This window comes from Bacteroides sp. CAG:189 (assembly GCF_000432295.1).
GTDB lineage: Bacteria > Bacteroidota > Bacteroidia > Bacteroidales > Bacteroidaceae > Bacteroides > Bacteroides salyersiae.
In genome coordinates this window covers 1-57,671 of the sequence record NZ_HF991121.1, presented here as the reverse complement: position 1 = coordinate 57,671, position 57,671 = coordinate 1, and the positions used below count along the sequence as shown (strand labels likewise).

Below are 57,671 nucleotides of genomic sequence, written 5' to 3'. Positions count from 1 at the left end.
GGTGCTGGAGTACATAGGGAGCTACGAACTTAATGTCCTCGGGAGTTACGAAATCGCGTCCCTGCAGAAGGGCATACGCCTTGGAGGACTGCAACATAGCCACAGAAGCACGGGGCGAAGCACCCAGATAAACCGCTTTACTGGTACGGGTTTGCTGCACGATAAGAGCAATATACTGCAACAGTGTGCGATCCACGAACACCTTATCCATCAGCTTGCGGAATGCCAGCAATTCGTCACGGGTAATTACGGGATGAACATCTTCCAGCTTCACCAAAGCAGCATTCGTATGATGACGTTCAAGAATGCTCACCTCCTCTTCCAGCGACGGATAATCCATCGTTATCTTCATCAGGAAACGGTCGAGCTGAGCTTCAGGAAGTTTATACGTACCCTCCTGTTCCACCGGGTTCTGAGTGGCAAGAATGGTATAAAGTTCTCCCATCCGGTAAGTTGAGCCGTCGATACTGGCCTGCCGTTCCTCCATCACTTCAAAAAGGGCGGACTGTGTTTTTGCCGGAGCACGGTTGATCTCGTCTACCAACACCACATCGGCAAATACAGGACCGCGATGGAAATCAAACTCATTGGTCTTCAAATTAAAAACCGTAGTACCCAACACATCACTCGGCATCAGATCGGGTGTAAACTGTACGCGGCTAAACTCAGCGTCGATCAGACGCGCCGTAAGACGGGCAAGCAATGTTTTCGCCACACCGGGCACACCCTCTATCAGCACATGACCGTTGGCAAGAATCGCTGTAAGGACAAGATCTACCGTGCGTTCCTGTCCCACAATGATCGAAGCGATCCGTGCTTTCAGCGCACCGATCTTTTCGGCAAAAAGAGTTAAATCAGTACGTGGAACTTCATTCTGTACCTCTTCCACAAAAGATGCGGAAGGCGTTGCTTCTGCCATGGGTTCATTCATATCATTCATAAGCTATCTATTATATCGGGTTCAATATTTCATTTATTATCATCTACATCCGGCTTAATATTTCATTCATGCCGTCTATATAATCTTTCATCTCCTGTTCCGAAACGTTCCGCTCCCCCTTGATGACAGGCCGCAAGCCGGCAAAGAGCCTTGCAATCTTCTCTTCTTCCATACCCGTTTTGTAGGCTATTTTCCGGTAAAGGGTTCCTTCATCGACCTCCTCTTCCACATCTACCTGTATATTCCGTCGCAAAGCCTCTGCAAAATAAGTAAACTTCTTACGCACCAAATCCGCATGATTCTTCTTCTGAAAGTATAGCGTCCCTATCAGTTCGGTAAATTCCAGTGTCTTGTTCTCCGGTTGGCGGATAACCGGAATCGGTCTCTGCCGCCTACGAGCAGTAAACGCCATGAAGAGCACGAGTGCAATCATCGTCAGATAAAGCCCCCAGCGAAGAGGTGGCTGCGACAGAAAATAACGGAATGGCGAACGTTGTTCATACTCCGATTTATTATAAGCCTCCGTGCGATACAACGGCAAGTCTTTCGCCGGTGAGAGCAAACGGAAGATATAAGCGGCATTATTTTTATCGAGTGCACCATAATTGGTAAACAGCAGAGGAGTAGAGATAAGGACAATCTCTCCTTTTCCTACAGGACGCCGCAGAGCAAGCACTCCCGTAGGCAATTCAACAGGAAATCGTACCGAATCCTGCGACTCGGGCAATGTATCTTTCAACTGGCTTCGTATCAGACTATCTGCAGCTAACGTTATCGAGTCTTTTCGTGACGCGGCTGCCCGGTCTCTCCTCACCAAGGGTATGGAAAGCGAATCATATTTTGTAAAAAAGGCATCACACAGTTGCGGATAAACCTCGAAGATCGCCGCAGGATAAGCACTCGCAGAATCAGCCAACCAATACAGGCTGTCGCGACGATTGACCGCCCCTACATATTTCTTTAACTCCGAAGCACGAAACCATGCATAAGACATATCATACCCTAATGTATCGGACAGCGAAAAACCGGTAGCCGCCAGTATCACCTTATTCCCCCGTTCTGCCAGACGCATAATCGCATTTCTATCGGTTTTCGTAAACTGAAAGCGCTGGGCAACAGCAAGTATGGCAAGAGGTTCGTCCGTCGTATCATTCTCAAAATTATAGAAAGTCCAATCATTCAAATAATAATCTCCCGGCCAGGAATCCGTCAGCACATCATCGAAAATAGCACATCCGAACGGCTGGTAATCATACCGGCTGAAAGTAGGATTCCACACAAACTTCTTCGGCAGGTTATATTCCACCAGAAACATGACAGCCAGAAAGAGCACCATAGCGAGAATAAACCAACGACTGCCTTTCATACCCCACCTCCTTCTACCATTTCCTTCTGAAAGGCTTGCATCTCACGATAAAGGACAACGGTTGCTTCAAAGTTACCATAGCGAACGCGAAGAAAACGATTGGTCAATTCACGGAAAGGAGTTTTCAGGGTGTCAATCTTTATTTCATAAATATACTCGGTCGGCGTCTTATAAGGTTGCCAGTCTATTTTCCCGGCGTCACTCAAAAACTTCAAGGTCTGAAGATAAAGCAGTCTCACTGCTTCCCGGTAATCATTGCGGAAAACGGCCGCGTCTATCTCTTTCTGAAAATCCACGCCATAGATGGTATCCTCCTCCACGCGGTAGGGCAAAGTTCTTTTCGAACGCATAAACAGTTCCGGACGCTTCTTATAGATAAACCAGACAATCAATAATAGCGCAACGACAAACAACGCAACCAAGATCGTTTCCGTATATTTTTCAGCAAATGTGCTACCGAATATTTTCTGCAACAACTTACCCAACCACAAATTAAGCCACGCAATGAGATCGAACTCAGGCGTGATTAATTCACGGTTATAATCATACTCCGGTTGACCTTGCCAATAGGCAACGGTGAGCGAGTCATAAACGATCGTATCGGCTGGTGCAGTCATCCGATCGTACTATCAAAGATTATCGAAATTATCAATGTCTTCTTCTACAGAAACACTGTCCACCACTTCGGAAGCATGTCCGTATTGATAAGCCAGGCCGATAATGGTGAATATGGTAGAAAGATACATTCCGAAAGCCTGTAGAATCCCCATTAAATAGAGGAAGAAATTATAAACGGGAGAGATGGTAACCGCACTTCCACTATCACTCATAGCGAAAAAGTATTTCACAATAGTAGCCACATACCAGGGCAGCATTGTGATACCTTGCAGGATACCGCCAATCAATCCCATTATCAAAGCAATGAGAAAAACACCGCCCCAAGTCGCAAATCCCAAACGGTACGTCTTTTTGAATGCTTCCCAGATACCGATATTTTCAAACAAATAAATCGGCGAAAACAAAGACAGAGGAATCACACAAGCCACCAACATCGGAAGAGTGAGAATCAAGGTGAAAGGAGTAAGAGCGGCCAACAACCCCATAACCACACATAGGATAATCATTATCAATATACCGAACAAGGTAAGTTTCAACAACCGGCCCACATTTTTAAACAACAGAGATTTCAAAGAAGAAAGGGTAACTCCTTCCAAGCGCTCTTCACGTTCATTGTAGGTCTTGATCAGTGCATAAACCAGTGAGGTAAGGATAACAGAGCCGATGAGGTAACAAATTATAGTCAATCCGTAATTCACCCAGAACATCGTTCCGAAATCTGCCAAAGGATTGGCAGCGCCGGCCTTAACCCCCATCGTGATACCCATAGAGCCATTCATCAGCCCATTCAGGCTCAATGCCTGAATCAGACACAAGGGCAATATCAGATACGTGGCAAACTTGAACAAAGGTTTCCAGTTCTCCTTTATAAAATCAAATGAAGCGTTCATCTTATCCCCGAAAGAACGCTTTACATACATTGCTACTTTAGCTTTTTGTGACTCCATGTTGTTTTCTATTTGGTAAATAAATATAGTAGAAGATAATAAATGCAAGTGAAAGCAGAATAATACCTAACCGGAGTACCGTTGGAAACTCGGTATGACGCGTAAGGAAACCTTCTATAAAACCCGCCATGATAAATACCGGAACGGTTCCCACAACTATTTTCAATCCCCTCTTGGCTCCCCGCCGGAAAGAAGCGGTGCGCGAATAAGTACCCGGAAACAGCCAGCCATTTCCAAGTGCCAGTCCGGCAGCACCTGCCACAATGATCGCCCATATCTCAAGCGTACCGTGCAGCCAGATGGCCAGCATAGATTCGGCCAACAGTCCCTCTCCGTAAAAGAAAGTCTGAAAAGCCCCTACCATGATTCCATTGGAAAGCAACATATACCCTGTTCCGAAACTGGTCAACAATCCCATCGCAAAGCAATTGAAAGATACCATGATATTATTCAGCGTAATGCCCAAGAACATAGGCATCTCCTCCGAACCGTTATATACCGCCATCGGTTCACCGTTAGCTATATTTTCAAGTGTCATATCCACATAGCCATTGCCCAGAATCAACCGGACAAAGTTCGGATCATTCCAAGCCGAAATGATACCTATCACAACACTGGCAGCGAAAATGAGAAAAGATACCAACAATTCCTTACGGGCATCATGCATCGTTTGCGGCACTTCCTGCGTCCAGAAAGTAATAATCCGAGTCCACTTTTCGCGCTTATTGCGATAAATCACATTGTGCAATGCAAAAGCCAGATTATTGAGATAAATGGTGATACGGGAAGAAGGATAATGGGTCTGTGCAAAAGCTAAATCGGCGGTAAGTTCCGTATATGCGTCGGCCAGACGGTCGGGATTAAACTTATCAGCTTTCTCCACCACCTTCTCTGTCTCTTTCCATTTTTCAATGTTCCGGCGAATAAACGTAACTTCTTTCATCGTTTAAGGGATTCGAATAGAAGTTTTGTCCGAATCCGAAGCAAAAGTAAGAGATTTATGATATATTTGCAACGGAATCACAAAAATGTTTAAATAGAAATGGCAGAATCCACTATTATTACAGGGCAGTTTGTACGTATCAGCCAGACACCGGCAAGTATAGGCGAACGTATGCTGGCTCTGATTATAGACTATTTCTTCCTGTTCATTTATGTAATAGGATTCAGTGTTACTCTGTCTTATCTTAGGATTCACGCTTATTCCGGCTTTTCATTCTTCTTTCTTTTTGTGATTGTTTACCTGCCGGTACTCTGTTATTCGTTGTTGTGCGAAGTCTTCAATCGCGGGCAAAGTCTGGGAAAACGCTTGCTGAATATCCGGGTGGTGAAAGCTGACGGATCCACACCGAGTCTTAGTTCTTATCTGCTGCGTTGGCTTCTCTTTCCTATCGATTTACCGATCACAGGCGGATTGGGAGTTATCGTCATTTTATTGACTAAGAATCATCAACGTTTGGGCGATCTGGCCGCCGGAACGATGGTCATCAAAGAAAAAAATTATCGTAAAATACAAGTCAGTCTCGACGAATACGACTACCTGACCAAAGGTTACCATCCGGTATATCCTCCGGCAGCCGACTTATCACTGGAACAAGTGAATGTAATTAATAAAACGCTCGCTTCTGGAAGTAAAGACCGTACCCGGCGTATACGCCAACTGGCCGATAAAGTACGTACACTCCTATCCATAAAACAGATAGAAGGAAATGATGAGAAATTTCTGCAAACGCTGTTGAGGGATTATCAATATTATGCCTTAGAAGAGATATGATAAAAGAGTAGTAAGTAGTTAAGTAGCTAAGTAGTCAAGTAGTGAGTAGTAGATAGTTAAGTAGGTAAGTAAGAGAAATACATTAGGCAAATCATTTCTACTTGACTACTTACTACTTGACTACTTAACTACTTGACTACTTAGCTACAACAGGAATTCCGGAAAGAGTTATTCTACTTGCCCCAGAGAGTTTCCATATTCCATTTCTCCCTGTACCACAAAAAGAATCTCTTCGGGATCAAACTCTCCCATTTCATCTTTCTTGGCCTCCTTAACAATATAGTCCACCACTTGCTCCAGGTCAATGTTGACATAACCTTCTTCATCGGGTTGGGCATCCAAGATACCACTTTCAGAGTAATACTCGTCAATCAAATCCAAGAAATAGTAAAGTTCATCATCAGTGAACTTTTCCTTCAGTTCCTGCGGCAAATAGTTTTTGATATACTCGATGGTTTTTTCATCATCGGCATCAGCAAGTAAAAAATCGTCTTCCAGTCCCATAGTTCAATGTTATTAAGTTGAAAGCTTATAAATTATAATAAGTTCTTCACTTTTTCCACAAATACAGGTTTGCCAACCGCACCTACCTGCTTATCTACAATCTCTCCGTTCTTAAAAAAAAGAACAGTCGGAATATTACGGATACCATATTCGGCAGCCATATCGCTATTTTCATCTACATCGCATTTACCGATGATAACCTGTCCTTCAAACTCCGTTGCCAATTCCTCGATGATAGGACCTACCATCTTACAAGGCCCGCACCAAGGGGCCCAAAAGTCAACAACAACCGGCTTTCCTTCTGTGAGGATCTCCTTATAGTTGCTGTCTGTAATTTCTAAAGCCATAATTTTAAAAGTTAATAGTTAGAATTAAGCAGCCCGGAAGTTTTATATACCCTCCGTGCTACGTTGCAAATATAATCAATTTATCCGAAACTCAAGTTCGGGACGTTCCTTTAAATAAGAGATCAATTCTCTCCCTACCGACAATTTTACCGGGCGGGATATCAGATCGACCACCATCTTTTCATCCTTATCGGTTACCTTAAAATAAAGCTCGGTATTTCCCGGATGATCTTTGGTCAATGAAGACAGTTCCGCCACAAGAGCAGAGTTCAAAGCAGACAAAGGAATCAGAATTGTAATCTTCTCCACTAATTTCTCTTTTACATCGGGAAGCAACTCCATCGAGGTGATCTTGACATCCAATTCTTCCGGACGCCATTGCTTAGGCTGGCAACGCGCCTTTATAAACAAGAAAGTACCTTCACCCAGATAACCCTGGAAGGTAACCCAATCGTTTCCGAAGAAAGGAAGTTCTGCCGAGCCGGAATAATCTTCTATCTTGGCAATGCCGTAAGGATTACCGTTCTTGCTGATTCCTCTGCGCACACTGGTCACAATACCTCCCATCGTAATCTCCCTACCGGCCAAAGCAGTCTTATCTTCAAGTTCGGCCATATGCGTATTGCAAACATGATCGAGCACAATGGCATATTCGTCCAACGGATGAGCCGACAGATAGATACCTACCAGTTCCCTCTCTTTATTCAGACGTTCCAAATCTCCCCAACGCTCAGCCGGCAGAATCTCCGGTGTTGCAATATCGATCACATTTTCTCCGCCAAACAACGAATTAACCGCAGCCGCCTTGTCGGCTTGGTAACGGTTACCATAACGCATCAGTGTTTCAAGGAAAACTTCTCCTTTCGAATTGACAGCAAAAAACTGTTCACGTTTCAACTCCGGAAAACTATCAAAACCACCCGACAACGCAAGGCATTCCATATTCTTCTTATTACAAGCATTCAAGTTGACCCGCTGTACAAAATCAAAGATACCCTTATACGGACCATTTGCCCGCCGTTCGTCCATGATACTCTGTACTGCAGCCTCTCCTACTCCTTTTACAGCACCAAGGCCAAAGCGAATGTCACCATGCTTGTTTACCGTAAACTTCAAGTTACTTTCATTCACATCCGGCCCCAATACCTGAATACCCATTGCCTTACATTCATCCATCAGCTTCGTGATATCGGTAATGTTCGACAAGCTTCGACTCATAACGGCAGCCATATACTCCGACGGATAATTTGCTTTCAGATAAGCTGTCTGATAAGCCACCCATGAATAACAAGTAGCATGCGATTTATTAAACGCATACGAAGCAAACTTCTCCCAGTCAGTCCATATTTTTTCCAATACTTTCGGATCGTGCCCATTCTTCCGACCACCTTCAATGAACTTTGGTTTCATGTGGTCCAGCTTATCACGCAATTTCTTACCCATCGCCTTACGCAGAGCATCCGACTCTCCACGGGTAAAATCGGCCAACAAACGGGACAGGAGCATCACCTGTTCCTGATATACAGTAATACCGTATGTATCTTTCAGATATTTCTCCATTATGGGAATATCATACTCGATCGGTTTGCGTCCGTGTTTACGATCGATGAAATCGGGAATGTAATCCATCGGTCCCGGACGATAAAGGGCATTCATGGCAATCAAGTCTTCAAAAGTCGTAGGTTGCAACTCCCTCAGGTATTTTTGCATGCCGGCAGACTCAAACTGGAACGTACCGACCGTACGCCCGTCACTATAGAGCTTGTAAGTAGCCGGGTCTTTAATGGAAATCGTATCGATATCCAGCTTTTCTCCTTTACTCAACCGAATATTTTCAACCGCTTCCTTAATGATGGACAAAGTTTTCAATCCCAAAAAGTCCATCTTAATCAATCCCGTATCTTCAATAACCGATCCCTCATACTGGGTAACAAGCATCTTTTCGCCTGTTTCCTTATCATCGGCCGTACTTACCGGCACCCAGTCGGTTATATCATCCCGGCAGATAATGGTACCACAGGCATGTACACCTGTACCACGCACATTACCTTCGAGCATCAAAGCATATTTCAATGTATCACGCACCAACGGATCAGGCGAAGCCTCAGCCGCCTGCAACTCCGGCACATAATCGATGGCATTCCGCAAATTCAGCTTTTTATCAGGTATTTTATCAGGCACCAATTTCGCCAGTCTGTCCGATTCAGAAAGAGGCAGTTTCTGTACACGCGCCACATCCTTGATAGCCAATTTCGTTGCCATCGTACCATATGTAATAATATGAGCCACCTTCTCATGACCATATTTTTCTGTTACCCAACGAAGCACTTCACCGCGTCCGTCATCATCAAAGTCAATATCGATATCAGGCAATGAAATACGATCCGGGTTCAGGAAACGCTCAAACAGCAAGTCATACTGAATCGGGTCGATTTTCGTAATCTGCAAACAATATGCAACAGCCGATCCTGCTGCCGATCCACGTCCCGGCCCGATGGAAACACCCATGTTCCGGCCTGCAGCGATAAAGTCCTGCACAATCAGGAAGTATCCCGGAAAACCCATCGTCTTCATGATATGCAATTCAAAAACAAGCCGTTCCTTTACTTCCGGACTCAAAGGGTCTCCATAAAATTTCTTCGCACCGTCAAAGGTCAGCTTTTTCAGATAATCCGCTTCGAGCTTGATACGATATAATTTATCATAACCACCCAAACGCTTTATCTTATCGTTTGCCGCCTCTTCGCTCAACACTACGTTTCCATTCTCATCTTGTGTAAATTCGTCGAAAAGATCTTTCTCCGTATACTTTTTGCGGTATTCTTCTTCCGTTCCGAAATCTTCGGGAATAGCAAAAGTAGGCATAATGGGCGCATGGTCGATGGAGTAGTACTCTACTTTATCAAGAATTTCGAGTGTATTGCTCAATGCTTCCGGAACATCAGCAAAGAGTTCGTTCATCTCCTCACGAGTCTTCATCCATTCCTGTTTGGTATAAAGCATACGTTTCGGATCGTCCAAATCCTTGCCCGTACTTAGGCAGATAAGACGATCATGCGCCTCAGCATGCTCTTCATTCACGAAATGAACGTCGTTCGAACAGATCAGCTTTACATTATATTTTTTTGAATATTCAATAAGGTGCTTATTCACATTTACCTGCAAAGGATATGCCTCGTGGTTCGCGCGGGGCACAGTAGCCTTATGACGCTGAAGTTCCAGATAATAATCTTCTCCGAACAGATTTTTATACCACTGAATGGCTTCCTCTGCTTCATCCAGCAATCCCTGAGTTATTTTCTTGGGTACTTCCCCTCCCAAACAAGCCGAACACACAATCAGGCCTTCGTGATACTTTTCCAATTCGTTGCGATCTGTACGCGGACGCATATAATATCCTTTCGTCCAAGCCTTAGACACTAACTTTATAAGATTATGGTATCCTTTCTCATTTTTGGCAAGAACAATCAAGTGATAGCCACTTTGGTCGGGTTTCCCTTCTTTCTTATCCAACGTACGGCGGGCTACATACATCTCACAACCTATGATGGGCTTGAATAATTTCGCTTCCGCTTCCGCTATTTTAGCCTTACAAGCGGCTATTTCCGCCTCCTTGTCTTCGCACTCCACTTTTCCGGCTTCAATAGCAGCCAGACGTTTCTTCTGGTCCTTTATCTCGCCTTTCGGCCCACTGTTTTTCTTATTGACATAGTTCGTGAATTCCTTGATACCGAACATATTTCCGTGATCGGTAACCGCAATTCCCTTCATCCCGTTCTTCATCGCTTTATCAACCAGCGCACTGACACTGGCCTGGCCATCCAGAAGCGAATACTGGGTATGGACATGTAAATGAACGAAATCCTGCATATTGATAGGTTGATTATTTTGAGCCATAAAAGTACAATCTATAAGGTTACTAACAAAAATAATGCCCAAAAAGTTATCAACATGTGTATTTCTATCGCTATTTACTTGCTGGATTTTCAAATTAAGTATATTTTTGCAGACAATTATCATTCATTAGCGCACATGGGTCGACTTAAGAAATTAAAAAAGATACGTATTCACCGTGAAGGCACACACATATTATGGGGCAGCTTGCTGTTACTACTACTTATCAATGTCGCCCTTTACTATGGAATAGAATGTAAACTGCCTTTTTATCTGGTGGTTCTGACCAGTATCATCGTTTACGGATTGATGGTTAACTTCTTCCGTTGTCCGAAGCGTCTTTTCGGAGAAGAAACGGAAAAGATAGTCGTAGCACCCGCTGATGGCAAGATTGTAGTTATCGAGGAAGTGGACGAACACGAATATTTTCACGACCGTCGTATTATGGTATCTATCTTTATGAGCATCCTGAACGTACATGCCAATTGGTATCCGGTAGACGGGACAGTGAAAAAGGTATCCCACCACAATGGTAAATTCATGAAAGCCTGGCTGCCCAAAGCCAGCACAGAAAACGAGCGCTCTACAGTAGTCATCGAAACCCCGGAAGGTGTGGAGATTCTGACACGTCAGATTGCCGGAGCAATGGCACGCCGCATCGTCACTTATGCCGAAGTAGGCGAAGAGTGTTACATCGACGAGCACATGGGATTCATCAAATTCGGTTCGCGTGTGGATGTATACCTTCCATTGGGTACAGAGATATGTGTTACAATGGGACAATTAACAACCGGTAATCAAACGGTTATCGCCAAACTGAAATAAAAACTGTCACAATGGCAAACATTTTCACTAAATATATCCCCAACACAGTAACCTGCCTAAATCTTTTTTCCGGTTGCATTGCTTGTGTCATGGCTTTTGAAGCACGCTACGAATTGGCTTTTATTTTTATTATACTAAGTGCGGTTTTTGACTTTTTCGATGGCATGCTGGCACGCTTACTGAATGCTCATTCCCCAATCGGTAAAGATTTGGATTCATTGGCTGACGACATCAGTTTTGGCGCAGCACCTGCATTTATCATCTTCTCCCTATTTAAAGAGATGCACTATCCTGCAAATATCGAATTCATAGCTCCTTATATGCCATATGCAGCTTTTCTTATTGCAGTGTTTTCAGGCCTGCGATTAGCTAAATTCAATAATGACACTCGTCAAACTACTTCTTTTATCGGTCTTCCGGTACCTGCCAATGCACTGTTTTGGGGATCATTGATAGTAGGAGCCCATGATTTTCTCATAACTCCGGCTTGTCATCCCGTCTACATTTTGATATTGGTAATGCTTTTTTCATGGCTATTGGTGTCGGAGATTCCAATGTTCTCATTAAAATTTAAAAATTTATCCTGGAAAGACAACAAAGTCAGTTTCATCTTTCTGATCATATGTATTCCACTACTTATTTTATTAGGCATTAGCGGATTTGCAGCAGTAATCGTATGGTATATTATACTTTCACTTTTTACAAGAAAAAATAAATAAACAATCCTTTTGGCACGTTTGTTGTACTATCAGTTTCAAACAACGTATAAAACTAATAGCCCATGCATATCTTAGGATTAATATTCATTTTTATCATAGCTATCTTTATTATCGGCGTCTCAGTCATAGGCGGCATCCTACGAGCTATTTTCGGCTTCGGACGACGTTCACGACCAACTCCGCACACTTATGCAACATCCGGTGAGAGGAGACAACAGCAAAGTTCTCAAAGAAGAGAGGAAGAAGAGGAAGTATACAATACGGAAGAGAACATCCACCCCCGAAAGCATAAGAAGATCTTCACGAAAGACGAAGGAGAATACGTTGACTTTGAAGAAATTAATTAATAATTATTCATCTTTTCGCCGCAAAAAAGGCTTTCATCAATGCAGCACACTCTTCCGCAAGCACCCCTTTGACAACGATCGTTTTGGGGTGCAATGCCTGAGCGGCATACCGTTGATATCCACGCTTCTCGTCTTCCGCTCCAAATACTAATCTTCCAGTTTGTGCCCAAGCTATAGCCCCGGCACACATTACGCAGGGTTCCACAGTTACATAGAGCGTACATTCATTCAGATATTTTCCACCAAGAACATTAGCGGCAGCAGTGATGGCTTGCATCTCGGCATGGGCAGTCACATCATTCAGTGTTTCCGTCAGATTGTGGGCACGCCCGATAATACGCTCCTTACATACGACCACAGCACCTACGGGAACTTCTCCCCTATCAGCCGCTTTCTGCGCTTCAACAAGCGCTTGCTTCATAAAATAAGTATCATCCAGCATATCATTACATTATCAGCGTCTCATATCGTGCTCACCAAAAAGGGTGGGATAATCTTCTTCCATATTCTTATGAATAAACATAAGAATCGTCTCGCGAAGCCAACGTGATTTATTTGTGATCTTATACTTTTCCAAATAACGATCTACAATCATCTGCTCGTCTTCGCTTAATAAAATGCTCATCCTCCGTTCACGCTTTGTAACTTCGTCGTGCATTCTCAGACACTTTTTCCCTCTCCTTTTCATATATTTTGCAAAATTACTTTTCCTTCTGTAAAAACAAAGAATAAAAAAGAGTATTTTTGCATTCCGACAGCTAAATTATGGTTATTAGCCACTAAGTCCCAGCTGCCAGCTACTAAATTCTAACTACTGACTACTCAAAAAATATGGCCGAGCACAACGAATTAGGAAAAGCCGGAGAAACTGCTGCGGTAGCTTATCTGGAAGCCCGTGGTTATGTGATCCGACACCGAAACTGGCGAAAGGGTCATCTCGAATTGGATATTGTGGCAGCTAAGGATAATGAATTGATCGTTGTAGAGGTCAAAACACGAAATAGCAATGATGTCATGCAACCGGAAGATGCAGTAACCCACCAAAAGATAAAAAACACGGTGAGAGCCGCAGATACCTATATCAAACTTTTCCAAATTGACGCACCGGTACGCTTTGATATCATCACAGCCATAGGCCGGACCGGCAATTTTAAAATAGAGCATATAAAAGAAGCTTTTTATCCACCCTTATTTTAAAAAGACATGAATGTAGAAAGAGCCAGAGAATACTGTTTAAACAAAAAAGGAACGATTGAATGTCTTCCATTCGATGACGTGTCACTCGTAATAAAAGTAATGGGTAAAATGTTTGCTCTTATCGATCTGGAAAGCGCCAATACCATCGCCTTAAAATGTGATCCTGAGTATGCCCTTGAACTGCGTGAACGTTATACCGCCATAGAGGGTGCCTATCACTTCAATAAGAAATACTGGAATAAAGTCTGCTTTGACCTGGATGCAGACGATCGTCTGATAGAGCAGTTAATAGATCACTCATATGAAGAAGTCATAAAAAAATTCACGAAGAAATTACGCGCCGAATATGATGCACTTCCCTAAAACATTCCCTGTCCCTTTGATTCATTTGGAAGAGACAGATTCGACCAATAAATACCTGAATGAACTCTGTAACAAACAATGTGTAGAAGAGCTGACTACCATAACCGCCGATTTCCAAACTTCGGGCAGAGGTCAACGCGGCAACAGTTGGGAATCGGAAGCCGGACAAAACCTGATGTTCAGCTTTGTCCTCTATCCCACTTTTCTGAAAGCCCGCAGACAATTCCTGCTATCGCAAATCATATCATTGGCCATTAAAGAAGAATTGGAAAGATATGTTTCGAACATTTCTATCAAATGGCCGAACGATATATATTGGAAAGACAAGAAAATTTGCGGCATGCTCATTGAAAACGATCTGACAGGTGTACATATCAGCCGCAGCATCACAGGGATCGGGATCAACGTCAATCAGGAAACGTTCTGTAGTGACGCTCCCAATCCCGTATCTCTGAAACAAATCAACGGTCAGTCGTATGACTGTCCCCAGATACTCGCTTCCGTGATGAAACGGATAAAAACTTACTATAATTTGCTGGCAACCGGAAAAGCCGATATCCAATCTCTTATTGCCGACCGCTATGCCTGCTCCCTTTTTCGCAAGGAAGGTTTTCATCGGTACACCGATGCTAACGGAGATTTTATGGCCCGCTTGTTACGAGTAGAACCAGACGGGCGGTTTATCCTTGAGGACCAAACAGGAACTATACGAAATTATCTATTTAAAGAGGTACAATACATACTTCATTAAAACTTCGCATTGCACAAAAACACAATCAGTCTGCCTTTTCAGATACCTTAAGCAGCTATTTCATTTCCGCTTCCATCTTTTTTATCTTCTCCAGCGTTTTCATTACCTCTGCAGAGGGAAACTGTCGGATCACATTCTGTAAATATTCTTTCGCCTTACCGTAGCCATCTGTCATAAGTTTACTTAATCCGTCTTTATAACGGGCATACTGCATCCGGGTAGGCGAACTGATCTTTTTATAATCACGCATCAGTTGCTGCTTTTCCTGCTCCGCCATCAGATAATAATAGTTTCCGACAAATATATTAGCGGCCAAATGATTTACATCCAGTGAAAGTACCTTCTGATAGGTCAGCAAGGCATCTTTTTCTTTTCCACGACACACTTCTGTTTCCGCGCAGGCAGCAAGCCACTTCACGTCATTAGGATTCTTTTGAAGCACTTCTTTACAGAAGAGGTAGGCTTTGTCATAATTCCGCATAGTTTTGTAATGAAAAGCAAGTTCCTGAGCCATTTTAGTACCCACACTGCTAGCTTTATCAACGCTTGTCCAATAAAACATCTCCGACTTATCAGCATTCAACTGAATAGCCTGGCGGAACAAACTGACCGCTTGCTCCCACTGTTCGGCAGTCATGGCCACCGAAACCTTCTGCAGTACATCTTCGGCGGACTGAGCCGAAAGTGCCAACGGAAAAGAAATTAAAAAAGTAAATAGCAAAGTTAAGGTTTTCATCTCATTAATATTTATTTAGTTAAGCGCTCTGCAAAGATAATGATTTTTATTCTCATTTGTTTATTACGAACTATTTAAATAGCGTTATTGTTCAGTTAAATTTCATGATATATATTTTTTAATATAACTTTGCCTTCAAATGGATAAAAAGAGATCGATCAACACCGGAAACAAACGCATCCTCGAGATAGCAATACCCTCTATTATTTCGAATATAACAGTCCCTCTGCTGGGGCTGATCGACGTCACGATCGTAGGTCATTTAGGTTCCGCCGCCTATATCGGAGCAATTGCCATAGGAGGCATGTTATTCAATATTATTTATTGGATTTTCGGTTTTCTGCGTATGGGAACAAGCGGAATGACCTCGCAAGCCTACGGGCAACGCAATTTGGACGAAGTTACCCGCTTATTGTTACGATCTGTCGGCATAGGATTGCTGATTGCGCTTTGCCTGCTACTACTCCAATATCCCATACAAAAAACAGCTTTTACCCTTATCACTACTACCCGTGAAGTAGAGAATCTGGCAACTCTCTATTTTCGTATCTGTATCTGGGGTGCCCCTGCCGTACTCGGACTTTATGGTTTTGCAGGATGGTTTATCGGGATGCAGAATTCACGTTTTCCCATGTATATCGCGATCACACAGAATATCGTGAATATAATAGCCAGCCTCAGCTTTGTCTACCTACTGAATATGAAAGTAGAAGGAGTCGCCTTAGGCACACTCATAGCCCAATACGCCGGATTCCTGATGGCTCTCCTATTATGGATGCGCCATTACAAACCGCTACGTAAACGTATTGCCATAAAAGGCATTTGGCAAAAGCAGGCTATGTCCCGTTTCTTTTCGGTGAACCGTGATATTTTCTTCCGTACCCTTTGTCTGGTAATCGTCACGATGTTTTTCACATCTGCCGGAGCCGCACAAGGTGAGACCGTACTTGCCGTGAACACTTTGTTAATGCAACTATTCACCCTTTTCTCTTATATTATGGACGGTTTTGCCTATGCCGGCGAAGCTCTGGCCGGTAAGTATATCGGTGCCCGTAACCGGACAGCCCTTCATCAGACTGTCCGGCAACTGTTTGGCTGGGGCATCGGACTTTCTCTATGTTTTACCCTGCTTTACGCTATTGGCGGTAGATCCTTTCTCGGATTACTCACCAATGAAGTCGATGTTATCAACGAAGCAGAAAATTATTTTTATTGGGTGCTTGCTATTCCTCTTGCCGGATTTTCCGCTTTTCTTTGGGACGGTATCTTTATCGGCGCCACAGCTACCCGGCAAATGCTTGTTTCTATGTTTATAGCTTCCACCTGCTTTTTTGCCACTTATTATTCCTTCCATAGCCTGATGGGAAATCACGCCTTATGGATGGCCTTTCTCATCTACCTTTTTCTACGCGGAATCATACAGGCTTTCCTTTCAAGAAAAATCCTGAATATCTTTCCCACTACTTAGAAAGTCCGTTTAGATTCTACTTTTTTTATACAGATCTCTATTTTGCATAGACCTTTGTGGAGTAAGTTGCCCTACCTTCATTCTGTATATTAGATACCGGCATGGATAAACCCGGTCATAGTCCCCCCTTTCACCCAGCTATTCTCCAATGAACTCATATAGATACAATTCTGATCGACGTTCGCTTTCGAACTGGCTGGAGTACGCTCGAAAGAGATGTGTAAATTCTCGATACCGATATTATGACGGATAGTCGTAATATTATTTATCTTATATAGGCTTGTGCATAAGTCTTATCGAGCGTGTAGTACAACGGCGCATCCAATGTAACGACATTCCCTTCTATCTTCTTGATATATCGGTGATAAGACATGTCTACATCACTCGTTTTCCACTTCATCGATTCATCCGTATTCCGTTTGGAGTTCCCACCATGCCACACAGCCTCCAGCCAAGCCGTCGTCGTGGGATACTTCACGCAAATAAGATACCCCACTTTGTAGGCATCCGCATCTGCCACACTGAAACTATAATCACCCGGCATCACTTTTTCCGTAGTAATATTAGTACGAGCACTTACCTTATTGATGGCAGCCTGAATGTGCGCCGTATTATCCGCAGCAACATCCGGCAGCGGACTGATCGTTTCCGTCCGGTCCGGCATATCTATTATCGGTACCGGTTCTCCATTCCTATATCCAGCCTGACTGAAATCAGGCAAAACAAATCCGTCGGCATTTTGAATATAAGTCAGTGCTCCGTCACCGGCCACCTTTAAGAGTTGCGACTGCCAACTGTCCTGGGCTCGGAGAATCCCTGCACATAATGCAGAAACCACTCCCGTTAAAAGCAATTTAATACTATTCTTCATAAATAATTATTTTTTTGACCTCCAAAGAAAGGCAATATCCCTTATACCGCTTTGCAGCATTGTCCCAAATGTTATTACAATTATCTCAATCCGAAGCCGGGCAGACAACCCCTCTTTTCCGTAAATTACAAACAGTCCCCGATTACATATTTCTCACATCCTGTAAGCCAAACAATATGATATTCATTTATATTCCTTATATTTGCACAAACTAAATAATATATATCTTATGACAAAATACAAGAGAATCCTATTAAAGCTCAGTGGTGAAAGCTTGATGGGAGAAAAGAAAAGCGGTATCGACGAGAAAAGACTGGCAGAGTATGCAGCCCAAATCAAAGAAATTCATGAACAAGGAGTACAGATAGGAATCGTAATCGGCGGTGGTAACTTCTTTCGTGGATTGACCGGTACAGGTAAAGGATACGACCGCGTAAAAGGAGACCAGATGGGGATGTTAGCTACCGTAATGAACAGCCTTGCCCTTAGTTCGGCATTGGTGGCAGCCGGTGTGAAAGCCCGTGTACTGACAGCTATCCGTATGGAACCGATAGGCGAATTCTACAGCAAGTGGAAAGCCATTGAATATATGGAAGCCGGAGAAATCGTGATCATGTCTGCCGGAACCGGAAACCCCTTCTTTACTACTGATACCGGTTCTTCTCTCCGTGGCATCGAAATAGAAGCAGACGTCATGCTGAAAGGCACACGGGTGGATGGCATTTATACGGCCGATCCGGAGAAAGACCCGACTGCTACAAAATTCAATGACATCACCTATGATGAAGTGTTGAAGCGCGGCCTGAAAGTAATGGACCTCACAGCCACGTGCATGTGCAAAGAAAACAATCTGCCGATTGTAGTATTCGATATGGACACCGTGGGAAATCTGAAGAAAGTCATCGAAGGAAAAGAAATCGGTACAGTCGTGCATAATTAACAGTATATTTGCAGATAAGCAAAAAATAATCTACTTTTGTTCTATATTCAGTAAAAATAGCAAAACTATAAAAACTAAAAGATATGATAGACGTTAAGACTTGTATCAACGATTCACAAGAGAAAATGGATATGGCCATCATGTACCTGGAAGAGGCATTGGCTCATATTCGTGCCGGAAAAGCAAGTACGAGACTATTGGACGGAATCCGTGTGGATTCTTACGGAAGTATGGTACCAATCAGTAACGTGGCAGCTGTAACTACGCCGGATGCGCGTAGTATCACGATTAAGCCGTGGGACAAAAGCATGTTCCGGGTTATCGAAAAGGCAATCATTGATTCCGACTTGGGTATCATGCCCGAAAACAATGGAGAAATCATCCGCATCGGTATTCCTCCGTTGACTGAAGAACGCCGTAAACAATTGGCAAAACAATGTAAGGCCGAAGGTGAAACAGCCAAAGTCAGTGTACGCAATGCGCGCCGTGACGGTATAGATACACTGAAAAAAGCAGTTAAAGAAGGTCTTGCAGAAGATGAACAAAAGAATGCCGAAGCCAAACTGCAAAAGATCCATGATAAGTATATCAAGCAGATCGACGACATGCTGGCTGAAAAGGATAAGGAGATAATGACAGTGTAAATTTAGTTGAAAGTTGAGAGTTGAAAGTTGAAAGTTACTATTCAGCGTGATTGCATAAGTAATTTTCCACTTTTAAGTGACGGGTAACTCTCAACTATCTAAGAATTCTCAACTTTCAACTCTCAACTTTCAACTAAATAAAATATGCGTGGATTAGTTATAAAGAATACAGGAAGCTGGTATCAAGTCAGGACAGATGACGGACAATTTATCGAGTGTAAGATAAAGGGGAATTTCCGTCTGAAAGGAATACGGAGCACAAATCCTGTGGCAGTAGGCGACCGGGTGCAAATTATACTGAACCAGGAAGGTACTGCATTCATTAACGAAATAGAAGATAGAAAGAATTATATCATCCGCCGGTCTTCGAATCTTTCCAAGCAATCACATATTCTCGCCGCCAACCTTGACCAATGCATGCTGGTGGTGACAATCAATTACCCCGAAACATCCACCATCTTTATCGATCGTTTTGTAGCTTCGGCGGAAGCTTATCGTATACCTGTCAAACTGGTATTCAATAAAGTCGATGCATATGATGAAGATGAACTTCATTATTTAGACAGTCTCATTAACCTTTATACCCATATCGGCTATCCCTGCTTTAAGATTTCCGCTAAAAGCAAACAAGGAATCGATGCCATTCAAAAAGAATTAAAAGGACGGATTACGCTCTTCTCCGGACATTCGGGAGTAGGAAAATCCACACTTATCAATGCCATACTTCCGGGACAAGAAGTCAAAACGGCAGAAATATCTACTTATCACAACAAAGGAATGCATACCACCACTTTCTCCGAAATGTTTCCCGTTGAAGGAGGAGGGTATATCATCGATACTCCGGGCATCAAAGGGTTCGGAACATTCAACATGGAAGAAGAAGAAATCGGACATTACTTCCCCGAAATATTCAAATTTTCTGCCGACTGTAAATACAACAACTGCACCCATCGTCAAGAGCCGGGTTGTGCAGTAAGACAAGCCGTAGAGCAGCACTATATCAGCGAATCACGCTATACCTCCTACCTCAATATGCTCGAAGATAAAGAGGAAAGAAAATACCGAGCAGCCTATTAATTTATTAACTCTTTTTCACGCTACACATATTAAACTTTCCTGCCATACTCCTGTCTAACCTACAAGATTATCAATTGCTATATTTAACAGGTGCACTGCCACATGTACCTATATAACATAAAACATACATGGACAAGAGAATTAAATGGGGTATTATTATTCTTGTAGGTGCCGGATTAATAGGAGGTGGCATCTACTCTCAAATGCCTAAACAAAATGAAGAATTGGCTGCTGCCGATAAAGTATCCAAAGCTCAGAAAGGGAACAAGAGAATTCTAAATGTAAACGCACGGATTATCAAACCGCAACTGCTTACTGATGAAATCCGGATTAGCGGTAGCCTGCTGCCGGATGAAGAGGTAGACCTTTCATTCGAAACATCCGGAAAGATTGTAGAAATAAACTTTGACGAAGGTAGTACCGTTCAGAAAGGACAGTTACTGGCCAAAGTCAACGACCGACAGTTGCAAGCCCAACTTCAACGTCTCGTTTCCCAACTGAAACTGGCGGAAGACCGCGTATTTCGTCAGAATGCACTTCTTGAAAGAGACGCCGTAAGTAAAGAGGCTTACGAACAGGTAAAAACAGAACTGGCTACCCTGAATGCCGACATAGATATCGTAAAAGCCAATATCGCACTGACGGAACTCCGTGCACCGTTTGACGGAGTGATAGGTTTGCGCCAGGTCAGTGTCGGTGCATATGCCTCTCCCAGCACCATTGTAGCAAAACTCACAAAAATTTCCCCTTTGAAAGTAGAATTTTCCGTTCCGGAACGCTATGCCGGAGAAGTGAAAAGAGGAGCGAACCTGATTTTCAACCTGGAAGGAAAACTGGACGGATTCCCGGCTAAAGTATATGCCACAGAGTCTAAAATCAGTGATATGCACACCCTTACCGTACGCGCACTTTATCCGAACAGCAACGGGAGCATACTCCCTGGCCGATACGTCAGTGTCCATCTGAAAAAAGAAGAGATTCCGAATGCCATTGCAGTACCTTCGGAAGCGATCGTACCGGAAATGGGTAAAGATAAAATATATCTTTATAAAGACGGAAAAGCGCAACCAGTGGAAATATTGACCGGTATCCGTACCGAAGCAGAAGTGCAAGTATTGCGGGGATTGCAAGTAGGCGATACAATCATCACTTCGGGAACCTTGCAACTCCGTACAGGATTACCAGTAACTCTTGATAACATCGATTAAACCTGCCGCCTTATGAATATATCCGAATTAAGTATACGCCGGCCGGTATTATCGACGGTATTAACCCTCATTATCCTTCTCTTCGGATTCATCGGATACAGCTATCTCGGCGTCCGTGAATATCCGTCGGTAGATAATCCTATCATTTCGGTTTCCTGTTCCTATCCCGGTGCAAATGCCGATGTTATCGAGAATCAGATTACCGAACCGTTGGAACAGAACATCAACGGTATTCCCGGTATCCGCTCGCTTTCAAGCGTCAGCCAGCAGGGACAATGCCGCATTACCGTAGAGTTCGAATTGTCCGTCGATCTGGAAACCGCAGCCAATGACGTGCGCGACAAAGTATCGCGTGCACAACGTTATCTTCCCCGCGACTGTGATCCTCCTACGGTATCGAAAGCAGATGCCGACGCTACGCCGATCCTGATGGTAGCTCTCCAAAGCGAACGGCGATCGCTGCTGGAACTGAGTGAAATAGCCGACCTCACTGTAAAAGAGCAACTTCAGACAATATCAGATGTGAGCAGTGTATCCATTTGGGGTGAAAAGCGCTACTCCATGCGTCTGTGGCTCGATCCGATCAAGATGTCCGGTTACGGTATCACTCCCGTAGACGTGAAAAATGCAGTCGACAATGAAAACGTGGAACTTCCCTCAGGCAGCATTGAAGGAAATACGATAGAACTGACGATCCGTACTTTAGGTTTGATGCATACGGCAGATGAGTTTAATGATCTGATCATCAAGGAAGACAACAACCAGATTGTGCGTTTCAGCGATATCGGTCGTGCCGAATTAAGCCCGGCAGATATAAAGAGCTACATGAAGATGAACGGCGTTCCGATGGTAGGTGTGGTAGTCATCCCCCAACCGGGAGCTAACCATATCAAAATAGCCGATGCCGTGTACGACCGTATGGAAAGGATGCAAAAAGACCTTCCCGAAGATGTACATTACAATTACGGATTCGACAATACCAAATTTATCCGTGCTTCTATCGATGAGGTCGAACAGACTGTATACGAAGCATTCATATTGGTCATCATCATTATCTTCCTCTTCTTACGTGACTGGCGCGTAACACTCGTGCCTTGCATCGTGATCCCCGTTTCATTGATCGGTGCATTTTTCGTCATGTATCTGGCAGGATTTTCCATCAATGTGCTTTCCATGCTTGCCGTCGTACTATCGGTGGGACTTGTGGTAGACGATGCCATTGTAATGACAGAGAACATCTATGTGCGTATCGAACAAGGAATGGCACCTAAAGAGGCCGGTATCGAGGGAGCAAAAGAAATTTTCTTTGCCGTTATCTCCACCACCATCACACTGGTAGCCGTATTCTTCCCCATCGTATTCATGGATGGTATGACAGGTAAACTCTTCCGTGAGTTCAGCTTGGTTATTTCAGGATCGGTTATCATTTCCTCTTTCGCCGCATTGACTTTCACACCGATGCTTGCCACCAAGCTATTGATAAAACGTGAAAAGCAGAATTGGTTTTACAGGAAAACAGAACCCTTTTTCGAAGGGATAAACCGCATTTACAGCCGTTCACTGGCAGCTTTCCTGAAAAAGCGCTGGTTGGCACTTCCGGTTATCGCCGTTACCATCGGTATCATTGTCTTTTTATGGGGATACATTCCGGCAGAAATGGCTCCGCTTGAAGACCGCTCACAAATCAGTATAAATACACGCGGAGCAGAAGGAGTAACCTACGAATATATACGGGATTATACAGAAGATATCAATGATTTGGTAGATTCGATCATTCCCGATGCGGAATCTGTGACAGCCCGCGTTTCGAGCGGTAGCGGAAACGTGCGTATCACATTGAAAGACATGAAAGACCGAGATTACTCTCAGATGGACGTAGCCGAGGAGTTATCAAAAGCCGTACAGAAAAAAACAATGGCGCGTTCTTTCGTGCAGCAGTCCTCATCTTTCGGCGGACGTCGCGGTGGCATGCCGATACAATATGTATTGCAAGCCACCAACCTGGAAAAACTGCAAGAGGTACTGCCGAAATTCATGGCAAAGGTTTATGAAAATCCGGTATTCCAAATGGCCGATGTCGATTTGAAATTCAGCAAGCCCGAAGCCCGTATCAATATCAATCGTGATAAAGCCAGTATCATGGGAGTCAGTACCCGTAACATAGCCCAGACACTCCAATACGGTCTGAGCGGACAACGTATGGGATACTTTTACATGAACGGAAAACAATACGAGATTTTAGGTGAGATCAATCGCCAGCAACGCAATAAACCGGCCGATCTGAAAGCCATCTATGTGCGAAGTGACAAAGGGGATATGGTACAGCTCGACAACCTCATAGAACTGACAAACGGTATCGCCCCTCCGAAACTGTATCGTTACAATCGTTTTGCATCGGCCACGGTTTCCGCAGGATTGGCAGAAGGAAAAACTATCGGTCAGGGGCTGGACGAAATGGATAAGATAGCCAAAGAGACATTGGACGACTCTTTCCGTACCGCACTGACCGGAGACTCCAAAGAGTATCGCGAAAGTTCATCAAGTCTGATGTTTGCTTTCATATTGGCTATTTTCCTGATCTATCTGATCCTCGCTGCTCAGTTCGAAAGCTTCAAAGACCCGTTAATCGTAATGCTGACCGTGCCCCTCGCCATTGCCGGTGCACTGATATTTATGTACTTCGGTGGAATAACGATGAATATCTTCAGCCAGATCGGTATTATCATGCTCATCGGATTGGTGGCTAAAAACGGTATCCTTATCGTGGAGTTCGCCAACCAAAAACAGGAAAGCGGTGAAGATAAAATGAACGCCATCAAAGATGCTTCATTACAGCGTCTGCGCCCTATCCTAATGACGAGTGCATCTACCATATTGGGACTGATACCACTTGCCTTTGCCACCAGTGAAGGCTGCAACCAGCGTATCGCCATGGGAACGGCAGTAGTAGGCGGTATGCTGATCTCCACACTGATGACGATGTACATCGTCCCTGCCATATACAGCTATATTTCAACGAACCGTAATAAGTTAAGAGAATCATGAAACGAATCTTAATGCTCGCTATCGTTTGCAGCCTGCTCCTCACCGGACAGGCTCAGAAACAAGTATATACTTTAAAGTCCTGTCTGGAAGAAGGACTACAGAATAACTATTCGTTGCGCATCACCCATAATGAAGAGCAGGTCAGCAAAAACAATGCAACGTTAGGAAATGCCGGCTATCTGCCTACGCTCGATTTCAGTGCCGGATACAAAGGAACTGTAGACAACACCCGAACGAAAGTCCGTGAAAGCGGAGAAACAATCAAAGAAAACGGTGTATTCGATCAAACAATCGATGTAGGGCTTAATCTCAACTGGACTATTTTCGACGGCTTCAACATTCAGGCCAACTACCAAAAGCTCAAGGAACTGGAGCTACAAGGCGAAACAAATACCCGTATAGCCATCGAAGACTTTGTGGCCAGCCTTGCCGCAGAATACTATAACTTTGTCCAGCAAAAAATACGTCTCGCCAATTTGCACTATGCCGTAAAACTGTCTAAAGAACGGCTCCGCATCGTGGAAGAACGCTATCACATCGGTAACTTCTCCCGTCTCGACTATCAGCAAGCCAAAGTAGACTTTAATGCAGACAGTGCCAAATATATGAAACAGCAGGAGTTGCTGCATACCTCCCGTATCAATCTGAATGAGCTGATGGCAAATGCGGATGTAGACCAGCCGCTCTTCATCGAAGACTCCATCATCAAAGTAAACGCCCATCTGAACTTTGAGGAGCTATGGAATGCCACGCTGCAAACCAATGCGTCTTTACTGAAAGCCGATCAGAATACTACCATTGCCCAACTGGACTATAAAAAAGTAAATTCACGTAATTATCCGTACCTGAAACTGAACACCGGTTACGGATATACTTTCAATAAATACGACATAGCTTCCAACAGTCAACGGGGGAACTTGGGATTCAATGGCGGACTGACCATCGGTTTTAATATATTCGACGGAAACCGCCGGCGTGAAAAACGCAATGCCAGCATTGCCGTAAAAAATTCCCGTCTGCAACGTCAAGAACTGGAACAAGCATTACGGGCAGACATCAGTAACCTGTGGCAAGCTTATCGCAATAACCTGCAATTGCTCAATCTGGAACGCCAAAATCTTATAGCCGCCAAAGAAAACCATGAGATAGCTATGGAACGTTATATGCTCGGTGACCTCGCCGGTATCGAAATGCGTGAAGCTCAAAAGAGCCTACTGGATGCCGAAGAACGAATACTCTCTGCTGAATATGATACAAAGCTGTGCGAGATTTCACTTTTACAGATTAGTGGCAAGGTATTGAAATACATGGAATAGGGATTAGGTATAAGTGATCATTTTTTCTCCCACATAAAACAATATTTACCTCTTCTTCCCCCTGTTTTCCCCTATCTTTGCCACATACAATAAGGTAATAAACAACAGCAAACCATGAAGAAAATTTTATTAATTGCCCTGTCATGCTTCTTTCTGACAGGTCTTTCTGCCCAAACGGACACCAATTACAAAGAGAAACACCCATATAAAGACTGGGTAAAGATTGCACCGAAATTTGACGATGCATTTTTTAAAACGCCGGAAGCCATCCGCATTGCCGACAATGTATTACTGTATCAGCAAATTACCGGAGGATGGCCTAAAAACATTTATATGGCGGCCGAACTGACAGACCAGGAACGTAAAGATGCTCTCAAGATGAAAGAGAACGTGAATTTAAGCACAATCGACAACCGTGCTACCATCACAGAAATGAATTATCTGGCCCGTATCTATCTGGCAACTCAAGATGAAAAATACAAAGATGCCTTCCTCCGTGGACTACAATATCTCTTCGAAGCACAATATGAAAATGGAGGTTGGCCACAATTCTATCCACGTCCCAAAGGGTATTACATCCATATCACATACAATGATGACGCCATGATCAATGTGATGAAGCTTTTGAGAGATATAACCAAAGCGAAAGCTCCCTATACTTTCGTTCCCGATGCGGCACGGCAACAAGCACAGGTAGCTTTGGACAAAGGAGTGGAATGCATTTTGAAAACCCAAGTAAAACAAAATGGCAAACTCACCGTATGGTGTGCACAGCACGACCGCGAAACACTTGCTCCTGCCAAAGCACGCGCCTACGAACTTCCTTCGCTAAGCGGACAAGAATCAGACGATATCGTACTCTTCCTTATGTCCTTATCTAAACCGACTCCGGAAATGATTGCTTCCATCGATGCTGCTATCGAATGGTTTAAGGAATCGGAAATAAAAAATATAAAGAAAGAGTATTTCACCAATGCAGATGGCAAGAAAGACTACAGAATGGTACCTTGTACAGATTGTGAACCACTATGGGCCCGTTTCTACGAATTAGAGACCAACCGCCCTTTCTTCTGTGACCGTGACGGAATTAAGAAATATGATATCTCCGAAATCGGTTATGAACGCCGTAATGGTTATAGTTGGTACAACAATGGAGGTCTGAAAGTATTGGCAAAGTACAAAGAGTGGAAGAAGAAATTAGAGAAGTAATCATCCTCCCCAATATATAAATTATTAAATCCCATTATTTGCAGTTAGTACACCTACTGTAAATAATGGGATTTTTATCATAACACATCAGATAGTTTCTACTTATTGAAACCAATGGTTCCATCGGCATGGAACTGTTGGTTTCGTTCGTATGGAACTCTTCGTTTCATCCGTATGGAACCAATGGTTTCTCCGAAAGAAACCTTTCGTTTCATACGGGGAAACAAAATCAAACACAACATCTACAAAAACAGAGCAAGAAGCTTCATCCTATTGATTTTCATTAATCTTTATGTGTTTTTCCAAATTTCCCTCGATGAATTAATAATAAATTCTTAACATTGCAAATGTTACCATCATCAACTGCTATGAACAAATCGTTAACCATACTCCTCATTACTTTATTATGTAGTTGCTATTCTTATGCTCAATTACCGGTGATTCCGGTACCCGTCCCCAATGCGATGGATACTTATGGAACAAACATTAATTTCCCGTCTTCTCCCGGACCATCTGCTCCCTTTACCCCAAGTAAACAACAAAATAACATATACGACCCCAATGAACTGATACGCCGGAGACAAAGAGTACAGCAAGAGATAGAGGAAGCAACCGCCATGATGAGAGAAATAGAAGAATGTTACAGTATAGCGAGCTCTCTGACAAAAAATGGCTTTCCATCTCAAGCCAATATCCCCGGCACAGAATATTTCCGTTCTGCTTATCAAGAAATTAGCGACATGTTGCATGACTCCATTACTCTAAATCTGGAACGGGCTATTTTCCTGATAGAAAACGCATTCCTGAACAACCAATTAAACTTTAACGATTTTCAAAAGAGTATCAGTGAAAAAGCAGACTATTGTAAATGGAGAATGAGCGAACTAAAACTCAATCCGCATGACGGACTGGTACAAAATATGGCTATCTTCAGCTTGCTCACCGATACCTTGAATGTCCGGCAACTCGGAAACATTAAAGAAAATATCACCGGAAGCTTATAAACATTATGAACATATGCATAAGCTCTATAAGGAAATCGACAACAGTGGCTATGAGGATATGCCTAAAGAAATCTATGCACGTCGGTTACGCCATGTAGAGAAACTTAAAAAAGAAGAAGACGGACATGACTAACCCGCTATAAGAAAAACAGTGAAATAACAATCTTAAACAAAATATGGACTGGATCGGATAAAAAGCAAGGTCACTCGATCATGGATTTTTATGACCAAATAACCAATCTTCCAGAGGGACGTTATCAATTTATAGATGGAAAGTTTGTTTCATATTAAATTACGTATACAATGAAAGCACTATTTTCTAAAAAGAGTATCATAACGCTGTCGATCTTATTGGTAATTGATATAATTATGATTGGTTGTTGGACGTTGTATAGCCAACCTGATGAAAGTATGACTATCATATTATTATTCATTATTCCTATGGTATTTTTAGCCAATTTAATGATTGCCGGTATATTCTATTTTATCAAAATATATTACACTCCTTTTTTCGTGATTAATGCTTTTTTATCTTCTTTTTTAGTGTACCTTTTTTTTGTACAATATATTGAAATTGATAAACGTATTCGTATGGATAGTTGGAAGTTTTTTATTGGTGGAGTTGAATATACCATATCGTGCGACGACATCAATAAAGATGGTAGTTATTATAGCATACAACATAGTCCTGAACCGGGTTTATCAATTGGTGGTGAGAATGAAAGAGGAATAGTTTTCACTCGAAACGATACTGTATATTTCACTGCCATAGATAGTACAACATATTTCATTTGTAACAATTATTTATATGGATACAAAAATATTGATAAAGTAAAAGTGAAAAAGAAGTATTAGTCAGGGGTTATTGAATTATTAATAGCAATATCATTGTAACATAATTCTCCCATTCCGCTTTCTGATAAATAATAAAAGACAAGAAAAAGATACATTATTAAAGCATTTCACTAATTATCAATCATTTTTTCATACTTTTCTTGATCAAGTAACAATAAATTCTTAACATTGCAAATATTACCATTATCAACTGCTATGAACAAATTGTTAACCATACTCCTCATTACTTTATTATGTAGTTGTTATTCTTATGCTCAATTACCGGGTATTCCGGTACCCGTCCCTAATGCGATGGATACTTATGGAATAAACATTAATCTCCCGTCTTCCCCCGGACCATCTGCTCCCTTTACCCCAAGTAAACAGCAAAACAATATATACGACCCCAATGAACTGATACGCCGGAGACAAAGAGTACAGCAAGAGATAGAGGAAGCAACCGCCATGATGAGAGAAATAGAAGAATGTTACAGTATAGCGAGCTCTCTGACAAAAAATGGCTTTCCATCTCAAGCCAATATCCCCGGCACAGAATATTTCCGTGAGGAGGCAACCGCCATGATGAGAGAAATAGAAGAATGTTACAGCATAGCGAGCTCTCTGACCAAAAACGGCTTCCCATCCCAAGCCGGTATCCCCGGCACAGAATACTTCCGCTCTGCTTATCAAGAAATTAGCGACATGTTGCATGATTCCATTCCTCTAAATCTGGAACGGGCTATTTTTCTGATAGAAAACGCATATATTTCCGTTCTGCTTATCAAGAAATTAGCGACATGTTGCATGACTCCATTACTCTAAATCTGGAACGGGCTATTTTCCTGATAGAAAACGCATTCCTGAACAACCAATTAAACTTTAACGATTTTCAAAAGAGTATCAGTGAAAAAGCAGACTATTGTAAATGGAGAATGAGCGAACTAAAACTCAATCCGCATGACGGACTGGTACAAAATATGGCTATCTTCAGCTTGCTCACCGATACCTTGAATGTCCGGCAACTCGGAAACATTAAAGAAAATATCACCGGAAGCTTATAAACATTATGAACATATGCATAAGCTCTATAAGGAAATCGACAACAGTAACCAATTAAACTTTAACGATTTTCAAAAGAGTATCAGTGAAAAGGCAGACTATTGTAAATGGAGAATGAGAGAACTAAAACTCAATCCACATGACGGACTGGCACAAAATATGGCTATCTTCAGCTTGCTCACCGATACCTTGAATATCCGGCAACCCGGAACAGAAAAGACGGTCACACATTATCCCCTGAAATACAATTTGGACGATTATGACAGCCAAAAGAATTTTACCAGTCATTTTGTAAATACCCTACTGACAACCAATGTAGGGCAATGTCATTCGATGCCTCTTCTTTATTTGATTTTAGCAGAAAGGTTAGGTGCAAAAGCTTACTTGGCTTTGGCTCCTCAACATTCGTTTGTGAAAATACAGGATGATAATGGAGCCTGGTATAATCTGGAGCTTACTTGCCGCTCCATCTTGAGTGACTATCACTATATGAACAGTAGTTATATCAAAAGTGAAGCCATACGCAATAAACTATATATGAACCCACTAAGCAAGAAAGAAACGGTTGCTTCTCTTCTTACCACGCTGGGGCAATATTATCTCATGAAATATGGTTATGATCCGTTTATTTTGGACTGTTTACATACGGCGGAATCCTATTCACCTCATGATATTTATAATAAAATCATGGAAGCCGACTATGAAACCAGATTAACTTTGGAAATAGCCCGTTTGTTGAATGCCCGCCACCCGGAAACATTAAAGAAAATATCACCGGAAGCTTATAAACATTATGAACGTATGCATGAGCTCTATAAGGAAATTGACAACAGCGGCTATGAGGATATGCCTAAAGAAATCTATGCACGTTGGTTACGCCATGTAGAGAAACTTAAAAAAGAAGAAGACGGACATGCCCAACCCACTATAAGAAAAACAGTGAAATAACAATCTTAAACAAAATATGGATATGAAGAAATTTACGGGACTTATCATGTTGGTAATTGCAACCTGTTTGAAAATTAAAACCCCGCCTTTTTTGTAAAAGAAAACAGTAAAATAACAATCTTAAACAAAATATGGATATAAAGAAATTTACGGGATTTATCATACTGGTAATTGCAGCCTGTTTGAAATTACAAGCCCAGCACTCCGAAGGAAATCCATTTGCACGTTTGGGGTATAAAGCCGATGTGTATACTTTCGGAGAGAAAGAAGAATTTCACGATCAAGAAACGATTGTAGAAATCGGGGAGGTACTGTTTAATACGAAGACAAACGAGGTAGTCGGCTTTGTAAACGGTGCAGATTCGTTGATAGAACTAAAACCGGAATTGCAGAGTCCATTTGCACGTTTGGGGTATAAAGCCGATGTGTATACTTTCGGGGAGAAAGAAGAATTTCACGATCTGGAAGAAATTGTAGAAATTGGGGAGGTATTGTTTAATACGAAGACAAACAAGGTAGTCGGCTTTGTAGAGGATGCAGATTCGTTGATAGAACTAAAACCGGAATTACAAAGCATGTCGATTGATCCTTTATGTGAAAAATATTATTCAATCAGTCCTTATGTGTATTGCATGAATAATCCGGTAAGATTTATCGACCCAGATGGAACAGATGTTTGGGAACTGAGATATGATGGGACAGTAGAATGGATTGAAGAAAGTGAAAAACATACAATGTACGCACTTAATCAAGATGGTGAAAGAACGGGTGCTTCAATCAGTATCTCTGATAGAACTATTTTTGACCAACTTGCTGAAGGAAGAAACAGGAGTGATTATGATGGCAGCTATGCCATTACAAATTCTCATGAAGTTGGTGATGTCTACATATTTGCTGCCAATAACACAAAAGTGGAATGGGGATTATCAGGTTATCAAGGGAAAAACGGAAGACAATATGTACTCCATACCCAAAATATTAATAACACTGTGCTGCCAAGAGACAATAGTGAAGAAGGACTAACAATCGCCAATCAATATTTTGATATGCATAGCCATCCTGATCATGACGGTACAGAAGGAGGATCAGGCTATATCATAGGAGGAGGAGACAAGAAATTTGTCACAAACAACTATCAAAAGGCCAAAGAACAAGGGACAACACCACCGACTTACTATGTTTACCATAGACAATCTAAAATTATATATCAGTATACTCCTTGGAAATCTAACATTTATATAAAAAAAGTAACCAATAATACAGGATTACGCTTCATAGTACCTAAAAAATAAAATATGAGAACAATACTATCAACAGCCATAATTATATTGATTAGTTTAAGTTGCACTAATAGCACAAAAACAGAACCAATAGTTCAAACTCGCAATTCATCACTTTATGATACATTAAAACATGAAAATATTGTTTTTAGTACACCAATGATATTAGCAATCGACACCTTTAGACAATACATACAAAGTTTAGACAATATTCTCCCCATTGAAAAGAAAGTCCTCTGTTGTTATTTTTATTCAAAAGAAGGAAAAGAGTATGTAGCAATGCAAGCTGATTTATTTTACCCGAAAGAAAACATTAAAGGATACACCTATATTGGAGAATATGCCTTTGTATATTATGGCGAAGAAAATATTGGAAACAAATATATTGACAAAAGCAAATTATTATCTTATCACGATAGTTTGCCCGGATTTTATAGTTATGATGATCAGTCCGCAACCATTTATGATCCTTATGGGATAGTTTTTCAAATTCGAGATTCCATCAATTTTATTGTAATCAGAAAAGGAATGTTATAAATATCAATATCCCCAATAATAGACACGAATAATTAGCCATTCCTCCAAAATCATTTCTCCATAATTATCAAATAGAATGCATAAGAAAGAAGTATAGGATATAAGCAATGGAAACAAAAAAATCGCTAACCCCAATCTATGAATTAGAATTGTCAGATGGCATTTCTTTGAAAATTCATGTAAAGAAAGCAAAAAAAGGTATACTAAGTATTATTTTATTTTTTGCACTTTCAATCTTTTTTATTCCAATAATAGTCTGTATATATTTAGCTACAACCAGTGAAGGTATTCCTTTTGGTTTCATTATCACTTGTACAGTAGGTTTTCTTTCTTCAGGTTATTTATTGAAATTATATTTATGGAATAAATATGGGACAGAAGTCTTTATTATAAAAAAGAAAAATTTAGTACTATATTATGATTACAAACTATTCAAAGATAACTATAAAAAGATTCCTTTTGAGTCAATTCAAGTTTATTTTGAAGACAACGGTATATTGATGAATGCACCTCAGGGAGTTAATGTTCCTAAGGGGAATACGAATGTAAACAATGTGATTTGCTTTGATTTAGATGGTAAAGAAGTAAAATCTGAAGGTGAAATACCTCTTGAAGTAATTATAAAAATCAGCAAACATTTGCATCAAAATCGCTAATAAGTAGTTCATATATAGTATAATATCAGGAAAGTGCTTATAGAAAATGATATAGTTTTATCTCTCCTAAAGATAAACATGAAAGCATTAATTATTTCAGTAAAGATACTGGTTCCAAAGTTAATTTCAGATGTATCAAAACTAAAGAAAAGAAATATAGGATGAAAAGACTGATAAAAGCAATCGGGTTATTGTACGCATTATTAATCGTAACTGCATACCCTGTATATTCCCAGGCCGCCTACTTCAAAGAGCAATTAACACTTGCCAACATGCTTTCCGGCAAAGATTCTTTGAATCTTCAAAAAGCTGTTTATGCTGTCGAAAACGCTTATTACAACGATAACTTGAACGAAGAGGTTTTCAATCATCAGATAGAATGGTATGCTAATTTCTGCCGAGGAATTATGCAATCCGGCGACATCCGATACGAAGGACAGGGAGACGAACAAGCTGCCAAAGCACAATGTGCTGTTTTCGTATTCATGACGGATTCTATTCCTATGCAAATAGGAGATACAGTGGTAGCACATCTGCCTTTCGAATACAACTTCGATGATTATGCCGGACGTCAAAATTGGAGCAGCATGTTCGTATCGTATATGATGGAAACAAGAAAGGGAAATTGTCATTCCATGCCACTACTATACAAATTAATCATGGATAAGCTCGGTGAAAAGTGCTGGCTTTCATTGGCACCGAATCATATGTACATAAAAGCATGGAACAAACGTGCCGGATGGTACAATATAGAATTAACCTGTGCGGATTTTCCAACCGACGCTTGGCTGACAGCATCCGGATACATACACCTGGATGCAATAAGAAACGGCATATACATGGATACACTTTCCGTACAGCAATCAGTGGCACTATGCTTGACTGATCTGGCGCAAGGATACATGCATAAATATGGAACCGAAGACGGGCATTTCATTGTACAATGTTGTGACACTGCCTTGAAATATTATCCGGATTACATCAATGCGCTATTGCTAAAAGCACAAATCATTGCAGAGCAATATAAACGAAGCCCTTCGGTTACTTCCCAAAAACACATGAATGAATTATATGCCAAAATCCATCGTCTGGGATACCGGAAAATGCCGACCGATATGTATCTGAACTGGCTATATTCATTAAATGAATACAGTAACGAATACCGGATAAAGAAAATAATCAGCTATTCAAAGTAACGCTTAGCAGAGAAATACAAAAGGAGCGTATCAACAGTAATCCTTCTGACACACTCCTTAAAAAGAATTGAGAACATTTTTACTCTATCCCACAATATATTTTGCTTTCTTTCCGCAACAACGGTAGATCACCCAAACGATAAGCCATGATACGGCAAAAGCAATCACTGCCGCTACCGGAATCTGAACCGGGACGGGTACACCGAGGGCACGTACCAACTCTACGCTCGGCCCTGTCAGGAAGTAATGCACCATATAGACGCCAAAACCGCAAAGGGTAAGATTAGCCAAAGCTTTCTGTACTTTCTCCGAACGGATTTGTACTTTCTTCGCCAGCATAAACACGGGAATCGTCATCATCACCACGTTGATGGAGCAATAAGTGAAAAAGAGTTCATACATTTCGTCCGTATATTCCGGCAGTGAAGAAATATAACGGAAACCGAAGAAAGTAATCGCATAACCGACAACAAACATCGGAATACCGATAGCCAAAGTTTTACTCAAAGACCAATCTAATTTTCTCAAATAATGCCCCAACAGCAGATACCCATTGAAACCGGCAAAAGCATAGAACATGCCAAACGCATTCCAGGAACATGTGCCCCACAGATACGAAGCAACAAACTGGTGATAATAAGGCAATAATAAGGTGACTCCCCAAGCTGCAAGAAACCAGAGCTTGGCACGATCGGACGCTTTTTCTACCCAAGCCGAGAAGATCGGCAGATAAAGATAAAGCCCTATCAGCAAGTAGATGTACCACATGTGTACGGCTATCGGAGAAAAATTCAGAGGAATCTGCGATATATACTCCAAAGCCACAGAGAAGGACTGACGCATCACTTCTTCACCGGCATAAGGGAAAAAATTAAGTATAACCTGCGGTTCAAAGCCCAATACTCCCGTTATCCACGGAAAAAGATTGTAAAGCACGGACCAGATGAGGAACGGAAAAAATACACGTGGAATACGTTTCTTATAAAACACGGAGGCATCGCCGCGTACGGGCAAGAGTAAAGCTCCCGTAATCATTACAAACAGTGGAACGCAAGGACGCAGGACTGCTCCGTAAACCGCTCCCCAGAATTTTATTTCATCAATATTGGAGGCTGTGCCTGGATAGAAATTGAACGGATCGGTGCAATGGCAACAGACCACGGTAAACATGGCTATCAGTCGCACGACATCCAGCCAGACAATGTGATTTTTTTGTTGTAGCTCAATCGGTGCTTGTTTCATGATATGTATTAGTGTTTTTATTACAAAAAAGGGCATCTGTACTTAATAAGAAGATACAGATGCCCGGAATTATTTCAGTCGTTACAGGTCGTACAACGACGCAATATGAATATTATTTGCCATCACAACTACCACCTGCACAACGCGGCTTAATCTGTTTGAAGAAGTCATTGCCTTTGTCATCTACCAGGATAAATGCCGGGAAATCCTCCACTTCGATCTTCCAGATAGCTTCCATACCTAATTCGGGATACTCCACGCATTCGATGCTCTTAATGTTATTCTGAGCGAGGATAGCAGCCGGACCACCGATAGAACCGAGGTAGAAACCACCGTATTTCTTGCAAGCATCGGTCACCTGCTGGCTACGGTTACCTTTAGCAAGCATAATCATACTTCCACCGTGACTTTGGAACAGGTCTACATACGGGTCCATACGTCCGGCAGTAGTCGGGCCCATAGAACCGCAAGCCATACCGGCAGGAGTCTTTGCCGGACCGGCATAATAAATAGGATGGTCTTTGATATATTGAGGCAGATCTTCACCACGATCCAAACGTTCTTTCAATTTGGCATGAGCGATGTCACGTCCTACGATGATCGTACCGTTCAGCGACAAACGGGTAGCCACCGGGTACTTAGTCAACTCTTTCAGAATCTCCGGCATCGGACGGTTCAAATCGATCTTCACTACGTTGCCTTCACCGGCATTGCGAAGTTCTTCAGGAATCAAACTGCCCGGATTTTCATCGAGTTTCTCAATCCAGATACCATCCTTGTTGATTTTACATTTGATGTTACGGTCGGCAGAGCAAGAAACTCCCAAACCGACGGGACATGATGCACCGTGACGGGGCAGGCGGATGATACGTACGTCGTGTGCCAGATACTTACCGCCGAACTGTGCACCGAGGCCGATCTTATGAGCTTCCTCGAGTACCTGTTTTTCAAGTTCGATATCACGGAAAGCACGTCCGTACTCATTACCTGTAGTAGGCAATTCATCATAATAATGAGTAGAAGCCAATTTCACAGTCAGCAGGTTTTTCTCGGCAGAAGTACCACCGATTACGAATGCGATGTGATAAGGAGGACAGGCTGCCGTACCAAGGGTTTTCATCTTTTCGACTAAGAACGGAACCAGCGTAGCAGGGTTCAAGATAGCCTTTGTTTCCTGATACAGATAAGTTTTATTGGCAGATCCACCACCTTTTGTTACGCAAAGGAATTTGTATTCCATACCCTCCGTTGCTTCGATATCAATCTGGGCAGGCAGGTTACACTTGGTATTCACTTCATCGTACATATTCAAAGGAGCATTCTGCGAATAACGCAGATTCTCTTCCGTATAAGTTTTGTAAACGCCCAGCGAAAGGGCTTCTTCGTCGGAATATCCGGTCCATACCTGCTGTCCTTTTTCACCATGAATGATGGCCGTACCGGTGTCCTGGCAGAAAGGAAGTACACCTTTGGATGCCACTTCCGCATTGCGCAGAAAAGTAAGTGCCACATATTTGTCATTCTCGCTTGCTTCGGGATCACTCAGGATCTTCGCTACCTGTTCGTTATGCGAACGGCGAAGCATGAACGACACATCACGGAATGCAGCATTTGCCATAGCTGTCAGACCTTCTTTCGCCACTTTCAGAATCGGATTTCCTTCAAACTCGCTTACCGATACATAGTCTTTCGTAAGCAGATAATACTCAGTCTTATCTTCGCCATGCTCGAACATGGGCTGATACTTAAACGGAGGTGTTGCCATATTTTTACTTTTTATTACGTAATGTTAGTTAGTGTGGCAAAGGTAACAATAGTTTTTCGAAGTACAGAAAATGGAGGGCTAAAAAAGATAAACAGAAGATTATAGACATATTAGGACAAAAAAAGAGCGAAAAAAAGAAAAGGCTGAGCAATTACTGAAATCTTGCCAAAAACAGTCCGGTTGATTTTTATGAACAGTTTAAATATCAATATCATATAAATTAAATAATCGTTCCTTGATCTCATTCTTTTTCTGTTCTACATCTTGGCAACTATTCCGATTAACGATAAGATAAGAACTAACTTCCGGAAACTCATAGTCCTGAAAGATAGAATCACCAAACAAATGTTCAGCAACGTATTTATATAACCTAAAGCGTTGATTATTTGCTTTACTTTCAATTTTATCCGACTTCTTATCTATGGTCTGCGCACCATTGATAACAAACGAAGCAAATGGATGGTCAGACAGTATCAAAGGGACAACACTTGCACAAGTCAGAAAGATACGTAATGTTTGTGAATAGTTATATGCTTGAATAAGACGATTGTATTTGTTATCTAATTTACCATCACGTGCTGCATAGAACTTAATAGCAAATAAATCGCCAATAGCTTCCACCCGTATGATATACTTTAAACTTTGATATTTTACTGTTCTTTCCGTACGGAACTTATAAATATATGAAAAATCAAAAGCGTCACCATTGCTTGTCGGAGACGCTTTTTGGATAAAGTGAATATCGTATGGTTCTATACTGCTAACATCAGGGAACGAGTTTAACTCTTGTAGAGCGGCATGTTTTTACTACTGGTATACCATCCCCTACAACAGTTCTTAAAGGCACAGGCCTATACCCGGACAAAGATTCCCATCCGAGACGCTCTCCTTTACTCTTCTTCTGGCCTTTAGTTTGGACAGAATTTTCTTTTCTTACATTAAATTGGTTTCCCATGTTGATCTTTGTTGTAATAACATTGTGCAAATATAGTGATTTTATTAAACTTATTACAGAACAGCCATTACATTTTGTATATAATTCACGATTTATACATTTCATCATGCTAAAAGTATACCCTCATATTTTTCCTTTCAGCAACAACCTTATTCCGTTTCAACGGTCAGTAGCGCTTTCTTCAATCCTTTTCCGGTTGCTTCCAGAACGATCTTCCCGGCTTTATCCGAAGATTGCACAATGGCTGTCATCATGCCGTTAAACACGTGCATCTGTGGCAAATGAAACTGTTCCAAGCTGGCCGGATTACCATTAGCACCGGCACGATAACTCCCTTCTCCTTTCACCCTGAATTGAATCAAAGTCTGTGCGTCGGGACAAAGATTCCCATCTTTGTCAACCACTTTGACCGTCACAAACGCCAAATCTTTCCCATCTGCCCGAAGCCGGTTTCTATCGGCAACCAATTCAATGTGATGAGGCTTTCCGGCAGTATGCATTTCTGTTTCGGCAACCGCTTTCCCGGTTTTATCGTAGGCAACGACTTTCACCGTTCCCGGCTCATAGCGTGTATCCATCCACATCAAACGGTAACGTTGCTGACGTTTAAACTCGAATATAGAAGTAGAATCGGCACTGTTATGTACCGTAACGCTAAGGTCTTTCGTACGCCTTCCCTGACTCTTCCCATTAATGAAGAGTTCGGCTGACGGATAGTTGGTATACACGAACACCGGAGTGACCTCTCCTTCGCGTCCTTCCCAATTCCAATGGGGCAAAACATGCAAAGTCTCTTGCTCCTTGTTCCAATGGCTGCGATAGAGAAAATACCGGTCTTTAGGCAATCCTGCCAGATCGACTACACCAAACAGAGAAGAATGGCTGGGCCAATCGGTATAGTATGGAGTCGGTTCTCCCAAATAATCGAATCCGGTCCATACGAATTCGCCGATGCAATAAGGTAAATCCTCGTGCTGGATAAAATCATCTTCCGGCAAATTAGACCATGCACAAGATTCTACGTCATAGGAAGAAGACTGATGATCATCGTATTTCTTCATCCACTGACGAGTTACGGGAAATTTGTATACTCCACGGGAACTGACGGTAGAAGCTGTCTCACTTCCTAAAATGATCTGTTGCGGCAATTTATCGTAAGCAAGCTGATATTTGTGAGGGCGATAATTGAATCCGGGAATATCCAACGTAGCAGCCATATTATTCTTTATAACGGCATCCACGCCATCCATCCCCATTGTAACCGGACGCGTAGGGTCTTCCCGATGACAGATATCCCGCAGGAAACGGGTAATCTTTGCTCCCAATTCTCCGGCTCCCCACTGTTCGCTCACTTCATTCCCGATGCACCACATGACGATACTTGGATGATTGCGATACTGATGCAACAGGTTTACCAGATCCTTTTCCGCCCATTCGTCAAACACTTTATGATAACCGTTCATGCATTTTTCTTTTTTCCATTCATCAAACGATTCGGCCATAACCATCATTCCCATTTCATCACAAGCCTTTATCAGTTCCGGAGCCGGCATGTTATGTGAAGTACGAATGGCATTGCACCCCATATCCTTCAAAATACGAATCTGTCGGCGGATAGCCGCATCATTGACAGCAGCACCTAACGGGCCTAAATCATGATGCATACAAGCACCCTTGAAATAAGTCTTCTTTCCATTCAAGAAAAAACCTTTATCGGGGATGAACTCAAGCGAGCGGATACCAAAGGGGGTGGTATGCTCGTCAATCAACTCCTGCCCGTCATAGACTCTCGAAACAGCAGTATACAGGACAGGAGTTTCAGGCGACCATAATTCCGGTGAACGTACCACAAAACTCTGCTCGAACACATTCCCGTCGCCATAAGCCAGTACCTTGTCACCACTCGCAACCACTTTACCCCACTGATCTTTCAGTTCTGTCACAATCCGATAACCGCTTGCTTCGGGTTGTCCCGTTTCCAAAGCCGTATTCAAATGAACTTTAGCATATTCACTTTTCACAACCGGAGTAGTGAGGTAAGTCCCCCAAACCGGTATATGCACCGGCTTATTCACCCGTAAATGCACATTACGATACAAACCCGCTCCCGGATACCAACGGGAAGACTCGGTCTCATTCTCCAGCCGGACAGCTAACAGGTTACTCTCTCCCGGCTTCATATAAGGAGTGGCATCCAGATAGAAAGAGTTATACCCATAAGGCCAATAGCCAATCTCATGCCCGTTCAGGTAAACTTTAGCATGACTCATCGCTCCATCGAATATCAATGTAGCTTTATCGGAGGAAGTAAACGCAGGTGCTTCAAACCGGAGACGATACCACCCAACTCCGACAAAAGGCAATCCGCCCGTACGTCCGGCATGTTCCAATGCCGCCTTTTGCCCATCCTGCACAATGGCTACTTTTTGCTGATCATTATGAATGCTGAAAGGGCCGTAAATAGCCCAGTCGTGAGGTATTGTCACCGATTGCCAACGGGCATCGTCATACCCGGGTTTCATAAAGTCTGTCCCGTCTTCACGGGTAAATTTCCATCCTTTTTCAAACAGGTACTCCGTACGTACCTGCGCCTTCGTACACAAAGTACACAACACTAAAAATAACAGTACACTCAAATTCTTCATCATACAATTCTATTCCTTACAATAATTATAAACTTTCAGATTCTCAACGCGACTCTTAAAATCACCGGCTTTTTGCAACGGAAAAACAAGTGTGCGGAAATACGGCATGGAATCTTTTCCGCAGTTATAATAAAGTTTCCGGGTATTCAACCGGTCAATCAGCTTTCCATCCACTTTAAGTGTTGTCGAATGAGGCGTACCTTCTATCTGTACATTCACTTTCTCACCTTCACGCACTTTGTATCTAAAGGTATCCAAATAGCCGTCACGTGCAAACCCAACCAACCCTTTCACTGGGTCGGCCAGATAAAAGACAGCTTCCGGAGAACGGAAAAGTATGGTGCCCGGAGTCTCTTCCCTGCCGGCCAAATCAAAGTTCACCATATAATCATACCCGATTTCAGTTAAACCATTTTCACTTCCTGCCGGAACATCCGATTTCTGATAAACTAAAGTCCCCGGCTTCCCGGCTCTACCCAACCGATTCACTCCCGGTGCCTCACTTAATGCGGCACGAGCCTCATCAAACACAGCATAAGGCAACGTCGGATTCTTACCCGTCCACATCTTCACTGCCAATGTCTGTAAGGCAGGAAAAGCCCGGTAATGAATATCTTTCACCGTAATACCATTACCCACATGATCATTCCATAGAGCAAACATTCCTCCGAGAATGGACGGATGCTTTTCTTCAAATACACTTTTTCCGATAACGGCAGGAGTCCACTCATTATACAACTTTTCTTCTTCCAGATAATCGTGATAGTAGGATGCTCCCGGCACAATATATACCGACTGGTCATTCATACTAATCAATTGATATCCTTCCGAAATCATCTCTTGAGGATCGGCAAAACCGGGATTCCATAAATTCATAATTACATTTTCCGACTTCACGGGAGTAGTCCCCTTGGCATGGGTCAATGCTCCCCATACGCAAGCCTGTTTCCCATATCCTTCTACCAGATCGATATAGTGATCCGTAAACTCACGAAACTTCTCCACCAATTCCTGCGTTTCATTCGAGTATTCATCCGTACCGATGTGTACGCGCTTTCCGCAGAATACCGGTTCATCACCTTCCAGATACTCTTTAAAAAGAGCATCGATAAAGGGATATGTTTCGGGAGCAAACAAATCCAGATGATCCATACCATATTTTTTACTGCCTATCCTTGGGTTATACTGCGTGAAAGCCAACGAATGAGCCGGAACATCGATTTCCGGGATAATCTCCACCCCTAACTCCATCGCCTGTTTCTGCAAATCAATAAACTCCTTTTTAGTATAAAACCCATCATAGGCAGCCAATCCCGGATACGTTTCCGACTCCAGACGGAATGCCGAATAAGTCTTACTCCAATCATGCTCGAAATACTGCTTGAAACCATTGTCATTCAAATGAATCTGTAATGTATTCATCTTATAGTAGGACATGATCTTTACCAAATCCTGCAAATAAGATATCGGGATAAACTTCCGACCGCAATCGAGCATAAAGCCACGTAAGGAATAATCGGGATAGTCACGAATTTCTCCTTTGGGCAAACAACCGTTTTCATTTTGTTCAGCCATTTGCAACAAGGTACGGGTTCCCCAGTACACACCTTCTGTCTGGGAAGCCGACAAAAATATTTTATCGGATATTTTAATGGAATATCCCTCTCTGCCCAGATGCTTATCCGGCTTCAATGCCAATACGATATCACCGTTTTTTGCCTTGCCGGATACAACCTCCGGCTTCCGCTGAAACAACCTGAAACAATCATCGGCCATCAGTTCGGCTATACGGAGTAACTCCGGCTGCTTCGCGTCATACACAATTCTTGTTCCGCTGCCTAAGGTCATGCTTCCCTGGGCGGGCTTCCACTCTTTCAGTTCCGGAACCACAAATGGTTTTCCGGAAAAAGAAGCCATCAGCTTGGCGCTCATCACCAAACACAATAGCAACAGACTCCATTTTCTACAAATCATACTTTCCATTTTTTAAGGGGCTATCAAATACAAACGACTATAATTATTCGGTCAGAATACCGATCCCTCCTACGGTAACCAATTGTTTTCCATTGATTTCTGTCAGTGGCTCCAATTTCAAATAACGTGCAGATTGTTTCTGCCAACGTACAAACCGAGGCAAAGGATTGTGCATGATATTACTAAATTCTCCACTTACATCACATTTCGTCCATTGTTTGCCATCCCATGTTAGTAGTTGTTGTATAGTCAATCTTCTTATCATAACTTATATTCTCATAAAAGAAACGGTGGACAATATACGATTATTTTATCATTATTGCCCACCACCTCCAAGATTTATTTATAAAAACCTATCAAAAAAATCCACCTTATGGCTTCACTCTATCATCTCTATCTATCCTCATTTACTATATCCCGGATTCTGGTCATTAATAGAAATCATATCATTGGTGGTCAATTCCATTTGTGGAATAGGAATCAACTGATTACGTACCAGATAACTATTCCAATCCTCTTCTCCATCACTCGGATACCAATACTCTCTCCACGGAGCAGCATACCCATTTTCAAGGCCATAATGATAACAAGCAGAAGTTATATGGTGATTATTATTACGTTCAAGCAGTTTCTTGCGCCATTCAATACCTCTCCTTCTTGTGTCCGTAAACCCGTCAAACTCTGCTGCCAATTCGAAAAGACGTTCATGGAAAATATATTCCCTCACTGCCTCTTTCGACAAGCCGGCCGATAAATCTTTCGGATAAGTGGATGCCGGTTTCACCGAAGCACGTGCACGCGACAAAACCCTGTTTACCAAAGACACAGCAGTACCAGTATTCCCCAACTCATTCTCAACATCTGCCATCAGTAAAAGGAAATCAGCAAAACGATATACATATAGATTGTTATTAGCATAACGTCCGGAACAATCGTTAGTCATATACTTCCCAAAATAAGGCCAGTCATTGATGTTCCAATCAGACGGTCCTTTCGTCTTGCAATACGCTTCCTGTAACAAAGAATCCAGTTCTTCCACTTTCGGATTCGTCGGATCCTCATATCCGCCATTGATATAATCGATAGAATCTACCAATTCTCTGTGAGTTGTTACTACCGGCACCTTTATAGGAGGTCTTCCCGGCCTGACAATCGAATCTACCCAAACCGTATCATTAAAAGATTTCATCACATACGGATAAGCAGCCTGCCACTCGTCCGACGGCATTTTATTAACATACTTCACCCATTTAGAAATGAAAGTGACTTTCAAGCGTGGATCATCCTGATAAGTGCCATGCGCCCAGTCATAAAAAGATTTATTAGGTTGCGAACGTCCCCAAGTTTCCCCCTGAGAAGAGTTCTGAGGAGAAAATGTCCAATGTAGTGAATTGTATCCTACATTCTCTGTCGTATTTTTAGTAGCATCGATTACGAAGACAAATTCTTTAGAAAAGCTGAGACGTGTACCATTATATAAAGTATTAAAATCCGGTTCAAGGTCAAAATCACTTTTATCCAACACCAAGTCACCATATTCCTTCGCCTTCTTAAAATAAACAGTACTGGCCTGCATTTCCGGCCATGTTTGTTTCAGAATACCCGTAGCCCAATAGTCACCGTTTTCAGCAGCCCAGGCATTACATCCCATTACCCAATAAAGTTTTGCCAGATAAGCATATGCCGAGTATTTATTAGGAGCAGTAGGCTTATTACTTGCCAAAGAAGAAGTTTCATCCAAATCAACAGCAGCCTCTGTCCAATCCTTTATAATTTGGTCGATTGTCTGTTGCCGGGTAGCACGTGATATCGCCAAACTTTCCCGATCAGACGGTTCTAACCGTAAAGGTACTCCTCCATAAAAAGAATAAAGAACATAGTAACATACTCCCCGCATAAACTTAGCCTGGGCCACCATATTGGCTTTCGTACTCCAATCAGCACTTTCACTGTCTTCACATGCCTTTATAAAAATATTACAGTTCGCAATAGCCTGATAAAGCGCACCCCATACAAGATTATTAAATTCATTTTCAGTAGGAATAGCTCCTGCAGTATACTGGCAACGGTTATCGGAGGTATTATAAGAAGTCCAGCACAAGCCGGAAGCCTCGGTATTAATCTCAGGAAGCAATTGTGCAAAGGATCCTTGTACAGCCATCAGACCATAAATTCCGGTCAGAGCCATTTGTGCTGACTGTTCGTCACTGTATACCACTTTAGAATTTGTAGTATACTTCGGATCCTCGTCCAAACAAGACCCGAAAACAGCCAACATTAAAAACAGATAAATTATATTGATTCTTTTCATAATCAAACCAGAATATTAGAATGAAACATTAAGTCCAAAAATAAACGAACGGGTATGAGGCATAGAACTCGTATCGATACCCGGACGCGTTCCGTCAAAAGCGAAGCTGTTTACTTCAGGATCATAACCGGAGTAATTGGTTATTATAAACGCATTTTTCACTGATGCATAAATCCCAATGCTATTAAACCCAATCTTTGAAACCAGATTTTTCGGCAGATTGTATCCCAATGTAATGTCCGAACAACGCAGATAACTTCCATCCTCCACATATCTGTCCATTATGACCTTAGGAGTGACCGCACTTGGTGAAGGCATTTCATTTCCATGATATTCCCCTATCCACGGATTATCGTTTCTCCACATTTTTTCAAAAGAGCTTTTATAAATCATACTGGTGGAGTTAGACGGCAAGATAGAATAACGTGCATTCGTATTTAAAATATCATTCCCCTGTACACCGGTAAATGCCATAGAAAGTGATAAGTCTTTCCATCTGAAATCAGTCTGGAATCCATAAGTAAAGTCCGGATTCGGATCTCCCAGAATGACCCGATCTTTTTCATTAATAGCGCCGTCACCGTTCTGATCTACAAACTTCAAGTTACCGGCCTTTACCGTTCCTATAGATTTTGTCGCATCTATCTGTTTTATATAAGGATCATTCTCCTGAATAATTCCATCCGTCTGATAGCCATAAAACAAACCGGGAGCTTTTCCGGCAATAAATATATTCGCTTCACCGAAGTGATCACCCAAACTGTTTCCCATATAGGCCTTCCAATTTTGTCCGGTTCCCCATTCTTCCTCCGGTAATCCGAAATCCAGAATTTCAGGCCGATTGAAAGCTATATTACCGGAAAGCGACCAAGTAAAGTCCTTCGTACGAATAATATCTCCATGCAACGAAACCTCCAAACCGTTGTTACGCAAACTTCCCTGATTGATTGTCATTGATTTATAACCTGTTGAAGGTGGCAAGTCACGCTGTATCAGCAAATCTTTCGTCTTTTTGGAATATAAATCAACAGTACCTCCGATACGATCCTGAAAAAAGGAAAAGTCAACTCCGACATTATAAGAAACAGTTCGTTCCCATTTCAGTCCATCATTTTCCATTTTGTCTACTACAAGTCCTATCAATTTATCACCACTACCGGTTGCTCCTTGTGCCGGTTTTTCCGCCCCCTGCGGCGTATTTGTAAATTGCGTACCATAGCTTGAGAATGTGCTGTACGGGTCAATAGATTGAGAACCCGTTTCACCGTAACCGGCACGTAACTTTAATTGATTAATCCATGAATGGTCTTTTATGAACTCTTCCTGTTCCAGACGCCATGCAACTGTTGCGGCAGGGAAGTATGCCCATTGGTTACCTTTTTTAAACTTACTGGAACCATCACCACGAATAGATGCCGTCAGTAAATAGCGCCCTTGCAAAAAGCTCAAATTGGCACGTGCCAGAAAAGACAACAGTTGATAATCCCGTTGAGCCGGTTGTTTATATTCCACATTGCCGGCCATATGCATGCCATTTGAACGGAAACTATAATTATTAAAATCATTTCCGACAGTCAGTGTATTTAGCGAACGGTAGGTATCATACGTAATACCGGCCGTAGCATTAATATCTACAATGCCCTTTACCTCGTGATTAAACTGGAACACGTTCTCTACCGAATAGTTGCTACGGTTAAAATCCGACTGAGTAATATAACCGTTCTGTGCAGAACCGGTATAAAGCGTAATGTTGAACCAACGATCACGGTCTTGAATAGAGATATTACCACCGGCACGTAGGTTATAAGATAAAAACTTGAATATTTTCCAATTCAAATCCAATGATCCACGGAACGTTTTCTCAATAGTAGTGTCGTCATAGTCTTCCACCCATGTCCAAACCGTGGCCCGGTCGGCAAGATTCGGAGTCGTCAGTTCCATTTCTTCCTGTGATTTAACATAAGGCGCACTCGACAGAGCCACATTCGAGATAGAACCTGTAGCACCACCAGTCGTATTACCACCGGACATCATATCATTCTGTTTGATAGACCCATTCACAGAAATTGCCATTGTGATATTCTTGGCAAGCGTAGAATTCAAATTCAAGCGAAAGTCACCTTGTTTCAGGCCAGTGCCTTCCACTAATCCTTCAATATCCTTATAAGAAGCCGAAGCAAAATAAGTTGTTTTCTCAGAACCACCATTTAGTGTAACTGAATAATTCTGTGAGAAAGCAGTACTATATATCTCTTTCTGCCAATCTATCGGATTCAACAGCGTCCACTTCTCTTTCAACTTAGAGTTTTCACCATTTTTCCTGTACACACCGCCATCTTGTAAAAAGAACTGGAAAGCATCGTTCCATTCATTTTCGCCTGTTTCCTTATTTATCTTCCATAAGTTCCAATCCCCGTTGTCATCCTTTTTATAACCTCCACCATATACCAAACGATATTGAGCATATTCCTCAAGACTCATCAAATCCAGCAAATTGGCAGCATTAGCAACCGTAAAGTTAGCCGATACTCCCACAGTCGTCTTTCCCGACTTACCTTTCTTGGTAGTAATCAAGATAACCCCGTTCGCACCACGAGAACCATAAATTGCAGTAGCCGAAGCGTCTTTCAACACTTCGATACTTTCAATATCGGCCGGATTCAAAGAGCTCAATGCATTGGTTGCAATGGTAAAAGTACCGTCATTACCGGAATTTGCAAATTCCCCAGTAGAAGCTTGGGGAATATTATCGATAACATACAAAGGCTGGTTATCTCCACGTAATGAATTGGCACCACGAATCGTTACCGACGAAGCAGCACCCGGAGCATCGATAGAAGCTCCGATCGAAAGCCCGGCAATCTTACCTTGCAACATGTTATCGATAGAAGCTATTTTACCAACTTCCTTTTCATCGGGACGATAGGAAGAAACGGCACCCGTCAAGTCACTTTTCTTCATAGTACCATAGCCTACCACTACCACCTCATCCAACATCTCACTGTCATCTTTCAGAACAACGTCAATAGTGCGTTGCTTACCCACGGTTATTTCCTGCGTAGACATACCGATGAAACTATAAACCAGTACCGATTTTTCGGATGGAACAGATATGCTGTAGTTACCATCCACATCAGTGATAGTGCCATTTGTAGAACCTTTCAGTAGTACATTGGCTCCCGGCATTCCAAAGCCGTCTTCTGCTTTCACTGTTCCTTTCACCATTATCTGTGAAAAAGCCAAAGCAGGAAGAAATAACAAACAAAACAACGCTAAGATGCGTCCCTGTGTTTTTCTTTCCATAATATTAAGATTTAATTAATATGTATTTTTTGTGTGTAATTTCCATTATGGGTACGTACTTGTATCAAATAAGTCCCCTTTGTCAAAGATAACGGAATTACATTTGTAACGGCATTCAGACACTCTTGCATTACAACCTTACCATCTATTGTACAAATCTCACAGAAAGCATTTCCTGCATCCTCTTCTACGGAAAGAGTTAAAGTTATCTGATTACCGGATGGACTGAGATAAAATGAAAATGTTTCAGTTTGACCTTTCTTTTCCATATTCTGTATTCCTACCGGTCCCAAATCCACATTCGTAATCAATGTATCCACATTGGATGCAAGTACATCATTTTGTGCACGTATCAAACTCTTATAATCACTGACAGGTTGATCATTCCCCATATCAAAGTACATTGTTCCACGACAATCTTTTTCTATAATAAACTCTTGCTTACGTTTCGTTTGATTCACCCCATTATAATACTTGACAATACCATCACAATCCCATGAATTCAAAGCCGGATCAAAATTACTATCATTCATTCCGTATTTTTCAAACAGATCTTTATAGCCTTCCTCGCCATTATTAACGAGCAATACTCCATAAGACATCAAAATCTTATCTTTAGGAAATCCGTAATTTATAAACCAATTGTAGGCTTCCGGATAATACTCCCAATAATAAGTCTCTTTATTAGGTCCATAGAGTTGGAAGGTAAAGAAATCAACATCATTTATCATTGCTTTATCAAATCCACCATAAGACACTTTATGCAATGAACAAGAAAATGTTTTTGTATCTCTATGACCTGCCATGACTTCGTCAATCAGACGTTTTACGACGTGGTTATAGATAGTCCAATCAGACGAACTGTACATCCATTCCAAATCAACATCCAAACCATCACAATATGTCAATAGCTTTTTTGCATCATTAATCATATTATCCAGATATTCCTCTTTATTCAAAACACCCCATTTCCATTTTTCTCCATCCGGATAAATAATACCCATACGAATTTTCATACCACGATGTCCGGCATAATAATTACGGATAAATTCGATCATACCAATATAGCTCTGAGAATCCTTACCTATATTTTCAGGGTCATCCCCTTTCCAATAGGCATTTAAGAAAATATTATTCCAACTTCCGATATTCCATTGATAACCGTTTTCAGCATCATTCTTCGCCGATCCGGAACGGTCACTTCCCCAAACCATAACCTCATCCAGTTTTCCATCCAGATTATCTCCTAACGTTATTGTGCTATTTGCAAATACCGGTACCACTTTTATTGTCATATCTTTACCACTAAGTTCTACGGTTTTACTGGAAATCTTATCATGTATTACATAATCAACACTTATAAAAATCGGGTTGAATCTACGACCTGTTATTTCTCCTTCGGATGGTTTAAAACAAACACTCAAATAATGCCATTTTCCAACTTCCACTTGATTCTTCAGAGTAGCTATAGTTCCGCAAAAATCAACAACAATCTCTTTATTAGTCTCTTGTCCCAATTTAATAATCATACAATTATCTTCGTCCTGATAATTAGAAAATATTCCAGCACCTTCTACCCATTTATCAATATAAATCCAACCCGAGACAGTGGCAACGTTAGGAGTACCACAACCAAATCGTTCAGTTGGATCAAAAGGTGCACGACCATCTTCTGCTACCATCTTAGACCCTATTCCATGAAAATCCATCACTCCCTTATGTCCCTCAAATTCGTCCAAATAAGATACATTTACAGGAACGGCAGAGTTATCCGGGTATTCTGGAAACAAAGATCCGTCTTGCTGTACTTTAGCAGAAAGCAGAATCAAATCATTGGTCATTAGAAACATATCCCGATTAATATTACCCCGGTCTGTAAAACGCATCAGATTCGTATATCCGGTCACGATACGATAGCGCATCACAGCATTATCTTCAACAACCACGCGCTGTAAATTATTAATAATTCCATGATGAGCAAATTGGTAATCAACTAAATTCTCACATTGTTCCTGATCGCATTTCCAATAAGAGACCAATGTATCATAATTAGGATTAAACTTATTCAACGTATTGTTCCAAAAAAAGTCTTTCTGTTCCAATGCTTTCTTCCAAACACGTATTTCATCTATTTGCCCTTTAAAGTTCTTACCAATATAACAAGTATGCACTGCATCCGGTAAAATTGCCGGTAATGTGCCTGTTGTCTCTTTCAGTTCATTATTTACATATAACTTTACTGTACCATTATCGTATACCATGGTCAATTGCGACCAGGTATTCAGTGCAATTTCCGGAGTACAAGTAACAGAAGAAGTCCCGGCTTTTACAATCAGCGACCGGTTTTCTCCCAATTCCATAATCAGATTACTTTGATTATAAAGCTGAGCACCTTTTACCCATTCTACTGGTTTAATCCATATTTGCACGGTAGCTTCCGCCAGTCCGTTCAACTCATTTATAATGGTTGACGTTTGAACAAAACCAGTGCCATCATTATTTATCGCATAATTGGTTGTTTGCGAAAAAGAGTTTAAAAAGAAGCATCCCAAAATGCATGCTAACATAACTTTTTTTAAAACCATACTAATCAATTTAGATCATTAAATACATGATTAACAAAAAAAGAAACGAATCTTGACCCCTGCTATGAAGTTGTAAAGATTCGCTTCTTAAATTTCTCAAAAATTACAACACTATTTTTCTACAACTTTCTCCGATCTTAACAATATAAACTCCCTTTTGAGCTACAGGAATTGTTGTTACACTTGAAATAGGAGATTTGAAGGAAACCAATTTTCCTGAAACTGAATAAACCTGAATAGGAGATTTTGCATCTACCACCGTAATTTCACCGTTAGATGCCCAAACAACAGCGTTCTGGTCAGCTATCTTATAACTTATTCCGGTTGGAGAATCATTCCACTCCACATCTTCTATTTTCCCCGGAACATACTTATTATCAATTGTTTCTATTTTCTCCAGTTTTATATCACTAAATAATACAATCGCATTTTCAATACCACTACCTAACCACATCTTTATTACCAAAGGCAACTCTTTATAGTTAGGATCTGTATTATCTGCAATAGTTATATCCATGGTAGCAGTACTCCAATAGTCATTAAAGTCAGCATAGAAAGGTAGTTCCAATTCGCGATAAGTCCCGTTAGCCAAATCAGTACCATTATCTATTCCATCATAAGCAGAAGTAGCCAAAGTCAATTTCATTGCATTATTCCCTGAATTTGCAATAACCCGATATCCCATAGAAACACGGTAATTTGCTGCCAAAGGAATATCTGTATTTGAAAGCCAGAACATAGTAGCATTAGGCATTGCCTTGCTATTCTTTACAGCTCTGGGGTCAGACATGGTAGAAGCACTACCTTGATAGCAGAACAAATTGCCTAACTCACCACCATCTACAATCTGACATGCTTTATAAAACTCTTCAAACACAGCTTTATCTGCATCAGTTACATTAGCATACAAATCACTTCCCGGTCCTGTCACATCACCACCCACAGCGCATGCCAACCCGATAGAACCATCTAAGGCGTCTCCTAAACGGAAAGGAGCTTTACAGTTCCAGTTCGTAGAAGCCATTTCTTTAATGAATAATCCTGCTGCGCTACCCTGCTGTTGCTTACTAAATGTCCATGCAGCAGGAGCATAATTCTGAGCTGTTGCACCTAACAAAAAAAGACAAACAGTTGAAACCAAAAGTAAACTTCTTTTCATAATAATAAAATTAAAGTTAATAAATAAAACATTGATGTAACATCAATCAAATTATCATATTATATAATAATTCGATTTTTATTGGTGCAAACATAGATGATTAAATACAAATTAATGTTCAAAAACGGCTGTTTGTTATTCCAAAAATGTACCAAACAACGCATGTATAGGAGTTTTGAACGATTTTTGAAAATATATGATTGATTTTGAAAATAGCCCGGTTTAACAACTCATGATATCAAGACAAATGAATATATACACATATAAAGTAAAGGATATATAGTATCCATTACATATATTTGCAATTATTTATGTAGTATGCTTTCTGTTCGTCTCTTTTGTCTTCAAATGCGTGTTAGAATAATAGGACATCAACGCAAAATCACATAAAATATTCGTTTTTTGAAGCATTATTATATTTAACTTGAATTCGATATAAGATTAAAATTATCTTTCTTAGAAATAAAATTTTGCACAATCTTTCTTTTATATTGATTCGTGATATCCTACTATGTTCATCTACTCCAAGCATCACTTTTGTAACAACAAATCCGTTTCTACCGACTTTAGCGGTCTCTTCTCTGGTAATCCTAAACACCTAGTACTTGAAACAACTTCAAACATAATAAACAATTTTAAACACCGGAGACAATAAAGCACACCGTCTATTTATACTTATTTAAATCACAATTAAAATTACAGAAACTTGGTAATAGAGAATGATTACAATAAAATAAATCGCTATAACAATACCACCATAACATACTCATATTCAATAATTAAACAAGTAAATTTATTACTATTGCAAAAGTATACACTTAAGCTTGTGTTAATAACGTTTCTTTATACAATAACAGTATATACTTTTGCATGATAAAAGTATATATTATTGTATTCATTAATTTTATAGTTAAAGAAATAGATTAACAATGTTAATAACTACCCCCCGTTATCTTTGCTTCAAAAAGACATTATTTTCCCATACCCTTTGTTTATCTGTCACATTTGTTTTAATTTTGTCTACACTAATCAAAAAAACGATTATGAAAAACTATGGAAACGTACTAACCAGTTTATGCCGGTTTGTCGGATGTGTTCTATTGATGCAATGCTCCGTTTCTTCCTTACACGCTTTTCCTGATTATTATTTCAAACAACTATCCCTACAAGAAGGGCTATCACAGACAACGGTCAACTGCGTACTCAAGGATTACAAAGGAATCATCTGGATTGGTACTCAAATGGGATTGAATCGTTTTGATCAGTATGAACTTAAAAATTACTTTTATGATTCATATTCTCCTAATTCATTACCAGACAATGATATCTGCTTTCTAAAAGAAGACTCCCTGCTCAATCTATGGATAGGTACTCAGGAAGGATTGGCAATTTACAACCGGGGAGAAGATAATTTCACTTTGATCTATCATAACAATGCCCCTGTACAAGCAAAGGCCGCTTGTCTGCTGACGGACGGAATATTATTTGCAGGAACAGGACTGTGGATATACAGCTATGCCGATCGCCAATTGCACAGTCTCCCCATTATTAATAAAGGCAAAGCAATTAATGACTATTTTAAATATATCAAACCTTGGAAAAAAAATACGTATGTGGTAGGCACCCAATGGAAAGGTGTTTATCTCTACCACACAGACAGCCACCAATTAACCCCTTTCACCTCTTGCAAAAAACAACATATAAGTTCTTATTTTATTGACAAACAAAAAAACTTATGGTTATCACCTTATGGTGAAGGTATGATATGTTATGATGTAAACGGCCAAGAAATCGCTCGCTATTCCACACAAAATTCCGATTTGTGCAATGACATTATACTTGACATGCTCATTTACAAAGACGAACTGTGGATAGCTACCGACGGAGGTGGCATTGCGCGTTTAAATCTCGCAGACCGTACCTTTCGCACCATCGAACAGCAAAGCGGAAACAACAACTCACTGCCCAGCAATTCAATAAAAAGCCTGTATGTGGATCATTCACAAAACCTATGGGCCGGTACCATCCGAAACGGACTGTTGAATATTCGCGAAGTATACATGCACACCTTTCAAGATGTACCTTTAAACAACCTTTATGGTCTGAGTAATAAAATAACCTTATGCTTGTATGAGGAAGACGGTTTTATGTATATCGGGACAGATGGCGGAGGTATCAACCGGCTAAACCAAACTGAAAATATATTTAAGCATTACCCCTCATGCAGCAAAGAGAAAGTAGTATCGATAGCAGGATATAATTCAGAAGAACTGATCGCCTCCTTTTATGGGAAAGGACTCTATTTCTTCAACAAAAGAACAGGCCTCTGCCGTCCGTGCAACTTTATAAGCCCGAATCTCAGAGAGCAAATCAATTCCATGGGAATAGCTATCAACATATATCAATTTTCTCCCGGAAAATATTACATACTGGCAGAACAAGTATATATTTATGACCTGAAAACAGCCCGGCTTACCCCTGTACAGATGACACAAATACGCAAAGATACAGACACTCCAATCAGTAATCTTAAAGTTATTGCCTCAAACGACTCCATCACCTACCTTTATGGAGTTAAAAATATTTTTTGTCTGAACAACCGCACCCAAACACTGTCACCGATCTATTATTCCGATTTCAATATCACTATCAACTGTGTCTGCTGCGATTCGCAAGGAGATTTCTGGATAGCAACCAATCGCGGGTTACTAAGATACAACCGTCACAATAAATCTGCTGAAAAAATCGAGACGTCTCTGTTCAGTGAAGCCAGAACAACCGTTTATGATCCTACAGACCGAATTTGGATCGGTGCCCGAAACATGCTGTTCGCTTATTCCATATCGGATAAACGATTTACCATCTTCGACGAAAACGACGGGGCTTTAGCCAATGAATATATGTATACCAACGTTCCCATATCACAATCGGGAGACATTTACCAATGCGGAGTAAACGGCTTATTGCGTATTTGCAAAAATTACCCGTTTAAAGACGGCAATATTCCCACCATAAAATTAATGGATATAGAACTGAATGGAGCAACCATCACCAATCAAGTCTCAGCAACAGGCAAATTGACCATTCCCTATCATTACACCTCACTTATCATCAAACTGATAAGAAATGAAGAGGAGGTATTTCGACGGAGAATATACCGGTTTCACATTTCCGGTTTGGCACGCGATATCGAATCGTATGCTCCTTCTTTGGCTCTCTATTCACTATCTCCCGGTCATTATGAAGTATCCGTTTCGTGCAGTAACAGAGATGGTAGCTGGACAGAAATGACACCTATATTAAATCTGGAAATCCCCACTCCATGGTGGCAAAGTCCTTATCTGAAACTGGTACTGATTATTCTCTTTATCATTATCTGCATAGGTTATGTGACTTATTACAACCGGAAAAAAGAGCGTAAACTGCAATGGGAGCTGAAAGAACACAAGCAAAATATGAATGAAGAGAAAATACGTTTCCTCATCAATATGAGCCATGAGTTGAGAACACCCCTTATGCTTATATATGCACCGCTCAAACGTCTGCTTAATAAAGAGGCAATAACCGACAATAAACTAAAAGAACAACTGGAAAGTATCTGCCGACAAGTCAGACGTATGAAAAATCTGATTGAAATGGTACTTGATGTACGTCGCATAGAAATGGGGCAGAAAGTATTACATCTTTCCACTTGTACGTTCAACAATTGGTTGGAAGAAATCGCCGGGAGTTTCACAAATGAATATGCCAACAAGAATGTACGTCTCCTATATAATTTTGACAACCGTATTAAAGAATGGACATTTGATACCAGCAAATGTGAAATGATAGTATCCAATCTATTAGCAAATGCATTAAAATTCACTCCGGAAGGAAATTCCGTGACATTAACAACGCAAAAAGAAAAGGGAAACATACGTATTTCCGTCATCGATGAAGGTATCGGACTGGACGAAGAAGACATAAAACAGCTTTTTGTACGTTTCTATCAGGGAAAAGACTCAAAAGAAGGAAGCGGCATCGGGCTATCCTATGTGAAAGTACTGGTGGAACTGCAAGGAGGAAAGATCGAAGCCTATAATAATGAGAAAACAGGGGCCACTTTCTGCTTCGAATTGCCCGAAAGAGAAGATAAAAAAAATCCTTCTGAACAGTCCGTCAATATATCACTCAACGATGTGCTCCGTTTTTCCGACAGAGAAAGACAAGAACAAAAACCATCCCAAGAGGAAGAGAATTTCGACACACGCAACTATTCAATACTAATAGTAGAAGATAATATTGAACTGTCCAACTTTCTCAAAGAGGCCTTGAAGGAGCACTTCCAAAAAGTATATACAGCCAACAACGGAGAAGATGCATTCAACATTGCCACACAAAAATTACCCGATATCATTGTCAGCGATATCATGATGCAACAAGGCGATGGTCTGGAACTATGTCAACAAATAAAAAGGCAAGAAAAAACCTGTTTCATTCCCGTGGTGCTACTCACTGCGCGAACGGACATGGAAAGTACAGCATCCGGCTATAAATCGGGAGCTGATATCTATCTTACCAAACCTTTTGAAGTAGATGAATTAATAGTTATAGTACGCAATTTATTGAAAAATCGTAAGATATTACAAAAACACTATCGTAACTATGTGAGTAGTATATCCTCCTATCCAAATATAGAAGAAGAACCGAGTAATGCGGACGAAAGATTTCTCTTCAAACTAAATAATATTATCATAGAGAATCTAAGCAACAACCAATTGGATGTAGATTTTATAGCAGACAAAATGGGCATGTCGCGAACCACGCTCTACAACAGAGTAAAAGCAGTAAATTATGTGGGTATCAACGACTGCATCAATAATTTCCGTATAGAAAAAGCCCTTCAAATGCTACGTGAAACAGATTGCAATATGCTCGAAATATCAGAAGCGGTAGGGTTTAGCAGCCAACGTTATTTTAGCACATTCTTCAAAAAAATGGTAGGTTGTACCCCATCTAAATACAGAGAAGAGAATCAGAAACAGGAGTTAGAAGCAGGAAGTTAAAAGTTAGGAGTCGGAAGTTAGGAGTTGGGAGTTAGAATAAGAGGCACTATAAAATATTTTGTGTAAA

Annotated in this window: 46 protein-coding genes and 1 pseudogene (1 of these 47 running past the window's edge); 25 read left to right on the top strand and 22 right to left on the bottom strand. The window is 41.3% G+C overall.

What is annotated here, in order from left to right:
• The 5 genes from QVP90_RS17475 to QVP90_RS17455 form a co-directional block, all read right to left on the bottom strand.
• Positions 1-919, bottom strand: partial view of an AAA family ATPase gene (locus QVP90_RS17475; RefSeq protein WP_085930784.1) — the 5' portion only. 92 nt of this gene lie to the left of the window's left edge; only the first 919 of its 1,011 coding nucleotides appear in the window; its start codon is at positions 917-919; the stop codon falls past the left edge of the window.
• A 64-nt stretch (positions 920-983) separates the two neighbouring features.
• A complete protein-coding gene (locus QVP90_RS17470) occupies positions 984-2,306 on the bottom strand; it encodes a DUF4350 domain-containing protein (protein ID WP_021937133.1) in 1,323 nt (440 codons plus the stop codon).
• Entirely contained in the window at positions 2,303-2,923 is a 621-nt protein-coding gene (locus tag QVP90_RS17465) for a DUF4129 domain-containing protein (protein WP_007478756.1), read from the bottom strand. The genes QVP90_RS17470 and QVP90_RS17465 overlap by 4 nt, the downstream gene beginning before the upstream one ends.
• A gap of 12 nt (positions 2,924-2,935) precedes the next feature.
• Positions 2,936-3,871 (bottom strand): hypothetical protein, encoded by a 936-nt coding sequence (locus tag QVP90_RS17460; protein ID WP_005925928.1) that lies wholly within the window; start codon positions 3,869-3,871, stop codon positions 2,936-2,938.
• Positions 3,852-4,814: a stage II sporulation protein M gene (locus QVP90_RS17455; RefSeq protein ID WP_005925930.1), complete on the bottom strand. Its 963-nt coding sequence runs from the start codon at positions 4,812-4,814 to the stop codon at positions 3,852-3,854. The genes QVP90_RS17460 and QVP90_RS17455 overlap by 20 nt, the downstream gene beginning before the upstream one ends.
• 99 nt (positions 4,815-4,913) lie before the next feature.
• Between QVP90_RS17455 and QVP90_RS17450 the strand changes: the two genes are divergently transcribed.
• Positions 4,914-5,645 (top strand): RDD family protein, encoded by a 732-nt coding sequence (locus tag QVP90_RS17450; protein WP_021937132.1) that lies wholly within the window; start codon positions 4,914-4,916, stop codon positions 5,643-5,645.
• 168 nt (positions 5,646-5,813) lie between these two features.
• On the opposite strand, the gene QVP90_RS17445 is transcribed toward QVP90_RS17450, so the two are convergent.
• The 3 genes from QVP90_RS17445 to dnaE form a co-directional block, all read right to left on the bottom strand.
• The gene (locus QVP90_RS17445; protein WP_005925937.1) at positions 5,814-6,149 is read right to left on the bottom strand and encodes a hypothetical protein; all 336 of its coding nucleotides are present in this window, start codon (positions 6,147-6,149) and stop codon (positions 5,814-5,816) included.
• A 32-nt stretch (positions 6,150-6,181) separates the two neighbouring features.
• Positions 6,182-6,496, bottom strand: a complete 315-nt coding sequence (gene trxA / locus QVP90_RS17440) for a thioredoxin (RefSeq protein WP_005925940.1) — start codon at positions 6,494-6,496, stop codon at positions 6,182-6,184.
• A 75-nt stretch (positions 6,497-6,571) separates the two neighbouring features.
• Positions 6,572-10,366 (bottom strand): DNA polymerase III subunit alpha, encoded by a 3,795-nt coding sequence (gene dnaE, locus QVP90_RS17435; RefSeq protein WP_005925943.1) that lies wholly within the window; start codon positions 10,364-10,366, stop codon positions 6,572-6,574.
• A 162-nt stretch (positions 10,367-10,528) separates the two neighbouring features.
• On the opposite strand from dnaE, the gene QVP90_RS17430 reads away from it, so the two are divergent.
• The 3 genes from QVP90_RS17430 (at position 10,529) to QVP90_RS17420 (ending at position 12,281) form a co-directional block, all read left to right on the top strand.
• On the top strand, positions 10,529-11,215 hold the full coding sequence (locus QVP90_RS17430) for a phosphatidylserine decarboxylase family protein (RefSeq protein ID WP_025818970.1): 687 nt from the start codon (positions 10,529-10,531) through the stop codon (positions 11,213-11,215).
• Between the two features lie 11 nt (positions 11,216-11,226).
• Positions 11,227-11,934, top strand: coding sequence for a CDP-diacylglycerol--serine O-phosphatidyltransferase (gene pssA, locus QVP90_RS17425; protein ID WP_005925949.1), 708 nt, complete (start codon positions 11,227-11,229; stop codon positions 11,932-11,934).
• Between the two features lie 62 nt (positions 11,935-11,996).
• Positions 11,997-12,281 carry a DUF4834 family protein gene (locus QVP90_RS17420; RefSeq protein WP_021937131.1) on the top strand — a complete coding sequence of 95 codons (285 nt, stop codon included), beginning with the start codon at positions 11,997-11,999 and terminating at the stop codon, positions 12,279-12,281.
• 7 nt (positions 12,282-12,288) lie between these two features.
• On the opposite strand, the gene QVP90_RS17415 is transcribed toward QVP90_RS17420, so the two are convergent.
• A complete protein-coding gene (locus QVP90_RS17415) occupies positions 12,289-12,723 on the bottom strand; it encodes a nucleoside deaminase (protein WP_007478758.1) in 435 nt (144 codons plus the stop codon).
• A 12-nt stretch (positions 12,724-12,735) separates the two neighbouring features.
• Positions 12,736-12,969 carry a hypothetical protein gene (locus QVP90_RS17410; protein ID WP_005925957.1) on the bottom strand — a complete coding sequence of 78 codons (234 nt, stop codon included), beginning with the start codon at positions 12,967-12,969 and terminating at the stop codon, positions 12,736-12,738.
• A 143-nt stretch (positions 12,970-13,112) separates the two neighbouring features.
• On the opposite strand from QVP90_RS17410, the gene QVP90_RS17405 reads away from it, so the two are divergent.
• The 3 genes from QVP90_RS17405 to QVP90_RS17395 are packed head-to-tail and all read left to right on the top strand — an operon-like array spanning position 13,113 to position 14,592.
• On the top strand, positions 13,113-13,478 hold the full coding sequence (locus QVP90_RS17405; protein WP_021937130.1) for a YraN family protein: 366 nt from the start codon (positions 13,113-13,115) through the stop codon (positions 13,476-13,478).
• Positions 13,479-13,484: 6 nt separating this feature from the next.
• Positions 13,485-13,841 carry an MmcQ/YjbR family DNA-binding protein gene (locus tag QVP90_RS17400; protein WP_005925963.1) on the top strand — a complete coding sequence of 119 codons (357 nt, stop codon included), beginning with the start codon at positions 13,485-13,487 and terminating at the stop codon, positions 13,839-13,841.
• Positions 13,825-14,592: a biotin--[acetyl-CoA-carboxylase] ligase gene (locus QVP90_RS17395; protein ID WP_005925966.1), complete on the top strand. Its 768-nt coding sequence runs from the start codon at positions 13,825-13,827 to the stop codon at positions 14,590-14,592. Before QVP90_RS17400 ends, QVP90_RS17395 begins: the two co-directional genes overlap by 17 nt.
• A 55-nt stretch (positions 14,593-14,647) precedes the next feature.
• Here the strand turns inward: QVP90_RS17395 and QVP90_RS17390 are convergent, their stop codons facing one another.
• Positions 14,648-15,328 carry a tetratricopeptide repeat protein gene (locus QVP90_RS17390; protein ID WP_007478759.1) on the bottom strand — a complete coding sequence of 227 codons (681 nt, stop codon included), beginning with the start codon at positions 15,326-15,328 and terminating at the stop codon, positions 14,648-14,650.
• 139 nt (positions 15,329-15,467) lie between these two features.
• On the opposite strand from QVP90_RS17390, the gene QVP90_RS17385 reads away from it, so the two are divergent.
• Positions 15,468-16,796, top strand: coding sequence for an MATE family efflux transporter (locus QVP90_RS17385; RefSeq protein ID WP_021937129.1), 1,329 nt, complete (start codon positions 15,468-15,470; stop codon positions 16,794-16,796).
• Positions 16,797-17,061: 265 nt separating this feature from the next.
• Here QVP90_RS17385 and QVP90_RS17380 read toward each other — a convergent pair whose 3' ends face one another.
• On the bottom strand, positions 17,062-17,667 hold the full coding sequence (locus QVP90_RS17380; protein ID WP_021937128.1) for a hypothetical protein: 606 nt from the start codon (positions 17,665-17,667) through the stop codon (positions 17,062-17,064).
• A 229-nt stretch (positions 17,668-17,896) separates the two neighbouring features.
• Here QVP90_RS17380 and pyrH point away from each other — a divergent pair, with 229 nt between their 5' ends.
• The 16 genes from pyrH to QVP90_RS17300 all read left to right on the top strand — a co-directional run bounded on the left by pyrH (position 17,897) and on the right by QVP90_RS17300 (position 34,620).
• The gene (gene pyrH / locus QVP90_RS17375) at positions 17,897-18,607 is read left to right on the top strand and encodes a UMP kinase (protein WP_021937127.1); all 711 of its coding nucleotides are present in this window, start codon (positions 17,897-17,899) and stop codon (positions 18,605-18,607) included.
• Between the two features lie 83 nt (positions 18,608-18,690).
• Positions 18,691-19,251 (top strand): ribosome recycling factor, encoded by a 561-nt coding sequence (gene frr, locus QVP90_RS17370; protein ID WP_005925982.1) that lies wholly within the window; start codon positions 18,691-18,693, stop codon positions 19,249-19,251.
• Between the two features lie 144 nt (positions 19,252-19,395).
• The gene (rsgA, locus tag QVP90_RS17365; protein WP_021937126.1) at positions 19,396-20,328 is read left to right on the top strand and encodes a ribosome small subunit-dependent GTPase A; all 933 of its coding nucleotides are present in this window, start codon (positions 19,396-19,398) and stop codon (positions 20,326-20,328) included.
• 128 nt (positions 20,329-20,456) lie between these two features.
• The gene (locus tag QVP90_RS17360; RefSeq protein ID WP_005925988.1) at positions 20,457-21,536 is read left to right on the top strand and encodes an efflux RND transporter periplasmic adaptor subunit; all 1,080 of its coding nucleotides are present in this window, start codon (positions 20,457-20,459) and stop codon (positions 21,534-21,536) included.
• A gap of 12 nt (positions 21,537-21,548) precedes the next feature.
• Positions 21,549-24,581, top strand: coding sequence for an efflux RND transporter permease subunit (locus tag QVP90_RS17355; protein WP_021937125.1), 3,033 nt, complete (start codon positions 21,549-21,551; stop codon positions 24,579-24,581).
• A complete protein-coding gene (locus tag QVP90_RS17350) occupies positions 24,578-25,897 on the top strand; it encodes a TolC family protein (protein WP_005925994.1) in 1,320 nt (439 codons plus the stop codon). Before QVP90_RS17355 ends, QVP90_RS17350 begins: the two co-directional genes overlap by 4 nt.
• 114 nt (positions 25,898-26,011) lie before the next feature.
• Positions 26,012-27,106 carry a pectate lyase gene (gene pelA, locus QVP90_RS17345; protein ID WP_005925997.1) on the top strand — a complete coding sequence of 365 codons (1,095 nt, stop codon included), beginning with the start codon at positions 26,012-26,014 and terminating at the stop codon, positions 27,104-27,106.
• 368 nt (positions 27,107-27,474) lie between these two features.
• Positions 27,475-28,110 carry a hypothetical protein gene (locus tag QVP90_RS17340; RefSeq protein WP_264380762.1) on the top strand — a complete coding sequence of 212 codons (636 nt, stop codon included), beginning with the start codon at positions 27,475-27,477 and terminating at the stop codon, positions 28,108-28,110.
• 303 nt (positions 28,111-28,413) lie between these two features.
• The gene (locus QVP90_RS17335; protein WP_005926005.1) at positions 28,414-28,965 is read left to right on the top strand and encodes a hypothetical protein; all 552 of its coding nucleotides are present in this window, start codon (positions 28,414-28,416) and stop codon (positions 28,963-28,965) included.
• A gap of 195 nt (positions 28,966-29,160) precedes the next feature.
• Positions 29,161-29,766, top strand: a complete 606-nt coding sequence (locus tag QVP90_RS17330) for a hypothetical protein (RefSeq protein ID WP_021937123.1) — start codon at positions 29,161-29,163, stop codon at positions 29,764-29,766.
• Positions 29,742-30,005 (top strand): hypothetical protein, encoded by a 264-nt coding sequence (locus tag QVP90_RS17325; RefSeq protein ID WP_021937122.1) that lies wholly within the window; start codon positions 29,742-29,744, stop codon positions 30,003-30,005. Before QVP90_RS17330 ends, QVP90_RS17325 begins: the two co-directional genes overlap by 25 nt.
• A gap of 13 nt (positions 30,006-30,018) precedes the next feature.
• A complete protein-coding gene (locus QVP90_RS17320; RefSeq protein WP_021937121.1) occupies positions 30,019-30,951 on the top strand; it encodes a hypothetical protein in 933 nt (310 codons plus the stop codon).
• A gap of 131 nt (positions 30,952-31,082) precedes the next feature.
• Positions 31,083-32,243: a JAB-like toxin 1 domain-containing protein gene (locus tag QVP90_RS17315; RefSeq protein ID WP_021937120.1), complete on the top strand. Its 1,161-nt coding sequence runs from the start codon at positions 31,083-31,085 to the stop codon at positions 32,241-32,243.
• 3 nt (positions 32,244-32,246) lie between these two features.
• The gene (locus QVP90_RS17310; RefSeq protein ID WP_021937119.1) at positions 32,247-32,768 is read left to right on the top strand and encodes a hypothetical protein; all 522 of its coding nucleotides are present in this window, start codon (positions 32,247-32,249) and stop codon (positions 32,766-32,768) included.
• A gap of 107 nt (positions 32,769-32,875) precedes the next feature.
• A complete protein-coding gene (locus tag QVP90_RS17305) occupies positions 32,876-33,424 on the top strand; it encodes a hypothetical protein (RefSeq protein WP_007478771.1) in 549 nt (182 codons plus the stop codon).
• Positions 33,425-33,585: 161 nt separating this feature from the next.
• Positions 33,586-34,620, top strand: a complete 1,035-nt coding sequence (locus QVP90_RS17300) for a hypothetical protein (RefSeq protein WP_005926017.1) — start codon at positions 33,586-33,588, stop codon at positions 34,618-34,620.
• A gap of 84 nt (positions 34,621-34,704) precedes the next feature.
• On the opposite strand, the gene QVP90_RS17295 is transcribed toward QVP90_RS17300, so the two are convergent.
• The 10 genes and pseudogenes from QVP90_RS17295 to QVP90_RS17250 all read right to left on the bottom strand — a co-directional run bounded on the left by QVP90_RS17295 (position 34,705) and on the right by QVP90_RS17250 (position 52,559).
• On the bottom strand, positions 34,705-35,862 hold the full coding sequence (locus QVP90_RS17295) for an acyltransferase (RefSeq protein ID WP_007478773.1): 1,158 nt from the start codon (positions 35,860-35,862) through the stop codon (positions 34,705-34,707).
• Positions 35,863-35,974: 112 nt separating this feature from the next.
• Positions 35,975-37,627, bottom strand: coding sequence for a fumarate hydratase (locus QVP90_RS17290; protein WP_021937118.1), 1,653 nt, complete (start codon positions 37,625-37,627; stop codon positions 35,975-35,977).
• 198 nt (positions 37,628-37,825) lie between these two features.
• On the bottom strand, positions 37,826-38,248 hold the full coding sequence (locus QVP90_RS17285) for a hypothetical protein (protein WP_021937117.1): 423 nt from the start codon (positions 38,246-38,248) through the stop codon (positions 37,826-37,828).
• A gap of 483 nt (positions 38,249-38,731) precedes the next feature.
• Positions 38,732-41,230: a beta-galactosidase GalB gene (gene galB / locus QVP90_RS17280; protein WP_021937116.1), complete on the bottom strand. Its 2,499-nt coding sequence runs from the start codon at positions 41,228-41,230 to the stop codon at positions 38,732-38,734.
• A 6-nt stretch (positions 41,231-41,236) separates the two neighbouring features.
• Positions 41,237-43,201 (bottom strand): family 20 glycosylhydrolase, encoded by a 1,965-nt coding sequence (locus tag QVP90_RS17275; protein WP_021937115.1) that lies wholly within the window; start codon positions 43,199-43,201, stop codon positions 41,237-41,239.
• 43 nt (positions 43,202-43,244) lie between these two features.
• Positions 43,245-43,427, bottom strand: a pseudogene (locus QVP90_RS17270) (hypothetical protein); the annotation flags it as partial.
• Between the two features lie 177 nt (positions 43,428-43,604).
• The gene (locus tag QVP90_RS17265) at positions 43,605-45,512 is read right to left on the bottom strand and encodes a RagB/SusD family nutrient uptake outer membrane protein (protein ID WP_005926039.1); all 1,908 of its coding nucleotides are present in this window, start codon (positions 45,510-45,512) and stop codon (positions 43,605-43,607) included.
• 15 nt (positions 45,513-45,527) lie between these two features.
• The gene (locus QVP90_RS17260) at positions 45,528-48,815 is read right to left on the bottom strand and encodes a SusC/RagA family TonB-linked outer membrane protein (protein ID WP_005926043.1); all 3,288 of its coding nucleotides are present in this window, start codon (positions 48,813-48,815) and stop codon (positions 45,528-45,530) included.
• An 11-nt stretch (positions 48,816-48,826) separates the two neighbouring features.
• Positions 48,827-51,382, bottom strand: a complete 2,556-nt coding sequence (locus tag QVP90_RS17255; RefSeq protein WP_021937113.1) for a LamG-like jellyroll fold domain-containing protein — start codon at positions 51,380-51,382, stop codon at positions 48,827-48,829.
• A 121-nt stretch (positions 51,383-51,503) separates the two neighbouring features.
• A complete protein-coding gene (locus tag QVP90_RS17250) occupies positions 51,504-52,559 on the bottom strand; it encodes a T9SS type A sorting domain-containing protein (protein ID WP_264380761.1) in 1,056 nt (351 codons plus the stop codon).
• A 1,043-nt stretch (positions 52,560-53,602) separates the two neighbouring features.
• Between QVP90_RS17250 and QVP90_RS17245 the strand changes: the two genes are divergently transcribed.
• Positions 53,603-57,604 carry a hybrid sensor histidine kinase/response regulator transcription factor gene (locus QVP90_RS17245; protein ID WP_288204903.1) on the top strand — a complete coding sequence of 1,334 codons (4,002 nt, stop codon included), beginning with the start codon at positions 53,603-53,605 and terminating at the stop codon, positions 57,602-57,604.
• Positions 57,605-57,671 lie beyond the last annotated feature (67 nt).

What these genes read in the sequence shown, in the direction of transcription:
- QVP90_RS17470 (WP_021937133.1), bottom strand. Translation starts at nt 2,306, where the DNA reads ATGAAAGGCAGTCGTTGGTTTATTCTCGCTATGGTGCTCTTTCTGGCT.
- QVP90_RS17465 (WP_007478756.1), bottom strand. Translation starts at nt 2,923, where the DNA reads ATGACTGCACCAGCCGATACGATCGTTTATGACTCGCTCACCGTTGCC.
- QVP90_RS17460 (WP_005925928.1), bottom strand. Translation starts at nt 3,871, where the DNA reads ATGGAGTCACAAAAAGCTAAAGTAGCAATGTATGTAAAGCGTTCTTTC.
- QVP90_RS17455 (WP_005925930.1), bottom strand. Translation starts at nt 4,814, where the DNA reads ATGAAAGAAGTTACGTTTATTCGCCGGAACATTGAAAAATGGAAAGAG.
- QVP90_RS17450 (WP_021937132.1), top strand. Translation starts at nt 4,914, where the DNA reads ATGGCAGAATCCACTATTATTACAGGGCAGTTTGTACGTATCAGCCAG.
- QVP90_RS17445 (WP_005925937.1), bottom strand. Translation starts at nt 6,149, where the DNA reads ATGGGACTGGAAGACGATTTTTTACTTGCTGATGCCGATGATGAAAAA.
- trxA (WP_005925940.1), bottom strand. Translation starts at nt 6,496, where the DNA reads ATGGCTTTAGAAATTACAGACAGCAACTATAAGGAGATCCTCACAGAA.
- dnaE (WP_005925943.1), bottom strand. Translation starts at nt 10,366, where the DNA reads ATGCAGGATTTCGTTCATTTACATGTCCATACCCAGTATTCGCTTCTG.
- QVP90_RS17430 (WP_025818970.1), top strand. Translation starts at nt 10,529, where the DNA reads ATGGGTCGACTTAAGAAATTAAAAAAGATACGTATTCACCGTGAAGGC.
- pssA (WP_005925949.1), top strand. Translation starts at nt 11,227, where the DNA reads ATGGCAAACATTTTCACTAAATATATCCCCAACACAGTAACCTGCCTA.
- QVP90_RS17420 (WP_021937131.1), top strand. Translation starts at nt 11,997, where the DNA reads ATGCATATCTTAGGATTAATATTCATTTTTATCATAGCTATCTTTATT.
- QVP90_RS17415 (WP_007478758.1), bottom strand. Translation starts at nt 12,723, where the DNA reads ATGCTGGATGATACTTATTTTATGAAGCAAGCGCTTGTTGAAGCGCAG.
- QVP90_RS17410 (WP_005925957.1), bottom strand. Translation starts at nt 12,969, where the DNA reads ATGAAAAGGAGAGGGAAAAAGTGTCTGAGAATGCACGACGAAGTTACA.
- QVP90_RS17405 (WP_021937130.1), top strand. Translation starts at nt 13,113, where the DNA reads ATGGCCGAGCACAACGAATTAGGAAAAGCCGGAGAAACTGCTGCGGTA.
- QVP90_RS17400 (WP_005925963.1), top strand. Translation starts at nt 13,485, where the DNA reads ATGAATGTAGAAAGAGCCAGAGAATACTGTTTAAACAAAAAAGGAACG.
- QVP90_RS17395 (WP_005925966.1), top strand. Translation starts at nt 13,825, where the DNA reads ATGATGCACTTCCCTAAAACATTCCCTGTCCCTTTGATTCATTTGGAA.
- QVP90_RS17390 (WP_007478759.1), bottom strand. Translation starts at nt 15,328, where the DNA reads ATGAAAACCTTAACTTTGCTATTTACTTTTTTAATTTCTTTTCCGTTG.
- QVP90_RS17385 (WP_021937129.1), top strand. Translation starts at nt 15,468, where the DNA reads ATGGATAAAAAGAGATCGATCAACACCGGAAACAAACGCATCCTCGAG.
- QVP90_RS17380 (WP_021937128.1), bottom strand. Translation starts at nt 17,667, where the DNA reads ATGAAGAATAGTATTAAATTGCTTTTAACGGGAGTGGTTTCTGCATTA.
- pyrH (WP_021937127.1), top strand. Translation starts at nt 17,897, where the DNA reads ATGACAAAATACAAGAGAATCCTATTAAAGCTCAGTGGTGAAAGCTTG.
- frr (WP_005925982.1), top strand. Translation starts at nt 18,691, where the DNA reads ATGATAGACGTTAAGACTTGTATCAACGATTCACAAGAGAAAATGGAT.
- rsgA (WP_021937126.1), top strand. Translation starts at nt 19,396, where the DNA reads ATGCGTGGATTAGTTATAAAGAATACAGGAAGCTGGTATCAAGTCAGG.
- QVP90_RS17360 (WP_005925988.1), top strand. Translation starts at nt 20,457, where the DNA reads ATGGACAAGAGAATTAAATGGGGTATTATTATTCTTGTAGGTGCCGGA.
- QVP90_RS17355 (WP_021937125.1), top strand. Translation starts at nt 21,549, where the DNA reads ATGAATATATCCGAATTAAGTATACGCCGGCCGGTATTATCGACGGTA.
- QVP90_RS17350 (WP_005925994.1), top strand. Translation starts at nt 24,578, where the DNA reads ATGAAACGAATCTTAATGCTCGCTATCGTTTGCAGCCTGCTCCTCACC.
- pelA (WP_005925997.1), top strand. Translation starts at nt 26,012, where the DNA reads ATGAAGAAAATTTTATTAATTGCCCTGTCATGCTTCTTTCTGACAGGT.
- QVP90_RS17340 (WP_264380762.1), top strand. Translation starts at nt 27,475, where the DNA reads ATGAACAAATCGTTAACCATACTCCTCATTACTTTATTATGTAGTTGC.
- QVP90_RS17335 (WP_005926005.1), top strand. Translation starts at nt 28,414, where the DNA reads ATGAAAGCACTATTTTCTAAAAAGAGTATCATAACGCTGTCGATCTTA.
- QVP90_RS17330 (WP_021937123.1), top strand. Translation starts at nt 29,161, where the DNA reads ATGAACAAATTGTTAACCATACTCCTCATTACTTTATTATGTAGTTGT.
- QVP90_RS17325 (WP_021937122.1), top strand. Translation starts at nt 29,742, where the DNA reads ATGTTGCATGACTCCATTACTCTAAATCTGGAACGGGCTATTTTCCTG.
- QVP90_RS17320 (WP_021937121.1), top strand. Translation starts at nt 30,019, where the DNA reads ATGCATAAGCTCTATAAGGAAATCGACAACAGTAACCAATTAAACTTT.
- QVP90_RS17315 (WP_021937120.1), top strand. Translation starts at nt 31,083, where the DNA reads ATGGATATAAAGAAATTTACGGGATTTATCATACTGGTAATTGCAGCC.
- QVP90_RS17310 (WP_021937119.1), top strand. Translation starts at nt 32,247, where the DNA reads ATGAGAACAATACTATCAACAGCCATAATTATATTGATTAGTTTAAGT.
- QVP90_RS17305 (WP_007478771.1), top strand. Translation starts at nt 32,876, where the DNA reads ATGGAAACAAAAAAATCGCTAACCCCAATCTATGAATTAGAATTGTCA.
- QVP90_RS17300 (WP_005926017.1), top strand. Translation starts at nt 33,586, where the DNA reads ATGAAAAGACTGATAAAAGCAATCGGGTTATTGTACGCATTATTAATC.
- QVP90_RS17295 (WP_007478773.1), bottom strand. Translation starts at nt 35,862, where the DNA reads ATGAAACAAGCACCGATTGAGCTACAACAAAAAAATCACATTGTCTGG.
- QVP90_RS17290 (WP_021937118.1), bottom strand. Translation starts at nt 37,627, where the DNA reads ATGGCAACACCTCCGTTTAAGTATCAGCCCATGTTCGAGCATGGCGAA.
- galB (WP_021937116.1), bottom strand. Translation starts at nt 41,230, where the DNA reads ATGATGAAGAATTTGAGTGTACTGTTATTTTTAGTGTTGTGTACTTTG.
- QVP90_RS17275 (WP_021937115.1), bottom strand. Translation starts at nt 43,201, where the DNA reads ATGATTTGTAGAAAATGGAGTCTGTTGCTATTGTGTTTGGTGATGAGC.
- QVP90_RS17265 (WP_005926039.1), bottom strand. Translation starts at nt 45,512, where the DNA reads ATGAAAAGAATCAATATAATTTATCTGTTTTTAATGTTGGCTGTTTTC.
- QVP90_RS17260 (WP_005926043.1), bottom strand. Translation starts at nt 48,815, where the DNA reads ATGGAAAGAAAAACACAGGGACGCATCTTAGCGTTGTTTTGTTTGTTA.
- QVP90_RS17255 (WP_021937113.1), bottom strand. Translation starts at nt 51,382, where the DNA reads ATGTTAGCATGCATTTTGGGATGCTTCTTTTTAAACTCTTTTTCGCAA.
- QVP90_RS17250 (WP_264380761.1), bottom strand. Translation starts at nt 52,559, where the DNA reads ATGAAAAGAAGTTTACTTTTGGTTTCAACTGTTTGTCTTTTTTTGTTA.
- QVP90_RS17245 (WP_288204903.1), top strand. Translation starts at nt 53,603, where the DNA reads ATGAAAAACTATGGAAACGTACTAACCAGTTTATGCCGGTTTGTCGGA.